Origin of the sequence: Sutcliffiella horikoshii (genome assembly GCF_008180725.1) — a bacterium.
In the GTDB taxonomy this organism is placed as follows: Bacteria; Bacillota; Bacilli; order Bacillales; family Bacillaceae_I; genus Sutcliffiella_A; species Sutcliffiella_A horikoshii_B.
In genome coordinates this window covers 402,438-453,740 of record NZ_VTEV01000004.1, presented here as the reverse complement: position 1 = coordinate 453,740, position 51,303 = coordinate 402,438, and the positions used below count along the sequence as shown (strand labels likewise).

Annotated in this window: 56 protein-coding genes, 1 other RNA gene and 1 pseudogene (1 of these 58 cut by a window edge); 14 read left to right on the top strand and 44 right to left on the bottom strand. The window is 39.3% G+C overall.

What is annotated here, in order from left to right; translation table 11 throughout:
- The 8 genes from FZC76_RS12300 to FZC76_RS12265 form a co-directional block, all read right to left on the bottom strand.
- Positions 1-784, bottom strand: a 784-nt coding sequence (locus FZC76_RS12300; RefSeq protein ID WP_148988453.1) for a helix-turn-helix domain-containing protein, incomplete at its 3' end; no start/stop codon positions are given.
- Positions 785-2,168: 1,384 nt separating this feature from the next.
- Entirely contained in the window at positions 2,169-2,699 is a 531-nt protein-coding gene (locus tag FZC76_RS12295) for a phosphatidylglycerophosphatase A family protein (RefSeq protein WP_148988452.1), read from the bottom strand.
- A gap of 19 nt (positions 2,700-2,718) precedes the next feature.
- The gene (locus FZC76_RS12290; RefSeq protein WP_187442059.1) at positions 2,719-3,309 is read right to left on the bottom strand and encodes a YpjP family protein; all 591 of its coding nucleotides are present in this window, start codon (positions 3,307-3,309) and stop codon (positions 2,719-2,721) included.
- A 625-nt stretch (positions 3,310-3,934) separates the two neighbouring features.
- Positions 3,935-4,711, bottom strand: coding sequence for a class I SAM-dependent methyltransferase (locus tag FZC76_RS12285; protein WP_148988450.1), 777 nt, complete (start codon positions 4,709-4,711; stop codon positions 3,935-3,937).
- 53 nt (positions 4,712-4,764) lie between these two features.
- A complete protein-coding gene (locus FZC76_RS12280; RefSeq protein ID WP_148988449.1) occupies positions 4,765-5,199 on the bottom strand; it encodes a BrxA/BrxB family bacilliredoxin in 435 nt (144 codons plus the stop codon).
- Positions 5,200-5,372: 173 nt separating this feature from the next.
- Complete coding sequence (locus tag FZC76_RS12275) at positions 5,373-6,494, bottom strand: conserved virulence factor C family protein (RefSeq protein WP_148988448.1); 1,122 nt, start codon at positions 6,492-6,494, stop codon at positions 5,373-5,375.
- Between the two features lie 21 nt (positions 6,495-6,515).
- Positions 6,516-8,423 (bottom strand): ABC-F family ATP-binding cassette domain-containing protein, encoded by a 1,908-nt coding sequence (locus FZC76_RS12270; RefSeq protein ID WP_148988447.1) that lies wholly within the window; start codon positions 8,421-8,423, stop codon positions 6,516-6,518.
- A 4-nt stretch (positions 8,424-8,427) separates the two neighbouring features.
- The gene (locus FZC76_RS12265) at positions 8,428-9,057 is read right to left on the bottom strand and encodes an HD domain-containing protein (protein ID WP_148988446.1); all 630 of its coding nucleotides are present in this window, start codon (positions 9,055-9,057) and stop codon (positions 8,428-8,430) included.
- 265 nt (positions 9,058-9,322) lie between these two features.
- Here FZC76_RS12265 and FZC76_RS12260 point away from each other — a divergent pair, with 265 nt between their 5' ends.
- Positions 9,323-9,574, top strand: a complete 252-nt coding sequence (locus FZC76_RS12260) for a hypothetical protein (protein ID WP_148988445.1) — start codon at positions 9,323-9,325, stop codon at positions 9,572-9,574.
- A 3-nt stretch (positions 9,575-9,577) separates the two neighbouring features.
- Here FZC76_RS12260 and FZC76_RS12255 read toward each other — a convergent pair whose 3' ends face one another.
- From FZC76_RS12255 to FZC76_RS12240, 4 genes are all read right to left on the bottom strand, one after another.
- Positions 9,578-10,420: a DegV family protein gene (locus FZC76_RS12255; RefSeq protein ID WP_148988444.1), complete on the bottom strand. Its 843-nt coding sequence runs from the start codon at positions 10,418-10,420 to the stop codon at positions 9,578-9,580.
- A 44-nt stretch (positions 10,421-10,464) separates the two neighbouring features.
- Positions 10,465-11,322, bottom strand: coding sequence for an amidohydrolase family protein (locus tag FZC76_RS12250; protein ID WP_148988443.1), 858 nt, complete (start codon positions 11,320-11,322; stop codon positions 10,465-10,467).
- A gap of 151 nt (positions 11,323-11,473) precedes the next feature.
- Positions 11,474-12,007, bottom strand: coding sequence for a glutathione peroxidase (locus FZC76_RS12245; protein ID WP_148988491.1), 534 nt, complete (start codon positions 12,005-12,007; stop codon positions 11,474-11,476).
- Positions 12,008-12,223: 216 nt separating this feature from the next.
- Positions 12,224-13,915 (bottom strand): formate--tetrahydrofolate ligase, encoded by a 1,692-nt coding sequence (locus FZC76_RS12240; RefSeq protein ID WP_148988442.1) that lies wholly within the window; start codon positions 13,913-13,915, stop codon positions 12,224-12,226.
- Between the two features lie 200 nt (positions 13,916-14,115).
- Here FZC76_RS12240 and FZC76_RS12235 point away from each other — a divergent pair, with 200 nt between their 5' ends.
- Positions 14,116-15,291, top strand: a complete 1,176-nt coding sequence (locus FZC76_RS12235) for a diglucosyl diacylglycerol synthase (protein WP_148988490.1) — start codon at positions 14,116-14,118, stop codon at positions 15,289-15,291.
- A gap of 29 nt (positions 15,292-15,320) precedes the next feature.
- On the opposite strand, the gene FZC76_RS12230 is transcribed toward FZC76_RS12235, so the two are convergent.
- From FZC76_RS12230 to FZC76_RS12220, 3 genes are all read right to left on the bottom strand, one after another.
- Positions 15,321-15,473 carry a DUF3934 family protein gene (locus FZC76_RS12230; RefSeq protein WP_148988441.1) on the bottom strand — a complete coding sequence of 51 codons (153 nt, stop codon included), beginning with the start codon at positions 15,471-15,473 and terminating at the stop codon, positions 15,321-15,323.
- Between the two features lie 104 nt (positions 15,474-15,577).
- The gene (locus tag FZC76_RS12225) at positions 15,578-16,267 is read right to left on the bottom strand and encodes an AIM24 family protein (RefSeq protein WP_148988440.1); all 690 of its coding nucleotides are present in this window, start codon (positions 16,265-16,267) and stop codon (positions 15,578-15,580) included.
- 15 nt (positions 16,268-16,282) lie between these two features.
- Entirely contained in the window at positions 16,283-16,963 is a 681-nt protein-coding gene (locus FZC76_RS12220; protein ID WP_148988439.1) for a class I SAM-dependent methyltransferase, read from the bottom strand.
- Positions 16,964-17,051: 88 nt separating this feature from the next.
- Here FZC76_RS12220 and FZC76_RS12215 point away from each other — a divergent pair, with 88 nt between their 5' ends.
- From FZC76_RS12215 to FZC76_RS12195, 6 genes are all read left to right on the top strand, one after another.
- Positions 17,052-17,276, top strand: coding sequence for a DUF3892 domain-containing protein (locus FZC76_RS12215; RefSeq protein WP_148988438.1), 225 nt, complete (start codon positions 17,052-17,054; stop codon positions 17,274-17,276).
- Positions 17,277-17,299: 23 nt separating this feature from the next.
- Positions 17,300-17,443, top strand: coding sequence for a hypothetical protein (locus FZC76_RS23055; RefSeq protein WP_187442056.1), 144 nt, complete (start codon positions 17,300-17,302; stop codon positions 17,441-17,443).
- Positions 17,444-17,557: 114 nt separating this feature from the next.
- Positions 17,558-18,190 (top strand): FMN-binding negative transcriptional regulator, encoded by a 633-nt coding sequence (locus FZC76_RS12210; RefSeq protein ID WP_148988437.1) that lies wholly within the window; start codon positions 17,558-17,560, stop codon positions 18,188-18,190.
- 323 nt (positions 18,191-18,513) lie between these two features.
- The gene (locus FZC76_RS12205) at positions 18,514-19,542 is read left to right on the top strand and encodes an ABC transporter ATP-binding protein (RefSeq protein ID WP_148988436.1); all 1,029 of its coding nucleotides are present in this window, start codon (positions 18,514-18,516) and stop codon (positions 19,540-19,542) included.
- Complete coding sequence (locus FZC76_RS12200; RefSeq protein WP_148988435.1) at positions 19,505-20,296, top strand: ABC transporter permease; 792 nt, start codon at positions 19,505-19,507, stop codon at positions 20,294-20,296. Before FZC76_RS12205 ends, FZC76_RS12200 begins: the two co-directional genes overlap by 38 nt.
- A gap of 3 nt (positions 20,297-20,299) precedes the next feature.
- Complete coding sequence (locus FZC76_RS12195; RefSeq protein ID WP_148988434.1) at positions 20,300-21,103, top strand: ABC transporter permease; 804 nt, start codon at positions 20,300-20,302, stop codon at positions 21,101-21,103.
- A 385-nt stretch (positions 21,104-21,488) separates the two neighbouring features.
- On the opposite strand, the gene FZC76_RS12190 is transcribed toward FZC76_RS12195, so the two are convergent.
- The 4 genes from FZC76_RS12190 to FZC76_RS12175 form a co-directional block, all read right to left on the bottom strand.
- Positions 21,489-22,241 (bottom strand): ABC transporter permease, encoded by a 753-nt coding sequence (locus FZC76_RS12190; protein ID WP_148988433.1) that lies wholly within the window; start codon positions 22,239-22,241, stop codon positions 21,489-21,491.
- Positions 22,238-22,957 (bottom strand): ABC transporter ATP-binding protein, encoded by a 720-nt coding sequence (locus tag FZC76_RS12185; protein WP_262372561.1) that lies wholly within the window; start codon positions 22,955-22,957, stop codon positions 22,238-22,240. The genes FZC76_RS12190 and FZC76_RS12185 overlap by 4 nt, the downstream gene beginning before the upstream one ends.
- 100 nt (positions 22,958-23,057) lie before the next feature.
- A complete protein-coding gene (locus FZC76_RS12180; protein WP_148988432.1) occupies positions 23,058-25,229 on the bottom strand; it encodes a DNA topoisomerase III in 2,172 nt (723 codons plus the stop codon).
- 101 nt (positions 25,230-25,330) lie between these two features.
- A complete protein-coding gene (locus FZC76_RS12175; RefSeq protein WP_148988431.1) occupies positions 25,331-25,576 on the bottom strand; it encodes a hypothetical protein in 246 nt (81 codons plus the stop codon).
- 197 nt (positions 25,577-25,773) lie between these two features.
- Here FZC76_RS12175 and cspD point away from each other — a divergent pair, with 197 nt between their 5' ends.
- Both cspD and FZC76_RS12165 read left to right on the top strand, forming a co-directional pair.
- Entirely contained in the window at positions 25,774-25,974 is a 201-nt protein-coding gene (gene cspD, locus FZC76_RS12170; RefSeq protein WP_060663892.1) for a cold-shock protein CspD, read from the top strand.
- A gap of 123 nt (positions 25,975-26,097) precedes the next feature.
- Positions 26,098-26,379, top strand: coding sequence for a DUF2564 family protein (locus FZC76_RS12165; protein ID WP_148988430.1), 282 nt, complete (start codon positions 26,098-26,100; stop codon positions 26,377-26,379).
- 720 nt (positions 26,380-27,099) lie between these two features.
- Here the strand turns inward: FZC76_RS12165 and FZC76_RS12155 are convergent.
- Together FZC76_RS12155 and FZC76_RS12150 are read right to left on the bottom strand one after the other, a co-directional pair.
- The gene (locus FZC76_RS12155) at positions 27,100-27,288 is read right to left on the bottom strand and encodes a zinc-finger domain-containing protein (protein WP_010193776.1); all 189 of its coding nucleotides are present in this window, start codon (positions 27,286-27,288) and stop codon (positions 27,100-27,102) included.
- A 23-nt stretch (positions 27,289-27,311) separates the two neighbouring features.
- On the bottom strand, positions 27,312-27,965 hold the full coding sequence (locus FZC76_RS12150) for a reverse transcriptase-like protein (protein WP_148988428.1): 654 nt from the start codon (positions 27,963-27,965) through the stop codon (positions 27,312-27,314).
- Positions 27,966-28,134: 169 nt separating this feature from the next.
- Here FZC76_RS12150 and FZC76_RS12145 point away from each other — a divergent pair, with 169 nt between their 5' ends.
- Positions 28,135-28,527 carry a reverse transcriptase-like protein gene (locus FZC76_RS12145; protein ID WP_148988427.1) on the top strand — a complete coding sequence of 131 codons (393 nt, stop codon included), beginning with the start codon at positions 28,135-28,137 and terminating at the stop codon, positions 28,525-28,527.
- 539 nt (positions 28,528-29,066) lie between these two features.
- Positions 29,067-29,204 (top strand): annotated as a pseudogene (locus FZC76_RS12135) (3D domain-containing protein); the annotation flags it as partial.
- 287 nt (positions 29,205-29,491) lie between these two features.
- Here FZC76_RS12135 and FZC76_RS12130 read toward each other — a convergent pair.
- Both FZC76_RS12130 and FZC76_RS12125 read right to left on the bottom strand, forming a co-directional pair.
- Positions 29,492-29,764 carry a DUF6123 family protein gene (locus FZC76_RS12130; protein ID WP_148988426.1) on the bottom strand — a complete coding sequence of 91 codons (273 nt, stop codon included), beginning with the start codon at positions 29,762-29,764 and terminating at the stop codon, positions 29,492-29,494.
- A gap of 62 nt (positions 29,765-29,826) precedes the next feature.
- Complete coding sequence (locus FZC76_RS12125) at positions 29,827-30,315, bottom strand: divergent PAP2 family protein (protein WP_148988425.1); 489 nt, start codon at positions 30,313-30,315, stop codon at positions 29,827-29,829.
- A gap of 96 nt (positions 30,316-30,411) precedes the next feature.
- Here FZC76_RS12125 and sspL point away from each other — a divergent pair, with 96 nt between their 5' ends.
- On the top strand, positions 30,412-30,552 hold the full coding sequence (sspL, locus tag FZC76_RS12120; protein WP_148988424.1) for a small, acid-soluble spore protein L: 141 nt from the start codon (positions 30,412-30,414) through the stop codon (positions 30,550-30,552).
- Positions 30,553-30,581: 29 nt separating this feature from the next.
- Here sspL and FZC76_RS12115 read toward each other — a convergent pair whose 3' ends face one another.
- From FZC76_RS12115 to FZC76_RS12075, 10 genes are all read right to left on the bottom strand, one after another.
- On the bottom strand, positions 30,582-31,451 hold the full coding sequence (locus FZC76_RS12115; RefSeq protein WP_148988423.1) for a 5'-3' exonuclease: 870 nt from the start codon (positions 31,449-31,451) through the stop codon (positions 30,582-30,584).
- Positions 31,452-31,610: 159 nt separating this feature from the next.
- Entirely contained in the window at positions 31,611-31,745 is a 135-nt protein-coding gene (locus tag FZC76_RS23465) for a hypothetical protein (RefSeq protein ID WP_262372560.1), read from the bottom strand.
- 73 nt (positions 31,746-31,818) lie between these two features.
- Positions 31,819-32,661: a sulfurtransferase gene (locus FZC76_RS12110; protein WP_148988422.1), complete on the bottom strand. Its 843-nt coding sequence runs from the start codon at positions 32,659-32,661 to the stop codon at positions 31,819-31,821.
- A gap of 17 nt (positions 32,662-32,678) precedes the next feature.
- Positions 32,679-32,936: a YpbS family protein gene (locus FZC76_RS12105; protein WP_148988421.1), complete on the bottom strand. Its 258-nt coding sequence runs from the start codon at positions 32,934-32,936 to the stop codon at positions 32,679-32,681.
- On the bottom strand, positions 32,923-33,135 hold the full coding sequence (locus tag FZC76_RS12100) for a hypothetical protein (RefSeq protein WP_316246606.1): 213 nt from the start codon (positions 33,133-33,135) through the stop codon (positions 32,923-32,925). Before FZC76_RS12100 ends, FZC76_RS12105 begins: the two co-directional genes overlap by 14 nt.
- Positions 33,119-33,883 (bottom strand): nucleotidyltransferase domain-containing protein, encoded by a 765-nt coding sequence (locus tag FZC76_RS12095; RefSeq protein WP_148988420.1) that lies wholly within the window; start codon positions 33,881-33,883, stop codon positions 33,119-33,121. Before FZC76_RS12095 ends, FZC76_RS12100 begins: the two co-directional genes overlap by 17 nt.
- A gap of 12 nt (positions 33,884-33,895) precedes the next feature.
- Complete coding sequence (locus tag FZC76_RS12090; protein ID WP_148988419.1) at positions 33,896-37,582, bottom strand: dynamin family protein; 3,687 nt, start codon at positions 37,580-37,582, stop codon at positions 33,896-33,898.
- A 369-nt stretch (positions 37,583-37,951) separates the two neighbouring features.
- Complete coding sequence (locus FZC76_RS12085) at positions 37,952-38,521, bottom strand: isoprenylcysteine carboxyl methyltransferase family protein (protein WP_148988418.1); 570 nt, start codon at positions 38,519-38,521, stop codon at positions 37,952-37,954.
- A gap of 7 nt (positions 38,522-38,528) precedes the next feature.
- Positions 38,529-39,608: a type III polyketide synthase gene (locus FZC76_RS12080; RefSeq protein WP_148988417.1), complete on the bottom strand. Its 1,080-nt coding sequence runs from the start codon at positions 39,606-39,608 to the stop codon at positions 38,529-38,531.
- 220 nt (positions 39,609-39,828) lie between these two features.
- Positions 39,829-40,362 (bottom strand): GNAT family N-acetyltransferase, encoded by a 534-nt coding sequence (locus FZC76_RS12075; RefSeq protein WP_148988416.1) that lies wholly within the window; start codon positions 40,360-40,362, stop codon positions 39,829-39,831.
- A 168-nt stretch (positions 40,363-40,530) separates the two neighbouring features.
- Here FZC76_RS12075 and FZC76_RS12070 point away from each other — a divergent pair, with 168 nt between their 5' ends.
- A complete protein-coding gene (locus FZC76_RS12070; RefSeq protein WP_187442055.1) occupies positions 40,531-40,989 on the top strand; it encodes a chemotaxis protein CheX in 459 nt (152 codons plus the stop codon).
- Between the two features lie 87 nt (positions 40,990-41,076).
- Here FZC76_RS12070 and FZC76_RS12065 read toward each other — a convergent pair whose 3' ends face one another.
- The 11 genes from FZC76_RS12065 to FZC76_RS12015 form a co-directional block, all read right to left on the bottom strand.
- Positions 41,077-42,594, bottom strand: a complete 1,518-nt coding sequence (locus FZC76_RS12065; RefSeq protein WP_148988414.1) for a carboxypeptidase M32 — start codon at positions 42,592-42,594, stop codon at positions 41,077-41,079.
- A 410-nt stretch (positions 42,595-43,004) separates the two neighbouring features.
- The gene (locus FZC76_RS12060) at positions 43,005-44,924 is read right to left on the bottom strand and encodes an ATP-dependent DNA helicase (RefSeq protein ID WP_148988413.1); all 1,920 of its coding nucleotides are present in this window, start codon (positions 44,922-44,924) and stop codon (positions 43,005-43,007) included.
- Positions 44,925-45,874: 950 nt separating this feature from the next.
- Positions 45,875-46,069: a hypothetical protein gene (locus FZC76_RS12055; protein ID WP_047968909.1), complete on the bottom strand. Its 195-nt coding sequence runs from the start codon at positions 46,067-46,069 to the stop codon at positions 45,875-45,877.
- A 93-nt stretch (positions 46,070-46,162) separates the two neighbouring features.
- Positions 46,163-46,366 (bottom strand): hypothetical protein, encoded by a 204-nt coding sequence (locus tag FZC76_RS12050; RefSeq protein ID WP_392396834.1) that lies wholly within the window; start codon positions 46,364-46,366, stop codon positions 46,163-46,165.
- Positions 46,367-46,420: 54 nt separating this feature from the next.
- Positions 46,421-47,563: a THUMP domain-containing class I SAM-dependent RNA methyltransferase gene (locus FZC76_RS12045; RefSeq protein ID WP_148988411.1), complete on the bottom strand. Its 1,143-nt coding sequence runs from the start codon at positions 47,561-47,563 to the stop codon at positions 46,421-46,423.
- A gap of 153 nt (positions 47,564-47,716) precedes the next feature.
- Positions 47,717-48,108, bottom strand: an RNA gene (gene rnpB, locus FZC76_RS12040) — RNase P RNA component class B.
- 62 nt (positions 48,109-48,170) lie between these two features.
- Positions 48,171-48,476, bottom strand: a complete 306-nt coding sequence (gene gpsB / locus FZC76_RS12035; protein WP_010193744.1) for a cell division regulator GpsB — start codon at positions 48,474-48,476, stop codon at positions 48,171-48,173.
- A 76-nt stretch (positions 48,477-48,552) separates the two neighbouring features.
- The gene (locus tag FZC76_RS12030; protein ID WP_148988410.1) at positions 48,553-49,119 is read right to left on the bottom strand and encodes a DUF1273 domain-containing protein; all 567 of its coding nucleotides are present in this window, start codon (positions 49,117-49,119) and stop codon (positions 48,553-48,555) included.
- A 133-nt stretch (positions 49,120-49,252) separates the two neighbouring features.
- Entirely contained in the window at positions 49,253-49,675 is a 423-nt protein-coding gene (locus FZC76_RS12025) for a spore coat protein (protein ID WP_148988409.1), read from the bottom strand.
- Between the two features lie 340 nt (positions 49,676-50,015).
- Positions 50,016-51,281, bottom strand: coding sequence for a ribonuclease H-like domain-containing protein (locus FZC76_RS12020; protein ID WP_148988408.1), 1,266 nt, complete (start codon positions 51,279-51,281; stop codon positions 50,016-50,018).
- Positions 51,282-51,294: 13 nt separating this feature from the next.
- Positions 51,295-51,303, bottom strand: partial view of a DEAD/DEAH box helicase gene (locus FZC76_RS12015; RefSeq protein WP_148988407.1) — the 3' portion only. It continues 2,259 nt past the right edge of the window; 9 of the gene's 2,268 nt are visible here — the last part of the coding sequence; its start codon lies beyond the right edge, outside the window; it ends in the stop codon at positions 51,295-51,297.

Genomic DNA, 51,303 nt, shown 5'->3' with positions numbered 1-51,303 from the left:
AATAGGCAGACCGGGAAATCTCCGCAATGTCACAGAGCATCACGATAGAAAACCCTTCTTCTTGTTCAAGTTCGTGAATAGCTAAATACTTCTCCTCATGGCGTATCTGACTTATTTTTGCCTCCTTTCGATCTCCTCCAGCTTTTTTAGAAATGCGTTCAGCTCGCAATCGTTCATTTTCCCTTTCCAGCCTCTGCATCTCACGTTTTATCTTCTGTTCAGGAGAAAGTTCCACTTCTTCCTTTTTCCTCCCACGTTTATCCTGGAGGGCTTCTTCGCCACCATTCTCATACTTTTTCACCCATTGATATACTTGTTGGTAAGAGACCTTGAAGGTCTCCGCTGCCTTATGAAAATCCATGCCGTTCTCTAGATAATAGTGCACTATCTCTATTCGTTCATTTAAGGTAGTTTTTCGTTTGTTAGTCATAGTGAATTTCCTTCCTTTTGAAGTATCCTTTAACTCTCTATGACTATTATAATTCTTAATCCATTTTTGGAGGACAGATTTACTTGATATTTCATACTTCCTAACAAGTTCTTTTTGAGAGTACCCCCCGTTAAGGTATTCACGGACTACCCTCAGCTTATATTCCTTCGTATACTCCTTCGAGGTAGGGTATAAACCTTTCTCCCCCAGACTCTCATACCTATCTATCCAATTATATATAGTGGAGGGACTAACATTATTTATATGGGCTAAATCTGTAATAGTGTGCGTTCGTTTTTCCCAAGCCTTTATGACATTGATCTTGACAGAGAAAGAGCTGGCATTTTTTGACATAATAAATACTCCCCTTAGCGGAAACAGATTTTTGTTTTTTTATCTGTCTACTTAAAAGGGAGCATATCATATCGACGATGAGGACCTCCCTCTTCCTCTTTTCTCGTCGCTGAGGTCTTCATACCGACGGTGAGGACTTCTCTCTTCCTTTTTTCTCCTCACGGAGGTCTTCATATCGACGATGAGGACCTCCCTCTTCCTCTTTTCTCGTCGCTGAGGTCTTCATATCGACGGTGAGGACTTCTCTCTTCCTTTTTTCTCGTAGCTGAGGTCTTCATACCGACCATGAGGACTTCTCTCCTCCTCTTTTCTCCTCACCGAGGTCTTCATCACTACCATGAGGACCTCCCTCTTCCTCTTTTCTTCTTACCGAGGTCTTCATCACGTTGATGAGGACTTCTCTCCTCCTTTTTTCTTGTCACCGAGGTCTTCATCACTACCATGAGGACCTCCCTCTTCCTCTTTTCTTCTCACCAAGGTCTTCATATCGTTGATGAGGACTTCTCTCCTCCTCTTTTCTCCTCACCGAGGTCTTTATACCGACAATGAGGACTTCTCTCTTCCTTTTTTCATGTTACCGAGGTCTTCATCACTCCCATGAGGACCTCCCTCTTCCTCTTTTCTCCTCACCGAGGTCTTCATACNCGACGGTGAGGACTTCTCTCTTCCTTTTTTCTCGTAGCTGAGGTCTTCATACCGACCATGAGGACTTCTCTCCTCCTCTTTTCTCCTCACCGAGGTCTTCATCACTACCATGAGGACCTCCCTCTTCCTCTTTTCTTCTTACCGAGGTCTTCATCACGTTGATGAGGACTTCTCTCCTCCTTTTTTCTTGTCACCGAGGTCTTCATCACTACCATGAGGACCTCCCTCTTCCTCTTTTCTTCTCACCAAGGTCTTCATATCGTTGATGAGGACTTCTCTCCTCCTCTTTTCTCCTCACCGAGGTCTTTATACCGACAATGAGGACTTCTCTCTTCCTTTTTTCATGTTACCGAGGTCTTCATCACTCCCATGAGGACCTCCCTCTTCCTCTTTTCTCCTCACCGAGGTCTTCATACCGGCGATGAAGACTTCCCTCTTCCTCTTTTCTCCTCACCGAGGTCTTCATACCGACAATGAAGACCTCTCTCCTCCTCTTTTCTCCTCACCGAGGTCTTCATGCCGACGATGAGGACCTCCCTCCTCCTCTTTTCTCGTCACCGAGGTCTTCATCACTACTATGAGGACTATTCTCTTTCTTTTTCCTTGTCACTGAGGTCTTCATCACGATGTTAATAAATGAACATGAAGACTATTCCGCAATTCGATTACTTAATATTTTCCTAAACAATAAGAAAAAAAGAGTAATTCTGTAATAGAATCACTCTTTTCAAACGTTTGATTATACAATTACTTCCTCTTCACTTAATTCAGCTTCTTCTATGTCTCTCGATCTGTGGGCAATTCTGCTGGCTGCTGCTGCCGCAAGCGCACATACAATATCATCCATAAATGTGTGAACTTCATCTCCATCGTGTTCATCCAACCTCTTGATGATTCCAAATTTCTCTTTGTCAAGAAAACCAAAGTTTGTCAAGCCAATTGATCCATACACATTCACAATCGATAATGGGATGATTTCGTCTATCCCATACAACGGTTCGTCAGTCTCAACCAAATATTGAAGGGGATCTGGTAGCAGTTTTTTTTCTGCTAAAATATCCAAAGACAATCCGGTTAACACCGCATGGACAATTTCCCTTTTCTCCAAGACCTTCTCGACGTTATGTATACAATCTTCAAGGGTGACATTATTGATATATTTCTTTTGTAGAAGGAGAACAATTTCAGCGATATCCTGTATCGTAACACCTCTGTCTTCCAACATCTTTTTCGTTGTTTCTCTCATCTCTTTTAACGTATATTTTCTCATATGGCCCCCCTCTTTCTCTCTAGCTCAACCATTTAGGTGGTGTGTTCTTTGCCCAATAAATAGACCCTAAAGCATGATGGCCATGAAAGTCATCGTGATAAGTATGGTAATGAAAGTTAAAATAATACCCATCAAGTGGAGGATGATCTTTTCTTACATGAAATCGGATAAGATCTTTTCCTGTAACAGCATGATAAATATGAAAAATCTTTTCGCTATCTCCACCCGTAGGATTTTCAGAAATAGTTAAATTAGTGAGATCTTCTTCAGGATGCTCTTCTGCAAGATCTTGTAGAACCAACTCCATTTTAGGGAAAATCACATCTTTAAATTCATCTTGTATTTTTGGACCGATTCTTGAGCCGAATTTTGCAAAACTTTGAAGTTCAGCCTGTTCTGTAGCTAAAGAAAGAAATGAGTCTTTAGACAACCTTTGTTCAAATGGATCTATAAATTCATTAGAATGATTGTTATATTCTTTGCTTGTTACATCGCCAAACGACGAATCATCCTTCTGATCGTCTATCGTCAAATAGGCAGGTGGCGATACTGTACCGAACGTGAGCGCTGTAATTAAAACTACTAATGATTTCTTAAGCCATTTCGGCAAGACAGTTTTCCTTTCCATCTGTATATCCCCATTCTATTAATTTCTCTAGTATAATGTAAAACTAGTATATCACAAAAGTAAGAAAATTTTATCAATTTTGCGTTAACTTTTCTTACCTAGCCTTTCAAAACTTTCTTTTGGATACCTTTTGTTACAGATTACGCACTAATCTAGTGATTTAATGAAAAATGATTTAATTATTATTCATTTATTTGTGTTTTTTTGTTAATATTAATGAATAGTACATATTGGAGGTTAAATTCATGGCAGATATTGCAATTTTGGTATCAAGCTTTGTTACTTTAGGTGCATTAATTTATTTATGTTTTGCTGACTGATTCTATAGAAAAAAACTCGTGTTGAGAATTGCTCAACACGAGTTTTTTTTTGAAAAGGCTCTGTTAAACACCGCTGTTGATTTACGCACTAGGCTTCGCTTTCCTAGGGGCGTTTGGGGAGCCTCCTCGGAAAAGCGCCTGCGGGGTCTCCCCTAAACGCTATCTCCCTCAGGAGTCTTCGCCTATTGCTTCAATCAACAGCTAGGTTGCTGCAAAAATCAACAATATGCTTTAACAGAGCCTTTGAAAATACACTGACACCGTTGGTGATTTCCGTTTTACATAGCCTAACTTTCTGTATAGCCAAAATGGAATTTTGCGGTTTTTCTTTTTAGGACGGTAAATCCATATTGGGCAAACTTTTCACTTTGCCAGTGGTCCTTTAATACTACTCTGTTCCTGGCAACCCTTTTTGCTTCCTGCAGTGTTTGTTCATTTAAAGCATCTGATACCGCTATGTTTCTTAGCGGGGCAATACCGTTTGATTCTTCAATCCCAATTTCAAACATTGGATCGAAGTATACAACATCAAAGCTCTTATCTGGTAGGTTCGATAGCACTTCCTGATGTTTGCCTTGGATTACTTTAATGCGTCTCATTGCACTTTCTAGCGAATCTTGGTCAGATTCCCAAGCAGCAAGGCCATTTTTCACCAGATAGGCAAGAACCTTATTCCCTTCTATCCCGTACACTTTTCCTTTTTCACCTGTCACTAAGCTTGCTATAATGCTGTCTGATGCAAGACCAAGTGTGCAATCTAGAAAACTCATTCCCTCTTTTAACTCTGTTGCTTTTAAAAAAGGCTCTATTTCCCCCTGTAGCCACCTTTTAACTCGAAATCCGGCTGTATTAGGATGAAAGAAAATAGGTTCAGTCTCATTCATACGATGCCATTCATAACGATTTTTCCCTATCACTAAAACTTCTTGGGTATCAAATTCCTTGAGCAATGTATGGACTGATTTCTTATTTCTTTGTATGTAGGTACAGCCAAGGTCTTGTGCAATATGTTTTGCAGTTTGAATCATTGCTTCATTGGTTCTCCCCGCAGTGGTTACAATCATAATTTTCTCCTTTATAAAAGGACGTGCGTAGTATCTACACACATCCTACCGAATTAACAATATTGGTGAAAAGCTCCTTGAATGTTGGTCATGATGTTTTCCATCGTGTTCGCTTCAATATCATGGCGATGAATGAAATGTACGACTTCTTTCCCTTTTAATAAGGCCATGGAAGGTGAAGATGGTGGAATGTCACCGAACATCTCTCTCATTTTGGACGTAGCTTCTTTATCCTGACCAGCGAAAACCGTTACTAGGTGATCAGGTGTTTTATCCGCCTGGATAATGGATTGGGTTGCTGCTGGACGTGCTAGTCCTGCTGCACAACCACAAACGGAGTTTACCACTACAAGTGTTGTTCCTTCTACTTTATTGAAGTATTCTTCCACTTCATCGCTTGTGGTTAGTTCTTGAAATCCTGCTCTTGTAAGTTCATCTCTCATAGGTTTTACTATTTGTTTCATATATTCTTCATATGCCATAGACATTTTCATTTCCTCCTTTTATCACTTGAATACCGCAGTTGATTTCCGCAAATGGCTTCGCTTTCCTAGGGGCTGACGTGAGCCTCCTCACTTCGTTGCGGGGTCTCCACCTAGCGCTGTCTCCCTCAGGAGTCTTCGCCTTTTGCTCCAATCAACTGCTATGGTACCTAAAGTACTTAGTTATTTCTTTCTGTCATTTGTTTCCAGACGGAGCCTTTTGCTTCTACTCCGCCTTCTATTCGTTGGATGGCCATTTTTACTTGCATGCTCACTTCGAATTCTGAATCGTTTTCTGCATCTCGAAGTGCAGGAAGCGCAGTTTCGTCACCAACTTCGTAAAGAAACATGGCAGCTCTCCAACGAACTAATTTGTTCTTGTCTTTTAAAGATTCTATCATGGCAGGCATGGCTGCTTTATCGCCAAGATCTGACATACAGTCTCCAGCTGTTCTCCTCACTGTTACGGACTTATCTTTGAGGGCTTTTGACAAATAAGGTAAAATGTCAGACTCTTCAAGCATACCAAGATATACGGTTGCCAATCTACGTATAGAGGCTTTTTCGTCTTCTAGTGCCTTAGCCAATACTGGGATGTCCTCTGGTTTTGGATCCATTTGATCAAGTGCAGCAAAGCGTTTTGACCAGTCTGGGTCATCCAGCAATTCCAATGTCACTTTATAACGTTCCTTCGATTTTATTGTATTCGAATTATCCTTATTATTTTCTTGCTTTAACATTTTTTCCAAGCGTTCTTCTGTAAATGTTGCAGAAAGCTCTTCAACTATTTCCGTACCAACGGCTTCAAGATCTCCATAGCGGACACCATGTTCCTTCCATTCACGCTCAAGTACGACATTATCCTGCTGTTCTTGAACTGAAAGTATGGCTTTCATGAACCTATCTGGTAATCCAACACGTTTTTCCTGTTCTCCGTCTGTTAGTTTCACTTGCATAGGAATTCCCTGGAACATTTGAACGAAGACTTTCACTTCTCCAAAACCTTCTAGTGATCTTTGATCTTTTGTGTCTTGGTTGTCTTCTGTTTCTCCAAAAGCAGCCCTTACTTCAGAAAGTATCCCTTTCCAATCAAAGCGGGCATTTCTTTCTACGGCCAAGAAGTCTGCTACGTGATAAACCCCTTTAACTCCTTCTATATCGAGTATTTCCTGGATGATTTTAGGTGCCAGGTCGCTATTGTCTTTTGTATAGTTGTTTCTTGAACCTGCCGGCAATTCTTCACTGAGGATGACCTTCATCGTGTTAGGACTTGGAGTTGGTTCAATAGATTGTATATTCAAGAAAAAACACCCCTTCTTTTGTTATGATTGCTCTTTTATCTTTTCTACTTTTTCAGATAGTTCTTCCCATCTGTTCATTGCCTCTTCCAATAATTGATTGGTTTCTTTTTGCTCAGAAAGCCACTTGCTAACCTTTTCATAATCGCTACCTGCAGTTGCAATCTCTTTCTCAATGGTTTCAAGCTTTTCTTCAAGCTCCATAATTCTTTCCTCTATCGTATCCCAGTCTTTTTGTTCCTGGTAGGACAATTTCAAGGTTTTTTGTTTTTGGCGGGTTACTGTTTGTGTTTCTTTTTTTGCTTGCTCTAACTGCTTCTGTTCTTTACGCTTGAGTTGTTGCTCTTGAACATAGTCTGAATATTCGCCGAAAATCCTTTTAACATTACCGTCACCTTCTAGGATAAACAGTTCATCAACGACTTTATCTAGGAAATAACGATCATGGGAAACGGTTATGACAACACCAGGGAATTCTTCCAAATAACCCTCTAAAATGGTCAATGTCTCTGTATCCAAATCATTGGTAGGTTCATCAAGTAACAATACATTTGGCTGGGACATGAGTATTCTCAATAAGTATAACCTTTTTCTTTCTCCGCCTGAAAGCTTCCGTATTGGAGTACCGTGGGAATGTGGCGGAAAGAGAAAACGCTCAAGTAACTGTGAAGCACTGATATGCTGCCCGTCTTCACCTTTAATAACCTCGGCTTCCTCTTTAATATATTCTATCATTCTTTGTTCAAGGTTCATTTCCTGCTGCTCTTGAGTATAGTAACCAAGTTTAACTGTCAATCCTACATCCAATTTACCGTGGTCAGGTGAAATTTTTTGAGCAAAGATATTTAAAAGTGTAGACTTCCCAACCCCATTTGGTCCGACTATTCCAATTCTGTCTTTTTGCTTAATCAATAAGTTTACATGTTTAAGAATAACCTTGTTTCCAAATTGAAGAGATACATCTTCTATTTCCATTACTTTTTTTCCAAGCCTTGCAGAACCTGTAAATAGTTCTAATTCACCTGCAGAGGAAGTGGAGGATACTTTCTCATCTAGGTCCTCAAAACGCTTAATTCTTGCTTTTTGTTTTGTCGTTCTAGCCTTTGCTCCTTTTCGCATCCATTCTAATTCTTGGCGATAAAGGCTCTTCTGTTTTGCTTCCACTTTAAATTCTTCTTCCTGCCTAATCGCCTTTGCTTCTAGGTAATCTCCATAATTTCCTGTATAAGTATAAATGGAGCCATTATGCAATTCGAAAATTTTGTTTGTTACCTTATCAAGGAAATAACGATCATGTGTTACAAGCAGCACCGCTCCTTGGTACTTGCTCAGATAGTCTTCTAACCATTCTATCGCTTCAAAATCCAGATGGTTGGTAGGTTCATCCAAAATAAGTAAATCAGCAGCTTCCACCAAAGTCTGAGATAGGGCTACTCGTTTTTTTTGCCCACCTGACAGGTTGGATATTTGTTGGCTTGTATCTGTAATTCCGAGTTTATTGAGAATAGCCTTGGCATTTGAACTAGCATCCCATGCTTGAAGCTGGTCCATTTGTGCTTGCAGCTTAGCAAGTTGATCCTGAAGTTTTTCGTTCATAGGTTCCTCTTGGATTTTCGATAAACACCTCTCATATTGTCTAATGACATTGTTCGTATTTGAGTCTTTACTGAAAATTTGTTCCATTACTGAAAAAGACTCATTCAATTCGGGCTGTTGCGATAAAAATCCAATTGTATAGTCATTGGAAGCAGTAATGGTACCTGCATCAGGAGTTTCTTGTCCAGCGATGATTTTTAATAGGGTCGATTTTCCTGTACCATTTACACCTATTAATCCGACTCTTTCTTTTTCTTGTATACTGAAGGAGGCATTCCCGAGCAATACTTTTTCCACATATGTTTTAGATAAATCTTCCCCAATCAACATTTTCATCTTGTTATATCTCATTCCATTCTTTCATAAATTGATCTACAAATTTCTTCATGAATTCATGACGTTCCAACGCAATCTTTTTCGCTTCTTCTGTTTGAAGTGTATCTTTTAAAAGAAACAATTTTTCATGAAAATGATTAATGGCAGTGGACTTTTCGCCTCTGTATTGTTCATATGACATGGAAGTTCTAACCTCTATTTGAGGATCATACATCGCTTGCCCTTTTGCTCCTGAGTACATAAATGTCCTGGCAGCCCCGATGGCACCCAATGCATCTAGCCTGTCCGCATCCTGAACCACTTTCCCCTCCAGAGAGTCCAGTACTATTCCATTTCCGCCTTTGAATCCGATATTTTCTATTGTATAAAGAATTTCATCTATATGTATTTTAGTTAATGGCAGTTCAGACAAGAGTGCGGCTATTTCATCTTTCGCCTTGTCTTTATTTGCCGTTATTTTGTCATCGAGTACATCATGCAATAGGGCAATGATTTCTACCATTAAAAGATTTGCTTTCTCTTCTTTCCCAATATGTAAGGCAAGCCTTCTGACTCTTTGGATATGGAACCAGTCATGTCCTGTGCTATCCTTGTTGAATAATGATTCTACGTATTCTTCTACTTTATGTATCACTAAATGTAACTCCCTTTTTCATTTGATTCATTTTCATTTTAACATGTAAAACTCAATATCTATACCATTTCGCAATGTAAGTCATTTCATTAGTGTAACATATGGCGATTCGCTTTCATAAAATGCGCTGAGTCAGCTTTCTTACTTTTAGTTTTTGGCTATACCCCGCAGTTAATTTCCGCAAATGGCTCCCTTAACATCAAAAAAAGCTAAAGGCTACGCCTAGGTTACCGGACGTTGCGCATTAGCTAGAAAGGAGTAAGGAATGAATTATCCTAGAATTTCGAACCGTTCTCAAATTGGAACTGCCTGGGTTGGGACACATATTGTCCTTATTAGATGCAATTATATGAACAATCAAGTGGTAGCTGTCTTTAAGAGTGACCACGCACCGTTTGAACCCACCTCAAACAACTGCGCTGAAACATTATCCAGATACATCAGTATTGGATATACCTTAATTGGAGCCTACCCTCTTGATGATAAGGAAGTTCAATATGTCCTTCAATATCGGTGATTTTTATTCGTTGTACCAGGAAATGCCGATTGTATTGACGCCAGCGTGTACAGCGATGGCAGTAGATAACGGAAAACGGTCGATCGGAATACCCGGATATTTACTCTTAAGGTTGTCCACTAGAGCGTCTGCTTCCTCTGTATTTGTACCGTGAAGGACAAACAATTCTTTAATTGTAGATTTAGCTTGAGCCTCATCCAAGAAATCCATTATTTTTAAAAGCGCTTTCTTTTGTGTGCGCACTTTTTCTGCGACATCCAATTTACCTTCTTTAATTTGGATAATTGGTTTTATTTGAAGTAGACTTCCTAATAATTTTTGAACACCTGACATTCTTCCGCTTCGGTGCAATTGTTCCAAACTGCCTATCAAGACGTATATGTCACATTTAGTGGCTAATTCATTTAAATATTGTATTATTTCTTCATGTGATTTTCCTGCTTCATGCGCTTCGATTCCCTTTTTCATCATTGCAGATAAGGGAAAGGAGATGACTTTAGAGTCTATTGTGTGAACGGGAATATCCACAAGCTCCCCTGCCTGCGTACTAGATGACACGGTGCCGCTCAAGTGACTTGATAAATGAACAGAAATAATCCGGTCGTAGGATTCTGCCAATTTATTGTATAGCTCAACAAAAGCACCTACTGAAGGTTGCGATGTTTTGGGTGGCGTGTTACTCGCCTCGAGCTTTGTATAAAAGTCCTCTAAAGATAGTGTCACACCATCAAGAAATTCCTCTTCTTCAAAGTAGACCACCATCGGGATGCTATAAACATCAGGATGATTTGACAACATCTCGTCCAAATAAGCAGTACTATCAGTAACCCATGCTATTTTCTCCAAAAATAACTCCCCCTGTCCTCTATCTTTTTTCCTATTTTATTCTACTAGTCTGATAATAATACTTGCAACCTTGGAAATACCTTTAGAGCAGTGTCATGAAAAACTGCTTGATGGTAGTCTTTTGGAATAATTTCTTTTATAAATGAGAGATATGTACCGACAGTAATAAGTGGCCAATCTGTACCGAACATCAATTTTTCATAATGGTCGCAATAATCCAGTGCGTGTAACAGATGTTGAAGAAATCTTGTTTTCTTATGACGGTTTATTTCATGATTTGTTCCGACTATTAAGCCAGAAAGGTCAGCGTACATATTTTTATTTTTATATACGACTTCCGCGCCATCCAATACCCATGGATCCCCGAAGTGTGCCATCACAAACGTCACATCTCTGTTAAACACCGCTACCTCGTCTAATGTCAATGGATGTGAATACTTTAGTAGTCCTCTTTCTGAATAGGTATCTCCAGTGTGGAATACAACCGGTAAATTGTATTTTGCAGCCAACCGATATACCGGGGAATAAACTTCATCATATGCATAAAAAGGATAGTAACCCAAATATACTTTTATTCCCACTACATTTTGCTTCTGAATTTCACTTTCTAAGCATTGTATATGCTCCTTCTGCAGTTTGTAAGGATTTATTCCAGGACAATAGCCCATGTTTGGAGGAATCGAGTTTGCCAGATTTAACCCCATCGGTGTATTGCTCTCGTTATCCGGAAATCGATTTGGTCCTGTCTCCGTGACCCCCATAGCCACAGCCCCTACCACATTAAAATCCTCCCATTCTTTAAGCAATCCTTCGTATGTATAGGTGAGTCTGGATATGCTTTCTGCGGTGTCCTGAAAGCTCTTTATTTTAGAAAAATGGACATGGGCATCTATAATTTTCAACAAGTTACTCCTTTCTTCGAATAGTGATATTATTATTTATTCGATAGTAATATAAAAAAACCCTTCTCTGTTTTTAGAAAAGGGTTTGCTTTTATAATTGCTTTAATAATGTAAACTTATTCTCAAACCTATAATAATAGAAGTGAATTTATTATAGTAATTTTTCAATATCATTTTTCATTTTAGAGGGAGAGGTTGCCGAGGCAAAGCGCTCAACTACGTTTCCATCTCTGTCTACCAAGAATTTGGTGAAATTCCATTTTACTGCTTTGGATCCCAATAATCCCTTTGCATTTTCTTTTAAATAATCAAATAGCGGGTGAGCATCATCCCCATTCACATCCACCTTAGAAAACATTGGAAATGAGACACCATAATTCAACTGACAAAATTCATTAATGTCTTCTTCTTTACCAGGCTCTTGGTTTCCAAACTGGTTACATGGAAAGCCCAGTACCATAAACTTTTTGTCCTTGTATTCTTTGTACAGCTCCTCTAACTCTTCAAATTGTGGCGTAAAACCACATTTGCTTGCTGTGTTGACAATCAATAGAACGTAGTCTTTATATTCCGAGAGCCGTACTTCATTTCCTCTAATATCTGGTGCAGTAAAATCATAGATTGTTGTCAATGCATTCACCTCATTTTTCTTTTTATTATGGATGAAGGTGTTATCCCTGTCCATTATTTGTGTGTACAACTAATTAATACTCTCGATCATAAATGAAAGCATGTCTCTTAAATCGTCAATATTTTCTTCCAATATAAGCCTATCAAAAATAACTTCAGCTTTGAGTTCCACATTCTCGTCTTGTGCATGCTTTATCGTGGAGAAAATAGTAATATTTCTTTCCGTCCAAATTTTCGAAAGGGAATTTCTCCAATTCTCCACCATCGAACATTAGAACAAGCCTACCGCTTTGCCTTTTTCATCTACATCCATCTTCAGTGCGGCAGGCTCTTTTGGAAGACCTGGCATCGTCATGATGTTCCCTGTTAACGCAACAATGAAACCTGCGCCTACAGAAGGTTTCAGCTCTCTAATAGTTACCGTGAAGTTTTCCGGCCTTCCAAGCTTTTTGGCATCATCCGTTAGGGAGTATTGTGTCTTGGCCATACATACTGGCAAATGGCCCCACCCTTCTCCAACTATTTGCTGAAGCTGTTTTTGGGCAGCTGGCAACAATTCAACTCCTGATCCACCGTAAACATTCTTCACAATTGCCTCTAGTTTTTGTTCCAGGGAATCCTCTGACTGATAGAGCGGTGTATAGGAAGATTCTTTAGTTTCTATTTGCTCGAGTACTGTTTTAGCTAGCTCAAGACCTCCATTACCACCTTGTTCCCACACTTGAGTGAGAGCCATTGGAATCTTATTTTCCTGACACCAATTTTTCACAAACTCTATTTCAGCAGCAGTATCTGTAATGAATTCATTTAGAGCTATTACATAAGGCAAGCCGAACTTTTCTATTGTTTCCACATGTTTTTTTACGTTCTCTATCCCTATACTTAGTGCTTTGAGGTTCTCTTCTTTTAATTGATCTTTTGACATGCCCCCATGCATCTTAATGGCACGGATTGTAGCTACAATGACCACTGCTTCGGGATTAAATCCAAGTGCAGGTGTTTTAATATGTAAAAATTTCTCCGCACCAAGGTCGGCACCGAAGCCTGCTTCTGTAACCACGTAATCTCCTAGTTTTGCTGCCATTTGCGTCGCAATTACACTGTTACAGCCATGGGCTATGTTGGCAAAAGGTCCTCCATGAATGATGGCAGGAGTATGTTCCATGGTCTGCACAAGGTTTGGCATGCATGCGTCTTTTAGAAGCAAAGTCAAGGCACCTTCTACCTTTAAATCTTTTACTGTCACTGGTTTCTTTTCCATGTCGTAGCCGATGACTATACTAGCAAGTCTCTCTTTTAAATCAGCTACATCTTTTGCCAAGCAGAATACGGCCATAATTTCAGAAGCAACCGTAATATCAAAGCCATCTTCTCGGGGAACCCCTTGTGTTGGTCCTCCCATTCCAATGACTATTTTTCTAAGCGCCCGATCATTGAGGTCCAGCACCCTTTTCCAAGTGATTCTCCTTGTGTCAATCTTTAAATCATTTCCCTGGTGGATGTGGTTGTCAATCATGGCAGCAAGAGCGTTATTGGCTGTCGTAATGGCATGAATATCCCCTGTAAAATGTAGGTTGATATCTTCCATCGGCAACACCTGCGAGTACCCTCCTCCAGTTGCTCCACCCTTCATTCCCATCGTTGGTCCAAGGGAAGGTTCACGCATGGCAATAATTGTATTTTTTCCCAGTTTATTCATTGCTTGGCCAAGTCCAACTGTAACGGTAGACTTCCCTTCTCCAGCTGGAGTTGGATTAATTGCTGTAACCAAAATCACTTTCCCATTTTGTTTCTTATGTAAACGTTTTGTAATGTCAAGGGAAAGCTTTGCTTTATACTTCCCATAAAGCTCAATTTCATCTTCTTCAATATCAAGGAGGCTTGCAATGTCCATAATTTTTTTCATCGAAGCTTGTTGGGCAATTTCAATATCACTCTGTACAGCTGTCTTAGTATGCTTCATCCTTCATTCCCCCGTAATTAATGGTAGACTTTTAATTTTTTTACAATGCTATTATTGTACCACTATTCCTAAAAATTATGGATTGGTTCTGCTCACTCGTCCATTTAAAATTTACATAAAATTAGAAAAACTTTAATTTCTCCATAACAAAAAATTGATAATATTTTATAAAGTAGGAATTGTTGTTAGGAGGCTTGATGATGAGGAATAAAGGGCCAAAGATTATTATTTTGACTGCTTCTTATGGAAATGGCCATCTGCAGGTGGCTAATTCTTTATATCAAGAGTGTATTAGAAGAGGATATGATAATGTAAAGATTTGCAACCTGTACACAGAATCACATCCATTCATTTCAGAAGTGACAGAAAAGCTCTATTCAAAAAGCTTTACGTATGGGAAACAATTTTATAAGCTGTTTTATTACGGGACAGATTTCATTCAAAATAAAAAAATGCTTCGTTGGTATTACCAATACGGATTTAAACGACTTACTTCTCTGATTGAAACAGAAGAACCTGACATTCTAATTAACACTTTCCCAATCAACGCCGTACCTGAATTCCGTCGTCGGACAGGTATTGTAATACCTACCTTCAATATCATTACCGATTACTGTCTGCACAGTCTCTGGCTCCATGACGATATTGATAAATATTATGTTGCAAGCAATGAATTAAAAGCAAAGATCCATTCAAGAGGCGTCACTGAATCCAAAGTTGTAGTAAGTGGGATCCCAATACGTCCTTCCTTTTCTCAATCGTTAGACAAGAGCATGCTCTTTGACAAATACCAGATAAGCCCTAAAAAAGATTTAATTCTACTTATTGCTGGAGCTCATGGTGTACTTAAGAATATAAAAGAAACATGTGAAACACTTTTGTTAAAGACAGATCATCAACTAGCTGTGGTGTGCGGCAAAAATCATTCTTTAAGAAACGAGATGGCACAACTCGAGAATAAATACAGGGATAGACTCCATTGTTTCGGATATCTTGAGAGAATTGATGAACTCTACAGGATTGCCAGTGTTATGGTGACTAAGCCTGGGGGAATTACTCTTACAGAAGCTACTGCAACCGGTACTCCTCTCATCCTTTATATGCCTGTTCCTGGCCAGGAAAAAGAAAATGCACGATTTTTCTCGGAAAAAGGTGCAGCGTTGACAGCGAAGAATCAGGAAGAGTTGCTTAATAGCATAGATTCTTTACTAAAAAGTAAACAGAAACAACTCTCCTTGCAATTATCCATTAAAAAATTGTACTTGCCCTCATCTCAGGAGATGATCATGACTGATATACTCAAAGAGAGCGAAAAAATATCACGAATGAAAAATCACTCGACTATTAAATCACAGAAAAAAAAGCTTGGAAGCTAATTAATAGGCTTCCAAGCTTTTCACGTATTTTATTCGGAATCACTATTTCCTTTTGCTTTTACACCTTTACTCTTGTATGGTTTGTTGCTTTTGGCTTTATTTGCTGCTTTTTGCCAGCGGCTCCATCCCTTTTTACCTGTTCCGCGGCCAGTTCCTCCGCCTTTGCTCTTTCCACTACTCATTCGTTTCACTCCTATATATATAACAACTAAGATTGTGATTTCGTTAAACATCTAGCTTACTACATTAGAGTGATTAAGCAAAGGTTTTTTATGTCGGAAGAGTGCTATTCACCTGTTGTATAGACTTCTTCAAACGGCTGTACGACCACAAATCCGTTACCGGCGAATTTCATTTGGATCGATTCGCCACTTCCTCTTCCAAGGAAAGTTTTCAATTGTACATCTGTGACAAACTCCGGCTGTAGGTTACCTGACCATGCTACCGTTGCGTTAGGATCGGTATAAACAGGCTGTCCTGGATTCACCATTAAAGTAAGAGGCTCATAGTGCGATGTGAATGCAACCATACCACGACCTTCCAGCCTTACATTAAAAAGTCCACCTGCCATCATGCCTGCCACTTTTCTCATAAGTTTAATGTCCCACTCCAATCCTTTTTCAAAAGCAAGCAAATCGTTGCCGTTGATATAGATGCTGTCTCCTTCCAAATCAAGGATTGTAATTTTTTTGCCTTGATCAGCAATATACAGTTTTCCGTTTCCTGAGGCCTTCATCAGTTGTGAACCTTCCCCGGTAAGGGCTTTTTTCATCAGTTTCCCTAAACCGTGTTCTAACATTCCTTCCCGTTGAAACTTAATAGACCCTTCATAGGAAATCATGGAACCCATTTTAGTCCATATGTCTCCATTAAGATTGACTTCAAGTATTCTTTCCGTTTCTAACTCGAATAGACCTTGCCCTTTATCCTCTTGCCTGCTTTTTTGAATAAATTGATGAATGGAATATTTAGACATAATCAAATCGCCTCCCTATTTTTTCTGCAACTCAAAAACCCACATGAACGTTAATGCTTGCTTTAAAAAGCGAGGTAAATTAGTAGTATCCAGTTTTTTCGCTTCTTCCTTATATACGGGCATCCCGTCCAAAAGTTCCCAATCATTTTCAAGTGCCAGCCGTTCAAACTCCCATGGCATCATGGTGTTGCAGATTGCTTCTTTACCATACAGCCTTTGGTAGCTATGTGCCCGTGGTCCGGCAGTTGGTCCCAACAACCCCAAAAACAATTTCCCACCTGGCTTTAACACTTTATGAAATTCTTCTAGCACATGAAGAGGTTGTTCTACCCATTCAATAGAATTAATGGCCATCACGGCATCCATGGAGTGATTCTCTAATGGAAGCTCCGTCAAACTCCCCTTTTGAAACTTGATGTTTGTATGTACCCGTTTTTTTACAGCTCTTTCTATCATGGCTTCTGCAATATCCACTCCTGTTACATGGTACCCATTTTCTGCTAGTAAGAAGGTGCCGAAACCATCCCCACATCCTGCATCCAAAACATGAGCATTTTGTTTTAACCTTTCTTTTATAAAAGGAATGATTGTCTTCCTACTACCGTTTAACCACATGTTTTCACTGTTTTCGTGCCAAAACTCTGCTCGCTCATTCCATACCTTCTCTGTTTCTTCATTCCAATTGAACTTATTCATGTAATCCCTCCCCTTATCTACTTCCTAGACCGTATAATTTTATTCTACAAGGAAACGCTACAATCGTATAGAGAAAGGAGGATCTACTTTGAGCGAAACATTTGTAGCAGTTCAGAAAAATGGCGATGGTGATATCACAGGTTTTAAAACATCCAGCGGCAGAGTTCTCTCCTATCAAGAAGCTGTAAACGACGTAAATCAAGGCACTGTTCTTGGAGCAAATGTATTTAAAGGTAAGGACGGAGAGATGTATATAAGAGGAAATGCCGACGGGGATCCGACAAATAACTTGGATAACTTGCCGATATTCTAAAAGAGCAGAAGGAGCCAACAATCATGACGAAGAAATATAATAAAGGCGGCAGCCAAAATCAGAACAGCCCTACAAGCAGCTTTACAAGCGAGAACGAAAAAGTTGCCGGCGATAATAGCAAGGGCAATATACGTAATAAAGACCAAAAGGATAAAACAGAGCTATAATTCTTGGGAGCTGTCATTTTGGCAGCTCTGTTATTTTTTTCTCCACATGCTCAGAAAATCCTATATAATTTCAATAAGTGTTATTCTATTGAAACTGTAAAGGAGCTTTGTGTCATGTACATACCTAAGCAATTTAAAAAGGAAGAAACAAGCGATATTATCCAGTTTATCCGAGCAAACAGCTTTGGAGTATTATTCTCCCAGCATGATGGAGTGCCAACTGCTACATATTTGCCATTCATCTTATCTACTGAAGAAAACGGCAGCATCACGTTACTTTCACATATGGCAAAAGCAAATCCTCAGTGGAAAACGCTGGACTCTAACGTTGCTTTGGCAGTATTCAACGGACCTCATGCCTATATTTCTGCTTCCTGGTATGAAGAAGAAAATACTGTTTCCACTTGGAACTATGTAAGTGCCCATGCTCAAGGGAAAGTAGAAGTAATACATGACTCCCATACGCTATTACATATCTTAAAAGAAGCAACAGATTTCTATGAAAAAGGGTTTGAGAGACCTTGGAGATTGGAAGATAACCTGGAGACTGTCGAAAGTATGTTAAATGGAATTGTAGGATTAAGGATAAGGGTAGAAAATCTTCAAGGTAAATGGAAATTGAACCAACATCATTCAACCGAAAGAAAAGAACGTGTCATCCAACAGCTGAAGAAACAGGCTCAATATGACTCAAAGGAAATTGCTAGATTAATGGAATTAGACATGAAACCTAACAAGCAAGAATGATCTACATTCAACATTCAGATCATTCTTTTTGTTTTGGGGATATTCGCCAATAAAGAGAACTCTAGCTGTTGATTGGAGCAAAAGGCGAAGACTCCTAAGGGAGAAAGCGCTAAGTGGAGACCCCGCAGGCGTAGCCGAGGAGGCTCCAGCAGTGCCCCTAGGAAAGCGAAGCCATTTGCGGAAATCAACAGCGGTGACTATATGAATACTAATATTTATTTTACATCACACGAAAGAAATATCTTCCATATCTCCTATAAAGTGTTTATAATAGTCACTTGTTAGTGCTTTCATTCAGATAGGACAAGGAGGTAAAAAACAACATGATCGAAGTGAAAAATATCAGTAAGCATTACCGTTTGTTCGAGAGAGATCCAGGACTAACAGGTGCAGTAAAATCATTATTCAAAAGAAAATATATAAATAAAACTGCAGTAAACGATATCAGTTTCTCCATTCCAAAAGGTGAAATTGTAGGATATATCGGTTCCAATGGAGCCGGGAAATCCACCACCATTAAAATGATAAGTGGTATTCTTACTCCTGACGAAGGCTCTGTCATAGTGAATGGCATCACTCCTTATTCAGACAGAACCAAAAATGCTAAAAATATCGGGGCTGTTTTCGGACAACGGACACAGCTATTTTGGGACATTCCAGTCCAAGAATCTCTTGAACTACTAAAACATATTTACGAAGTTCCACAAGAAGTTTATGAAAAAAACCTTGCTAAGTTTAAGGAAGTGTTAGATTTGGAAGCGCTATTGCCGATTCCGGTCAGACAGCTTTCTCTAGGGCAAAAGATGCGCTGTGAGCTTGCAGCAGCCTTTTTGCACAATCCATCCGTTGTTTATCTTGATGAACCAACCATTGGCTTAGATGCATCAGTCAAAATAAAGATTCGTCAATTCATTAAACAAATGAACAAGGAACATAAGACCACAGTCATTCTAACCACCCACGATATGCAAGATATCGAGGAGCTTTGTCATCGTATTATCATCATCGACAAAGGCAGTGTCATTTATGATGGCAGCCTTCTTTCTCTAAAACAGCAGACAAGATTTAACCGAACAATCAAACTTGAGATTGATTCCAATGACGTCTTCACCCTTCCATCTGCCTTGAGGACTTCTGTTCATTTAGAAATACCAGAGGAAGAACATCACTATTTGCTCCATTTTAACAATACGGTTATTACTGGCAGTGAAATCATGAAAGAGATTATGAGAGACTATCTTGTTCAAGACTTTACGATAACAGAACTTGGCATTGAAAAAGTGGTACAGGAAATTTACGAACGGGGGCCAGAACATGCGGAAGTACTTGGAGCTGTTAAAGTCTCAAATTAAAGTCGAGACCGCTTATCTCGCTTGGTACTGGGCGGATGTGGTCTCCACTTTGCTCCGATTGGTCATTATGTATTTTTTCTGGGTGGCTGTCTTCCAAAATCGAACAGAAATCTCTTCCATTTCCTTTGAATCGATGATTACATACGTAGTGATTGCAATGATGCTAGAAAACTATGTATCTGGTGCAGGAAATGAGATGGCCAGAAATATTAAAAATGGCGATATAGCGTTGGAGTTATTAAAGCCTTACGATTACTTGACTAAGTTAATCTTTATGGACCTTGGTTCTAAAGCAAATAGTTTTGTACGGACGACCATTCCTATTTTTCTAGTAGCCATCATTTTCATTGGAATTCAAGCTCCTCCATCTTTAGAGGTCGCTATATTGTTTTTCGCCAGCATGCTCGTTGGAATATTAATCGGTACACAAATTGACCTTATTATTGGCGTGTTGGCTTTTTGGACGGTCAATGTGTGGGGAGTGAGGGTGCTACGCGAGGCGATTGTTAAATTCTTTTCAGGAGCACTCATTCCACTTACCCTATTTCCGGGTTGGTTCCAGGAAGTGAGCAGCTTTCTGCCTTTTCAGTCTATGATTTTCGTACCTGTGGCCATTTACACAGGCCAAATTCAAATGGGCCCTGATGCATTGATTGCTTTTGCAACCCAATTGTTTTGGCTAGCTATCTTATTTGTCGTTGTCCGTGTTGTTTGGACTCAAGCAATAAAAAAAGTAACCGTGTTTGGAGGATAGCCTATGTGGAAAAAGTGTAATCGATATATGTTCTTATACGGAAAATACTTTAGCAATCACTTAAAGGTGATGATGGAGTATAAAGCAGACTTTTTCATCGGATTGTTCTCGGTCATGGTCCAACAATTCACTGCTCTCTTTTTCTTAAAAATTGTGTTTGATCACATAGAAGTTCTTAAAGGTTGGACTTTTTATGAAATACTTTTCATCTACGCCATCGCCTTTTTAGGGCGTTCCATTCATCATATCTTCTTTGATAATTTATGGACGCTTGGATGGCAGTATATTCGTTCTGGTAACTTTGATAGACTTCTGCTAAGACCAGTGAATCCCCTTTTTCAAATTGTGGCAGAAAGAGTGCAGCAGGATGGGTTTGGACAATTAATCATCGGTGGCATTGTTCTAACGATCGCTAGTGTGAATTTGGAGATTGAATGGACGATTCAGAGTCTGCTTCTATTAGTTGTTTTCATTATTTCAAGTGGAATTTTATTTGTCGCCATAAACCTATTTTTCATCACTTTTTCATTTTGGATGGTAGACAGTCTTCCTATTGTCGTTTCTGTGTTCCAGTTAAGTGAGTTTGCAAGATACCCTTTGACTATCTATCCAAAGGCTGTCACATTAATCATCACTTGGCTGATTCCTTATGGATTTACTGCCTACTACCCGGCAACCTACTTTTTTGAAAAAGAATCCGTGGTTGCTATGGCGCTTATAACCCCCGCTATTGCTTTGCTTTCATTTGTTATTGCATATTGGTTCTGGAACAGAGGAATTAGGGCATTTACTAGTACAGGGAGTTAATAACCAAAGTAAAAACATTATTAATGGTGGAACGCCGCTGTTCCTTTCCGCAAATGCCTTCGCTTTCCGCGGGACGGTGCTTGAGCCTCCTCGCTACGCTGTGGGGTCTCAAGCTACCGTTACTCCCCCGCTGGAGTCTTCGCCATTTGCTCCAATCCACAGCTAGGAATAACTAGAACAAAAGGTTTGTGGTGTTCCGTAAACTCAATCAAATTCCTTTTACTAAACCCCTAAGTAAAAGTGAAGTAACCCTTGTTGATTGGAGTGGAAGGCGCGTAGACGCCCGCAGGCAAGCGAAGCGCCTGGAACGGAAATCAACTATGTCATATACTTCTTTACAATGAAAAAAGCCACTCTAGATGAGTTGGCTTTTTTTGCTGTTTATTTATCTCAACCTCAAAAGTTGCTTTCTATTGTTGAACAGTGTTGGATAAGACAATAATCCAAGCATGATGCTGGTTACAGATGCTGTTGTAAGTAATAAAAATACTATTAACAATTGAAATTGTACGGCTTGAATGGGACTGGCTCCAGCGATAATCTGCCCGCTCATCATTCCTGGAAGCTGAACGAGCCCAATCGTTTTCTGACTTTCGATCGTTGGAATCATGCTGGCTTTAATTGCCTGTATCAATTGGGTATGTATGGCCTGTTTGGTGGACCCTCCAAGGGAAAGAATCAGGTCAATCTCATCCTCTCTTGCTTCTATCTCAGAAAGGAATCTATTTAGAAAAAGAATTCCAAGTACCATTGAGTTACCGATAATCATACCGCTTATCGGAATGATATACTGTGCAGTAGGAGGAATAATATTGAATCCAATCAAGATTCCTTGAGTCAGAACTTCAATAAAGATGTATGTTAATCCCACCTTCCAGGTGATTCCTTTAATCGGGGTCTTCTTTCTTGCAACATTTTGAACAGCAGCCCCAATAATAATCAATACCATTAAAATGATAAAGAAATATCCTTCTGATTCAAAAACAAAGGTTAACAGATACCCGACGATAAATAATTGTACCACAGACCTGATTACAGCGATAATCGTATCTTTTTCTAGATCAAGTCGGAATGTTTTAGAAAGAAAGATAGGGATGACTACAAAAATGAGGGCAATTGCGAGCGTGAAGGCGTTCATTTCAACTCCCCCTTAAAAAAAGCTTGGACATGTTCGTTTGTGGAGTTTTGAATATCCTGACTTTTACCTGCTTCTAATAGTTCTCCACCCATCAGGACCCAAGTGGAAGTTCCAACAGTTAAAGCCTGATTCAAATTGTGGGTAATCCATATTATAGTAGTGCCGTACTTTTTGCTTACCCTTTGAATTAATTCGTCAATTTCTTTTTGTGAAGTTTGATCCAATGAAGAAGTTATTTCATCCAGAAGTAATACTTTCGGACGATTTACAAGTGTCCTTGCAATGGATAACTTTTGTCTTTGTCCACCTGATAGATCTTTCACATTCTGATGTATCTGGCTTTCTTCAAGTCCTACTAAATGTAACATGTTGATCGCCTCTTCCTCTTCAAGAGAGCGATCTTGCAGCCGTAAAGGTAGAGAAAGGTTATCAAATACATCTCCGTCAACCATCGGAGCACTTTGAAGAGCAATGCCTACCTGCTTGCGAAGCACTGTTGGTTCATAGTTATTTAGACTTTTGCCATCTATAATTATCTCACCTGATGTAGGAGTCAGAAGCCCGTTAAACATTTTCAACAAAGTGGTCTTGCCCGCACCAGAGGGTCCGACAAAGGTAGTTATTTCTCCACCAGTAATACTTCCAGAAATACCCTTAAGAATTAGTTTATCATCAGCTTGGTATTGTACATTCTTTAACTGTATAGCCTCCTTCAACGGTCCCCCTCCTTCCATTTTATAGTACATACTATACCCTTGTTTTTTAAAAAAATAAGGCCGAGCATCTCACACTCGACCTTAATGTAATTTGAGAAAACTAAAATACAAATTGTAATTTATCTTCTTTCCATTCTAATGAAGCATTAAATTCCTTTTCTCCTTTTTTAAACCCCTTAATTTCAGCTGTTCTTCCTTCTGTTAAGAGTTTTTTCGCATTGGAAGCAGAGATGGTTTTTCCAAGTATTTTTTTTGAAATGGTGAAATTGCACTTATTTGAATTGTAGTTCGAACATCCATAGAATGAACCTTTGTCCACTACATCTCCGTCGCACTTTTTACACGTACCCACCTTTGTGCCGACACCTGCAGAACCTCGCCCCCTGCGCTTTCCTTTTGAGTATTTGAATTCACTAATATCCATTCCTTCAAAAGACCAATGTCCGCTTTCGTTTTTTGCATCCTCTATTAATTTCATCGACAGCTTTTTTGCCTGTTCCATGAATTCTTCGGGTGATGCTGTACCTTGACCAATTTCATGCAGACGCTGCTCCCATTTTGCAGTCATTTCCGGACTCGCTAGAATGCTTGAACCAATGGACTTAATTAGGAGCTTTCCTTTATTGGTAGCGAACACTTGGTTCCGTTTCACATCAATATATTTTCTGTCTTTTAACACGCCGATTATCCCAGCACGGGTCGCTTCTGTACCGAGGCCCTCGGTTTTATTTAGGACTTTAGTGAGCTCCCCGTCCTCTAGGTGTTTTCCAGCCGTTTTCATCACCGTTATGAGCTGCCCTTCCGTGTAACGTTTAGGAGGCTGTGTCTTTCCTTCTTTTACTTTTACATCATGCACATGTCCTGTTTCTCCATTTTCTAGGGGAGGAAGATCTTGTTCATCATCATCTGTTTCCTTTACTTTTTTGTTACCATAAATGACCGTTCGCCAGCCTGCTTGAACTTCTTCTTTTCCTTTAGAGACAAACGTGGCACGTCCATCTACCAATGTATGTATCGTCGTGTAGTCAAAAATTGCTTTATCATAGTGAGCTGCAATAAGACGTTTTACAATAAGTGTATAAATCTTCTCTTCATCTGGTGACATCTTGGATGGATCTGTCACCTGTTCTGTTGGAATGATAGCATAGTGATCTGTTACCTTTTTCTCATTTACCACCCGTTTATTATTCATGACGGATGAGAATGGAAGAGGAAAATAATCCTTGAATGCATTAAAAGCACTTAATTTTTGCAAGGTTTCAGGAAACATGCCTGCCTCTTCTTTTGTCACAAAACTTGAATCAGAACGAGGGTAGGAGATAATTCCTTTCACATAAAGCTTTTGTGCAACCTCTAATGTTTTTTGTGGAGAGAACTTATAGAGACTGTTGGCAGTAGCTTGCAGAGAGGATAGGTTAAAAAGAAATGGAGGTTGGAATTCCTTACGTTCTTTCTCGATGTTTTCTATTTTTGCCTCTTTTCCTTTACAGAACTGCACAATCTTTTCGGCTAAGTTCGCATTATCCAGCCTTGACTCTTCCTCTTTATGCCATTTACCTTTATATTTCTTTCCATTCATATTAAAAGTGGCCAGCACTTCCCAAAACGGCTTGGATACAAAGTTTTCAATTTCGAGCTCCCTTTTTACAATCAATGCTAATGTTGGAGTCTGTACTCTTCCTGTAGAGAATACATCGGAGATCCCTTTTTGCTGCAGGAGCAAAGTATAAGCTCGTGAAGCATTCATACCGACCAGCCAGTCTGCACAAGATCTACTCAGCGCTTCATAGTAAACATTTCTCGTTTCATGTTCCTCTAAAAGGTTATCAAACCCTTTTTGAACAGCCTTTGGGGTCAAAGAGGAAATCCACAAACGCTTTAATGGTTTATGACAATTGCTAACAAGGAGAATAATACGTATGATCGCCTCTCCTTCCCGCTCCGCATCGCCTGCCATAATAACTTCTGTCACTTCAGGATGATGAACTAGTTTTTTGACGGTTTGAAATTGCTTCCATTTGGATTTGGTTACTTTGTGTTGGAATTTTTCGGGTATGATTGGGAGAGTTTGCAGGGACCAGCGTTTCCACGCCTTATCGTATTCTTCCGGAGACAATAGTTCACAAAGATGTCCAACAGCCCATGTAAGCAAGGCACCCTTTGGGAACATCGGTTGTGGGGGAATCTCAACATAGCCATCCTTTTTCTTGTAGGAAAATGGAGCAGCAAGCTTCAATCCTTGATCTGGCTTTTCAGCAATTATTAATTTCACTACAACTTCCACTCCACTCTATAAATAAATGTAGGAAAAGAGGGTGGCATCCCTTCTCTTTTCCTACATTAATTATAAAAGCAAAACATTTGTTTGTATAGTTACACGGTCACAATATTTTTTCTGGGCACTATGTTCTGGACGGTAATTAACGGGTATGCACTTTGTTGAGTTTCTCCCACTAAGAGGTATTCACCAACTTGCAACGCGAATGAATCCATGAAATATATGATTTGTAAAGACTCGCGCAAGCTGTTGTAAATCGTATCCTCATCTAATGAGTAAAAATTTAGATTCCTTTTGATCCGTAATATCATTTCCCTACCTTCAAATTTTGTCCGCAGCATAGCTTATCCCTCCTTTACCTATATATATGAAAGGAACAAAAAAATAAAACAGGTACAAAGTTTGAAACCTTGACTCTCATAGAGGAAATATTGTATATTGAAATTGTCATTTAACCGCTTTCTTTTCTGATGGAAATTGGTGATGATAATACAATTTCACGGCACATTGTGCGCTATTTTTAGGAGGAAAAAGAACAATGCAAAACGGTAAAGTAAAATGGTTCAACAACGAAAAAGGTTTTGGATTTATCGAAGTAGAAGGTGGAGATGACGTATTCGTACATTTCTCTGCAATCACTGGTGAAGGTTTCAAATCTTTAGAAGAAGGCCAAGAAGTTTCTTTTGAAATCGTTGAAGGAAACCGCGGACCACAAGCTGCTAACGTTTCAAAACTTTAATCTATAGTTGTAAAACATATATGAAAAAAGAAAGAGACCATCATTTGATTGATGGTCTTTTTCTTTTTAGTGAATATCTTTTGCCCCTTTTACTTATTCTAAAATAAGAAGGAGGCTGTAAAAATGGATAAACAACAATATACTAACAACACGGAATTACACACAGGATATAATGATTTGGCTCAAGTTCAGGTTTCCATCCAATCTGCAGAAAAAATGGTGGGGTCGGCGACTATGAGTCTTGATCCTGAAGCAATGGATCATGCAGAAAGAGCCATTTCTAACGCTAGATCTCTACTTAACGATGCAAAAAGTGCAGGAACGGGGTTAGATACCGATTTTCTTCAAAATTGTGAATTATCCCTTTCTCAATGCGAACATCAGCTTTCTGAAGCACGAAAATAACCGCCTGGATGGGCGGTTTTTTTGTTTTAATTCTTGTCACCGAGGTCTTTATACCAACCGACGATGAGGACTTCTCTCCTCTTTTTTCCTTGTCACCGAGGTCTTCATACCGACTATGAGGACTTCCCTCGTCCTTTTTCCTTGTCACCGAGGTCTTCATTCCGGCTATGAGGACTTCTCTCGTCTTTTTTCCTTGTCACTAAGGTCTTCAATCCGGCTATGAGGACTTCTCTCGTCTTTTTTCCTTGTCACTAAGGTCTTCATACCGACTATGAGGACTTCTCTCGTCTTTTTTCCTTGTCATCGAGGTCTTCATACCGGCTATGAGGACTTCCCTCGTCCTTTTTCCTTGTCATATAGGTCTTCATACCGGCTATGAGGACTTCCCTCGTCCTTTTTCCTTGTCACTAAGGTCTTCATACCGGCTATGAGGACTTCTCTCGTCTTTTTTCCTTGTCATCGAGGTCTTCATACCGGCTATGAGGACTTCCCTCGTCCTTTTTCTTGTCATATGGGTCTTCATACCGGCTATGAGGACTTCCCTCGTCCTTTTTCCTTGTCACCGAGGTCTTCATTTCGGCTATGAGGACTTCTCTCGTCTTTTTTCCTTGTCAGTAAGGTCTTCATCACGATGAAAAGAATTACACTGAAGACTAATCCACAATTCGATCTAATTAATATTTCTTAAAAAAAGAAAAAACCAGCCGGTAAAGCGCTAAATTATTTGCGCTCCACTAACTGGTCTCCTAACTTCTTGATTTCAGCACCTACTGTACATTCACTAATACAAAAAGATTGCGCATGTGTCTTGCCGTAATCTTTACGTAACGTTTGCTTAACGAGGCACTCGGTACAGTAGGTGTCTAAAATTTCACCAACTTCCAAGAGTATCTTTTTTCGATTAATCATTATTTATTGTCACTCCTATATATTCACAATTGCAGTTTGCTTTCTATCGGTGTTCCTTCTAGTGCCTGTTTAGCCAGCTGATGAGCCTCCGTATTATCTTTTCTCGATACAGATTCAAAATTTGGCCGTATCTTAAGCTCCTTCAACTTCTCTTCTATCTTATCAAGCCAGCGGTTAAAAAGTTCATCATAACACGGCCATTCTCCAGAAAGTTGATTTAATACAACAAGAGAGTCGCCCTTAAAAGTAACTTCCATCGCACGGATTTCAAGATGCTCCAATTGTTGGACCAGAAAGTAAAAAGCAGCATATTCCGCTTCGTTGTTCGATTCCAATTCTTCAAGCCTTGCATTTATTCTGTACCTGTAGTCTTTTCTATTTTGATTATAATAAACCACATTTCCGATTCCCGCCAGTTTTGTGTCTACGTCGTATCCACCATCAAAGTAAGCAACAACGTCAGAAATCCCTACTTCACTCTGCTTAATCCATTTATTTATTTCTTTTTTGGTCCATTCTGACCCATCTTCATCAAAAAAAGAAAGACGTTTTACTCTCCCTGTCTTTTCTATATCTTCAGCAAGCCTAAGCGCCAGCCTAATATCAAGTTCATCACTTCTGAAAGTGGTCTCAATATGTTTTGGAGTGTGGTAATGCCATTCTAAGGTCAATTTCATGGTTTGGAAATCCCCTTTACTTCTAAGTGATTCTAACTTATACCCGTTGCTCGTAAAAAGTATGAATAATATAGCTTTAATAATAAGTTAATTATGTGTATTCTTATCTTATCACAGGACATATCGAAATATGTTCGTGTAACACTTATTTAATAGGCAGGCGAATGCAATGATTGAGGTATATATTGACGGGGCAAGCGCAGGTGATCCCGGGCCTTCCGGTGCTGGCATTTTTATAAAGGGGCATGGTTCTGCGGAACAATACAGTATTCCACTTGGAATGATGTCAAATCATGAAGCTGAATTTCATGCATTAATTGAAGCATTGAAGATATGTAAGAAACAAGGTTATCATATTGTTTCTTTCCGTACCGACTCTCAGGCGGTGGAGAGTGCGATGGAAAAGCGTTTTGCTAAAAAACAGCAATATCGCGTGTTGTTGGAGGAAGCTTTAAGCTTATCCGATCAGCTTGATTTATTTTTCATTAAGTGGGTACCGAGTAAAGAGAATAAGATGGCGGATGAGTTGTCGAGGAAGGCGATTCAGCTTAATAAAAAGTAATATTTTGGTTATAAATGCTTTCTCTGTTACTGTTTATGGTATTTGGGAGGAGATTCCATTGATCCCAAAAGGTGTGGAGAAACCCTCTCCATTGAGGAGTTCGGTACTTTGGGTGATGAATTGTTCCCATTTTTTAAAACAGAAACGGCCTGAAGAGGGTCGTTTTTTTATTGTACTGTTTTTTCTGTTTCAGGCGCTTCGCTTGCCTGGTGTTATCACCATTTTCATGCGGAGTGCCACCTTTCTATTCCGCCTTCATCCAGCACTGAGCACTGGATATTCATAAGTCAAAAATGGATAAATTCTTTTTACGATGGATAAATCGTTTTTACGATGGATATAAGTGTCATTACAATGGATAAAACAATTTTAGAATGGATAAACGATAATTCACCCGATATTCCAGTGTCAAACGCAGCAAATATAAATGGGCTTCTGCCTAATTAATAAGAAACTTACCACAAAACACTGTTAAGTAAAACCACAAACAAAAAAAAGCTGCCACAACATCAAGTATTCCCTTAAGATGTGGCAACTTAACAAGTTCGGGCATTAACTTACGTACAAATCCAGGAGCGAAAGTAATTGCAGTAGATCCAAGTGTCATTCCTTTAGGGACAAAAGTCTATATGGAAGGATATGGTTATGCTGTTGCAGGAGATACTGGCGGCTCTGTTATTGTTTGAGCTTTTCGTGACCGGCTTTGGACCTTGACACGTCTTTTCTGTTACCGTTTGGGCTTTTCGAAACCGGCTTCGGCCCTTGACACTGCTTCTCTGTTACCGTTTGGGCTTTTCGAAACCGGCTTCGGCCCTTGACACTGCTTCTCTATTTGAGATTTGCAAAACAGGTATCGGACCTTGAAACAGCCTCTATCCAGTCCTTCCCCGAACAACTTCTGGGATTTAAACACACTCTTATTACAAAAAAAAAAGACTTCCCGCTCATAAAGTGGGAAAGTCCCTTAAATAATCTGCTTTTCTTTAGCTAATTCAAATGCTGCACGTTTAGAATGAATCTGTTCCTGTTTAATCATTTCCAAAAACGAGACAAAAAAACTGCCGTCAAACTGCTTTTGTGCTTTTAGAGTAATTTCAATAGCTATGTTGACCAAATAGTCCGAGCTATCTGTATAATGCTTGCCAAATTCTATAAAACCGAGAGAATCTTCTCCGAATTTAAAACCTTTTGCGGTAAGTTGTTGAAGGTAATCTTCTGTACTCCATGATTTTTTCAAAGTTATCCATCCTTTTGTACGTCCCCTTCTTCGATTTTACCGCAAAATTTGTCGTTTGCCCATCATAGTTTGTCCCAAAGTTCCAATTTTTTCTTTTTGGGTAACAAGCGCATTCCTAAAAAAGCTAGAGCAATACCGAATATAGCTCCTCCCACTACTTCTTCCGGTTGATGCCCCAGGCGTTCTTTTAATCGTTTTTCTAATTTGTCATGAACATTCTTGTCAGGTTTTCCTTCAAGTCTATCCAACTTTTCAGCAAGATCATTTACCGCCAGCGTTATCTCCCCTGTTTGTCTTCTAACTCCCTGTGCATCATACATAACAATCAGACCAAATATGGCGGAAAGCGCAAAATCTATCGTTTTAAATCCCCTTTTCATCGCGATGATGGTGGCTAAAGCAGATACTCCCGCCGAATGTGAGCTCGGCATCCCTCCTGTTTCAAAGAAGGTGTTCCACTCCCATTTACCTGTTCGAAGGAATTTTATTGGAATCTTTAGAAATTGTGCCAATGTGATAGCACTCAGAGCAATTTTAAGTGGTCGATTCATACTAATCACCTCGAGTGTAGTTTGAGTCATTTTGAACGTCACAATGCAACATAATTTTTAGCTAGAAAAGGAAAACTAGGAACGGAGGTGAGAAGCATGAGTAAAAATAACTCAGCAAACAGAGGTAAAAAAGCTCCTGGTGTAAACCCTCAAGGTTACGGTCAAGATGCAGAGTTTGCGCAGGAAGTACAATCCAAGCTTGAAAATAAGGCAAAAAAAGACAATACAAAACGATAAAAAAGAGAAGATGACTTGTTCATCTTCTCTTAACAAACTTTATCTATAAAGCCATGCAAATTCTTGAATTCCAACTCATCAAATTTATTAGCCACTTTGCTGCGGTCAATCGTGATAGTGGCATCATGCAATTCACAAGATACCGGTACATCACACTTGATTGTTGCAAGTTCTCTTGAAAGATGCAATAACTCCAAGCTGTCTTCGAATTTCTGACGTTGGCTTTTTGTAAGAGCAGACAGATTTTCTAAAATCCCGTCCACTGTCTGATACTCCATCAACAGCTTTGTAGCTGTTTTTTCCCCGACACCTTTAACTCCAGGGTAATTATCACTGCTGTCCCCCATTATTGCTTTAAGGTCGATGAGTTGTTGGGGTGTAAGTCCTTTTTTCTCGTAAAAACCATTCTCATCTAACACTTCGTAGTTGCCATAACCTTTCATTAGCAACGCTACTTTAATATTTGGTTTAATCAGCTGAAGAACGTCTTGGTCACCAGTTAGGATAATGACCTCGGCTTCTTCACGATAAAGTTCTGCAAGGGTTCCTAAGCAGTCATCTGCTTCAAAGCCGGCAAGTCCAATATTTGGGATGTCAAACGCCTCAACCACTTCTTTCACAAGGTCAAATTGTGGAATCAACTCTTGTGGCGGTGCAGGTCTGTTTGCTTTATAGTCATCAAACATTTCTGTGCGGAAAGTCTTGCTTCCCATATCCCAGCAGCAAACAACATGTGTGGGCTCGAACGTTTCCATTGACGTGATCATATGTTTAACAAATCCCTGAATTGCATTCGTTGGGATTCCGTTGGATGTATACATGAAGCGATTATAAACACTAGTTGCATAAAAAGAACGGAATAATAAAGCCATTCCATCTATCAGTAGAACTTTTTTCATCAGGACACTCCCTCTCTATTCCGCTTATGATTATAGCATAGATTAGAGTTGGAGGACAGGCATCCGGCGAAGAGTAAATGTTGAAAAAACAGGTTAATTAATCAAAAAAACTGCCCAAAGGCAAAAAAGACTTTGGACAGCGTTTTTAAAGACTAAAACTTAATGGTTTTTCTTATTTGTCATTTTTGCTGCTTCGTATTCTGCGTATGAAGCAAACTCTGTATCCATATTGCCTTTTTGTTTAGCGTTATTGTTACGTTGTGCATTTGCATTTCCTTTTTTTGTACGTCCCATTGTAAATCTCCTCCTTCATATGGTGGATCCCTTATAGTTTGCTCAAGAGAGAACCAATTCAGTGAGGGTAAATTTAGTTCTTTATTTTAGATATTGGATTGTCTGTGTAACTTATCCAGTCACTCCAGCTGCCGGCATACACCTTAACTTTTTCATAACCAGCTTCTTTAAGTGCAAAAAATGTGGGGCATGCTGTAACACCAGAACCGCAGTAGACTACAATTTCTTTAGATGGATCCAACTGGGAAAATCTTTCTTGCAATGCTTCAGTCTTTTTCCATTTTCCATTCTCCATATTCTCCATCCAGAAAAAATTAAGTGCTCCAGGAATATGACCGGCTACCTTATCAATTGGCTCTTCTAATCCTCTATATCGGTTTGGTTCTCTTGCATCCAAAAGGTAAGCTGCTCCACTTTGAAAAGTTGATAATTGGGATTTAACCTCTTCCATATGCATGACAAACTCTTCTTCTATTACTTTAAATGTAAAAGTGTCACGTTTTTCTTGTAAAGGCACTTCTGGCGTTACAGGGTATTCTTGTTTCAGCCATTCACGATAGCCACCATCCAATATCAGAACATGCTCATGTCCCAAAATCTTTAACAAAAACCACAGCCTTGAGGCCATCGCGCCGTTTTGATCATCATAAAGAAGTACTTTGCCTCCATCATGAACTCCGATGTTTTGAAGTTTTCGATGAAGTTCCTGAAAGTCAGGCAAAGGATGTCTGCCTCCATGTGTATCGACTTTATTAGATAGATCTTTATTCAAATCCATATAGTGTGCCCCTGGGATATGATTTTCGTGGTATTCTATAAGTCCTTTATCAGGTACTGCAAGATGGAAGCGACAATCAATGACTGTGATTTCGTTTATATGCTCCTTCACCCAATCCGCTGAAACAATATGATTCATGCTTTCCCCTCCGCAAATTAGTGACTTCGAGAAACAAATTCTTCTACCATTTCTTTCGTTACGAGTTGTCGCTGAGGTGCAATTCCTTTACGTGCCAGTTCGTTAATCCTTTTTGTTACATCGTTAATTTTTTCAGTTGTAAAAGGTTTATTCTGACGGCAAAGTACGATTGCCTCTTCTATGTATGCTTCTCTTTGTTGATCAAGTTGTAAAAAATTCATCACTACTTGATTTTGTTTTCTGGAATGTTCACTTATTGCTTTATGTACGCTCATGGTTGTTCCTCCAATTTATCTGTTCTTTTTTCATTAATTGTATGATGTTATCTTTCGGTTGCCAACAATCAAATTTGTAATGCGGCTTTGTGTCAAAGCCAAGTCTACTGCAACGGTAGACGGTACGAGTATTTAATTTTAGCACTTGATAATGCTTACAGGTTGCACATGCCTGGAATCGATTAACTTTTGTGATCACTCTCACCCTCTATTCCCAGCTGTTGAATAAACAGCTCCTCTAACACGTGAAGATTCATGGATCCTTCTTTTAAATAAGTTAAAGACGTTTCAGAAGCATTGATGAAATGACTAATTTTAGCACAAAGTTGAGAAACAAGTGGAGGTCCGGTAACTTCCTCTCCAGTCTTTAAGCAAAATAAAAGCGATAACTCTTCATTGGTAAATGTGTTGCTTTTGTCTATTAGGTCTTTTAAGTTAATTGTATGCGGTTCATTTTCGAAGTGGATAACCTGTTCTAACATCAAAGATGCCCGGACGGCATGAACAAGGTGAGAAAATTCTTTTTTTCTGCTCCAAGCTTGGAGGTTATTTTTAACCATCTTCGAATAATGAAAACCAAGAACTTTTTTTGAGTAGTCTGTTAAAATAACGTTTTTCAATGAAAGCATGGCAGGATCTAACTTTCTATATACAATTGGAGATAACATCCATTCATATAGGGAAGGGTTGGATTTACCGGCCAAAACCAAAGCCTTCTTTAAATCCCACCCCTGCACGTCATACTTGTCATCCTGGTTTGTAATGGTATCTTCCTTTTTCATCAAGGAAAGATACTCTTTAAGAGGGGCAATATAGATGAACCTGATATCATAATCACTGCTTTCTGTAGCAAAGCCGTATGCCCTGCTACCCGCTTCACAGGCATAAAGGATCTTCACATTATGATGTAATTCAATATTCGTGAGTATTTCCTTTATTGGGTTCACCTTTTTTCCTCCTTACTTTTTATTCTGTTGTATTTGTGATAGCACTTCTTCCAAATGTGGGATGTCCTGTTCTTGTTCAAGTGCTGCCTGCATTCCTCCAAAATAATCCTCGAGCTGTCTTAGTTTATACTTCTTGACCTCTTTTAAAGAAATCTGCATTTCATTTTTGTAATGGACTGTTAGTTTTTGAGCACTCTCTTTCAAGTATGAGTCCATTAATGGTGACAGCTGTTCTTCCAAAAACAGGACCATTTTTTGCTTTTCGTTTTTCTCGAAAAAAGCTTTTGAATTTCGGTAGTAGCCTATCGTTTGTTTTTCCAGCTTTGGAGAAATAGAAGGAAACGAGCTATTCACTTTAAACGGTGTATAGTCCTCTGCTTCCAACACACGTAAGGAAAGCTGAGCTTCTAGCTGTTGAGCTTCCGATTCTAATTCCTTTTGCCAGGACTCTAACGATTTGCGAATAAAGTTCTCTGTTCGCACGGTAGTTGCTCTAACTTCTTGCGAAAGATTGTGAGAGATATCCGTTACAAGCTCGTGCAGGCAACTGATAAGCTGCGCCTTAATATTACGTCCGTCCTCCCTGATCACTGCAGGGTTGAAACTTTCTTTAAAGAAATCGGAGAAACGTAATAACGTTCGTTGCTTAATGTAATAGACAAGTTCGTTTATTTCTTGCTCCAGAAGCGTATAGAAACTTTCCGTTGCGTACCCTTTAATATGTGCTTCCAGGTTCCTTTTGTTACTAGCATGTAAAAGCTGTAATTTCTCTTTTTCCTCGGATCCAAGCTTAGCCTGTTGGACAAAATGTTCGAATAAGGCCACTGCCTTGTTTAGATCGGATTGCGCTGCATGTAGACTCATCTCGACTAAATCAGATTGAATAAAATCAGTAAATGCCTGCTCAAAAGCATTCATCAAAGATGTTTCCAAAAAAGGATGGTCGAATGGTCGGTTTTCTTTTTCTTTCAAGGCAAGAAGACTTGAAACTGGATATAATCGTGGATGACGAATTCCATAAGCAGTCAATTGATCTTCAACATAATCGCATACAAGTTCAAGTTCTTCCTCATTATTAGCAAGATCAGCTGCATTTACAAGGAAGAACATCTTATCCATCGCAAATGCATCTTTCACCCTGCCTAATTGTATCAAGAATTCACGGTCTGCTTTAGAAAAAGCGTGCTGATAATAAGTGACAAACAGAATGGCATCCGCATTCTTAATATAATCAAAAGAAACATCGGTATGTCTTGCATTGATAGAGTCCGCTCCAGGTGTATCCACCAGTGTTAGACCCTGTCTTGTAAATGCGCAATCATAGAACACTTCAATCCATTCCACAAAACAGGATTTCTCTTCTCTGGCGACATAAGCTTCAAATTCATTTAGGGACACCTGCTGAAGCGTTCCCAATTTCGTCTTCATATCCTCCCAACCTGTTAGAAAGGCTTTTAGAAAATGAAAATGAGTCTTCTTATTTGCATCCAGTTCTAGGTGCTCATTTTTAGTGATGATACTCTTGATTGTCGGCACAGATTCTTCAAGATCCCTTATATCCGTATTGAAGATTTGTAAGGCTTGTTGAACATCCTGAAACAGTTGTTCCACTGTCTTCATCTGTACATTGACTGATCCATGTGGATGATCTTTTGTTACAGGAGATATCTTGTTGATGGAAGCAGTTGTTGGATTAGGGGAGACAGGCAGGACTTTCTCTCCAAATAAAGCATTAGCAAGGGAAGATTTACCTGCACTGAATGCTCCGAACAACGCCACAGTAAAAGTCTGATTTTCAATTTTGTCTGCTCTTTTTTTCAGGTCATCCACAATCGTCTGAAACCCATGTATTCTTTTTAAAGAGCTTGCTGTCTCTTTTAGCCCCTTGACTAATATTGCCGGGTCACTTTGTTTCATAGGTTCTACTAGAATGGCTTCTTGTTTCTGTATAGTGTCATTACGTTTAGTTGTTGATGACGGCAATTCATCTCCCCGAACTGTTTTATAAGAACGGTTCAGGTAGTGAGCAAGGAATTTATCCGAAAAAACTTGATCCTCTTTTACGAATTTTGACAGGATGATGCTATTTAGTTCTTCATATTTCTGTTCTAGCTCGATATGCAAATGTGTAATCCCTTCTTGGGCATGGTGAACCGCTTCTAATCTTTTGACTTCCATCGACAATTCTTTTGTGCTATCTTGAATTTTCTTTTCCAGTTTTTCGAAGTAACCTTCCATGAATCTTTGTACTTGTTTTTGATAGGCTAATTTAATAGAATGGGCTAGATCTTTTGTGTAGTGCAAAACGGCATTCCCAGTATAGCCGGCACCAGCTTTTACATGACCAGCTACAAACTCTTCAGTAATGGGCACAGTCAGTTCCTGGACGGAATCAAAAATCGATGGAGAATAAAAATTCTGCCCCTTTAAAAAAGATATAATATGTTCATGAATGAACTTCTCCACCTGTGTTTTCACACGTTCGGTTAAATCACTGCGAAAAGCAGCACTTCTTTGCTCACGCTCTTCTTGTGTTTTTTTCCCAGAGAACAGCATCCCCACCTTGAATCCTTTTTGTTGGGATTCGAGATAACGTTCAGCTAGCTCCCTCATCTCAAACGGTGTAATATTGGCATTTTCCAAGATCCGCTTTGTCTGATTGATAAAATCCTCTTTCATTTCAGCCGTTTCAGATTGGATGGTTGTCAGTTTATACTTTCTCACCCTTAACGTTTCTGCTACATCTTTTGGTAGATCTCCTAATGAGTGAATCGTTTGTTCATACCGGTCAATTTCATCTGCTCTTTGTTCAAGTTGCCATTCTTTATGTTCATCCATTACTTGAATGAGCGCTCGCTCAATCGTTTTTGGCAGAATATCCAACTTGTCTTGTCTAAGGATTTGAATTGTTTCTTTTACAATCGAAAGGTCGTTAAGAGGATGGCTAATTTCTTTTAAGCTTGTAAAATAAATGCTTGCAGGTATAATCCCCCAATCCTTAAAAGACTCCATTATTCTTTCGTTGTATGTGGCAAATGGGATTTCTTCCTCCCGATGCTTGTCAATTTGGTTAACAATTAAATAAATCTTTTTTTCCTTGTCTTGAAGCTCCTTAATAAACTTAAGGTTAACCTCCGATTGGACATGATTATAGTCCATCACATAGAAAATGACGTCTGCCAAATGCAAGGCTGATTCTGTGGAAATACGATGGGCATCGTCAGTGGAATCAACCCCTGGAGTGTCTAATACGACCATATCAGCAGGTAGTTTCTCAAAAGGAAATTGGTATTCAACGGATTCCACCTGATCTCCATTTTTGCAATACGCTTTTACATGTTCAAACGATACTGGTGGAAGGATCTCGAGTGATTCTCCCTCAAAAAAATGAACATGCGCAAGCTCTTCTCCATTTTTTATCTGCACGACATTGGCAGAAGTTGGTATTGGACTAGCCGGCAAGATTGCCTCCTCTAATATCTCATTGATAAAAGAAGACTTACCTGCTGAAAAATGTCCGCAAAAGGCTATACTTAATTCTTTTGTTGAATGTTTATGTAAGAGTTCCGCCACTTTTCTGGCACTTTTATGATCACCGTGTTTATGTAGCTTTTCTAAAATTAAATGCAGTTTGGTTTGGAGCTGATTTATCTCCTTTGTATGCTGTTGGATTTGCTGTTTTGGATTGTTTGATCCCATTTATTCTGTCCCCTTAGTTGTGTGTATCATTTCTCCGCTTCTTAAGTCTATTTTACTTGATATTTCAGTATTTTCCCATATAAGACGCCTTATTTATTAATATTTTTGTTTAAGAAACTTGTGCATGGTTTTGTATAAAGCAATTTAAAAAAAACAGGGCCTCTACATGTATATATGTAGCAGACCCTGTTATGTATTATTTACTTGTTCTAGGCTCACATGTATGCTGTAAAACAACTTTCATTAAAACGGAATATGCTACCACAGTCGTACCAATCAACAATAATGTCATGTTGGTATGTCCCCCTCGTTGATAGTGATAATTATTATCATAATCATATCAGCTTACAATCTAATTGACAATGACTTTCATTCAGTTTCCTTCTGAAAAGTTGGAGAAAAACGATTTCGATCCTCCATATAAGAGGCATAGTTTGTTGTCATTTCAGCTAATGCTCTTTCTTCAAGCGGAATTCTTACACTTAACATCCAGGCATTTAACACGGTAAATACTATGGCTGTGTAAAATGCATGAAACATTAAGGGGATCAGCAGAACCTCTAGCACTACAATCGTATAGTTAGGATGACGTAAAAATTTGTAGGGACCCGTCTTCACTATGGATGCATCAGGCAAGATCAGTACCTTTGTATTCCAATACTTACCTAGGGATTGTATGGTCCATACTCGAAGGGTTTGAGTCATGATAAACAGACTGAGGATCGCTGGCCAAAAAGGACTTAGCGTTCGATCAAATAGGACGACCTCTAATAAGAAACAAGTTAAAAAAGCAACATGAAGACTGACCATGTACTTGTAATGCTCTTTACCGTATTCTTTAGCTCCCATCGATTTAATCCATTTCTCATTTCTTCTTGCAATACCTAGTTCCACCACTCTTTGTGTGACGATAAATGAAAAAAACAATGCGAAGATCATTTTTAACTCACTCCCATTCTAATAGCAGCATTTCTGAACTGAAACCCGGTCCAAGTGCAGCTGCAATCCCTTTCTCCCCTTTGTTCGGACGCTTTTCCATGATTTCCTTTAATACATATAAGACAGTAGCAGAAGACATATTGCCATATTCTTTTAACACCTGTAAGGAAGTATTTAACTTTTCTGCCTCTAACCCTAAACACTCTTGGTATGCTTCCAATACCTTTTTTCCACCAGGATGTAAGACAAAATGGTCCAGTTCTTCTAATTTAACTTGCTGGTTATCAAGAAATCGTGTGACATTAGGTGCTAGCCAGTTCGTGATGATAACTGGGATATCCCGAGAGAATACGACATACAATCCTTCATTCTTTATCTCCCATCCCATCACGTCTTCTGAATTCTCCATTAACGTAGACTGACTTCCTAACACTTTAGGGTAAGGTCCCTTACCATCTATATGCACTTCATCCCCTACCATCAATACACAGGCAATGCCATCTGCGAAAAGGGAGGTTCCAACTAGATTACTTTTTGATCGATCATTCTTTTGAAAGGTAAGACTGCAAAGTTCCACACATAATACAAGCACCTTGGCTTTTGGAAAGGCAAGACAATACTCATAGGCTCTTGAAAGTCCCGCTGCTCCACCAGCACATCCGAGTCCCCAGATTGGAATTCTCTTTGTATATGGTGAGAATGGAAGAATATTCATAATTCTAGCTTCGATGCTTGGAGTGGACATGCCTGTTGTAGAAATATAAAAAATAGCTTCAATATCTTGATAGTCTATAGATTGAGAGAGTGTTTCAGAATTGTGTAAACATGCATTTATTGCCTCTGCTCCATAAGCGACCGCTTCTTTTATGTATATATCGTTTTTTTCCTGAAGTGTATGCGGCTGTTTGAACCATTCAACGTCTCTTGCAAAGTGACGTTTTTCTATTTGGCCATTTTGGAAGACTGTAAGGAGCCGATTGATATCTCTAAACGACTCTTCAAATAGTTCTTTTGCAAATTCGACAACAGTATCTTGTTGGATCGGATATTTGGGAATGGACGTTCCAACAGACAATATCTTTGGCATAATAAGAGCACCTCATCCGATTTGGTACTGTTAACTTTTCCAATATTTATATATTTATGCAGAGGAGACAGTTACTAAAAGGAAATAATAAAGGATAGAAATAGAAAAAACCTTCCCAAATTTACTTTGGGAAGGTACATGTCGTTTTAAAGGAGTTGTTGTGTTGTGCAGTTTTATTATAACGAATGCCGCAAAAATTATCACTATAAATAAATGGAAATCATTTTTTGTAGAACTTTGCCATCCAAATCTCATCAACATATTCCCCATTAATAAAGGCTTGTTCTTTTTGATTACCTTCTTCATGAAACCCATATTTTTTATAAAGTTGGTAGGCAACTTGATTAGAAGAGAAGACGGTTAAAGATAATTTTCTGATATGCTGTTCACACCACATATCGGTATAATCCATGATTTTTTTCCCTATGCCAAGTCCTTGTGCTTCCTCAGCTAACCAAGTCCGAAACAACCCAGTATGTCGTTTCATTTGGATTTCACCCCGAATAACGCGGGCTATTCCTACTACCTTTCCATTTCGTTCTACTCCAATATACATATTCTCTTTACTCTTCATGTCACGAATGAAAAGTTTTTCTTCCTCGGGAGTTCGAGGGACATCCTTTTGTATGTACTGACCCGCAGCAATAATACTCTCCACTGCCGTCACGATATCTCCTGCATCCGATTCTTCCACCGGCCTTAATATTACGGTCGACTCATCTTTCGCTGTAAATTCAAAACGTAGATCTAACATGATGTTCCTCCTATAAACTCTTTAGGTACTACATCCTACTTCATTTATGTTTATTCTTCAACAAAAAACCCTTTATCAACCGTGAAATTGTTGAAATTTGTTGAAAAATAGAAAGGGAAATGTGGTATGATAAATTTGTACTATTCAAATATACGTAGGAGGTGCCAAATGTCCCTTTCAGAAAACTTAACGCAAGTTTTTGACAGGACTTTAGACTCGTTTAAGACGGTTATTCCGATAGAGTTTACCTTTGATCAACCTCGCTTATATACAGAAAAACTTACAAATGTTTCGTACGGTGTGCTCATCATGTTAACCGGTGACATTCGTGGTCAGTTGATTATTCAAGGGGAACGACATGCTTTTCAGCACATCGGAGAAATGATGTTTGGCATGCAGCTAGAAGGTGAAATGCTTCAATCCTTCACGGGGGAACTTGGAAATATGATTGCAGGGACCTTATCATCGAAAGTGGCGGGAAGTGGCATCAATATGGATATTACTCCACCTGATGTATTAAGCGAACAACAAAAGGAGTTTCATCTAATGCACCGCCTACATACTCCTGTTTATTTAAAAGATACCATGCACATGCAAATTATTATGGAATTAGAAGAAGCTTCCTAACCACTCAACCCTCCTTTATGGCGGGTTTTTTTGTTTACACAACAACAAAAAAGACCAGAGAATCTCCCCTGGTCCCATTACCATTAATTAAGTTAATTGATAAATTTTATTATACTTATCTTCCAAGTACTTAATGAGGTGGTCTGCATTCAACTCTTCACCGGTTACATCCTTCAAGATTTCTAATGGTTTCTTCAATTTACCGTGTTGATGTACTTTATCTGTTAGCCATTCTTTCACAGGTTCTAAATTTCCGTTTGCTAAGAGCTCATCGTAGTTTGGCAAATCTTTTAACATTGCTTGTTTAAATTGTGCAGCATACATATACCCCAAAGCATAGGAAGGGAAATAGCCAAAGCTTCCACCAGACCAGTGTACATCTTGTAATACACCTTTGGCGTCATTTGGAGGGGTAATGCCCAGATAGCTTTGGTATTTTTCATTCCAAGCCTGAGGAAGATCCTTTACTTCCAATTCATCATTAAATAGTGCTTTTTCCAATTCATATCGAATCATTATGTGTAATGAATAGGTCAACTCATCTGCTTCAATACGAATGAGTGAAGGTTTGGATTCGTTAATTGCAAGGTAGAATTCCTCTAGACTGATCTCATCAAACTTACCTCCTGCATAACGTTGAAGACTTTCATAGTGTCGTTTCCAGAAGTTTTCATGACGACCTACAAAGTTCTCATAAAATAAAGATTGAGATTCGTGGATTCCCATGGATGTTCCCGTGCACAACCCAGTACCTTGAAGTTCTTTGGAAATATTCTGCTCATATAGTGCGTGCCCACATTCGTGGATGGTTCCGAAAACAGCCGTTCGGAAATCCTCTTCATCATATTTAGTCGTAACCCGAACGTCACCCGGGTTCAGTCCAATAGCAAATGGATGAACAGTCTCATCTAGTCTACCTGCGTCGAAATCATATGAAAGTTCCTTTAATATCTCTAAGCTAAAGTCGCGTTGTTTATCTTTTGAAAAAGGTACCAACAATTCATTTGCCCTTGGGTGGACAGAGGAGTCAGCAATATTTTGGACTAGAGGAACAATCCTCTCTTTTAGCTTAGCAAATACCTCATCCAATTTATCCACTGTAATACCCGGTTCGTACATATCTAACAATGTATTATATTTATTTCCTTCATAGCCCCAGTACTCGATGAACTTTTTGTTGAACGCGACCAATTTTTCTAAGTACGGTTGCAGGAGAGAAAAATCCGATTTTTCTTTTGCTTCTTCCCAAACAGACTCAGCCTTGGTCGATAACACTACATATTCTTGGTACTCTTTTGCCGGAACTTTCTTGTTGCGGTCGTAGTTTTTTTTGCTTTCAAGTAGTGAGGCTTTTGTAATATCATCTAGTTCGTTGAATATATCTTCGTTTAAAAGTTGTGTTAAATAGCTTGCCATTTCTTCTGAAGTTGACATGTTAAATACTTCTGAGGACAGGATTCCGATAACGTCTGATCGACGATCTACTCCTTTTTTAGGAGCACCTGTTCTTAGGTCCCAGAAAATCAGAGATAGTGCTTCGTTATAACTATCCATTTTGTTAATGTGATTTACGTATTCTTCTTTTACTTTGCTGATTTCTATCATATGTATCTCCCCCAATTATTTATAGAGCTGCTGTGATGCTAAACACCGCTGGTGATTTCCGAAAATGGCTTCGCTTTCCGCGGGGCGCTGCTGGAGCTTCCTCGGCAAGCCTGCGGGGTCTCCACCTAGCGCTATCCCCCACAGGAGTCTCCGCATTATCTCCAATCACCAGCTATATATAACTCTAAAATATTCATAACGCTGACATAAATTAATAATAGAGCTCCTGTTAAGAATACACAATTTTCTCACTAGTTGGCAACCATTTGGAAAAGAAGTTCATGGATTATGTAAGGAGGCGGACCGCCCACAGGCAAGCCGAGCGCCAAGAACGGAGCTCAACGTTTTATATACTTTCTTTACTATTAAAAAAGCACCGAATTAAGCTTCGGTGCTTTAGTGTTTAAAAATTATTGAGTTACTGGGCTGGTCGGTAAGACGCCTTCAATTTTTGCACGTACTGCTTCCGGTAATCCAGATGGCAGATAGACGGTAATTTCTCCGCTATCATCTGTCGTACGGATAAGACGGCCCATTCCTTGACGAAGGCGAAGCAGCATATAAGGAACATCAAGTTGCATATATGGATCTTCAAGCCCTTTTCGCTTGGCAGCAAAGACTGGATCATTTGGCGGAAATGGCAAGGACCAAATAACAACATTAGACAATGAAGGTCCAGGGATATCCAACCCTTCCCATAAATGATAAGCACAAAGGACAGCACTTTCTTCATTCTGGAATTCAGAAACCAACACACTGATTTCCTTCTCTCCTTCATAAAGGAATGGATAGTCCACGTTGTTGGCATTTTCCGCTTTAAACCTTATTAATTCCTCTTTGGTCGAGAACAAAACAAGCGTTCTTCCGCCATTTCTACCGATGGATTCCATAGTCTGGTTGAATTTTGTATTAAAATCCTCTTCGACCGTTAATGAAAGTTTCATATTTTCTTCATAATCAAATGGTGAATTTATGGAAAAGGATAAATAGTCTTCTATACCCAATGAAGAGGCAAGATAACTAAAGTTCTCATTGTCTGATAACGTAGCAGATGAGAAAATGAAAGGAATGCGTTTAGAAAAGACATTTTCCTTTAGTACCTCTTCAACAGTTTTAGGCATCACAACAAGTGTCAGGTCCTTATTTGCATGTTCAGCCCAGGCTATCACATCTTCTTTTGATAAAAGAAGTTTTAGTAAAAATTCGATAGAGTCCAAGTACTCCTCCACTATGTGCAGCTGATAGTGATCTACTGTGTGGAGTTCACCTTCAAACACAAGTTGATTGCCTATCTCTTCTATTTTCGCAAGGAGGTCTTTGGCACTTTTCACAAGTCTGTTATCCATCGTGATATCTTTTCGGTCAGAGCCCTCAATGCTTGTCAAGCTATCTTCTAGCATATCAAAAAACAGGTCGTTTGCCTGTAAAGAATCCTCTACTAAATAAGCAAATTCTTCTCTTAAATCGTTTCCTAATAAGCGGGTAAGAATTTCTTCCACCTGCTGGTTTTTAATCTTATACGTTAATGCCTTTTGGGCAGCAAACTCCAATAAATGGCCTTCATCAAAAACGACACTTGATGCTTCTGGCAATAGTGGAAGCTGACCTTCTCTTTTTCTTTTTTCAAAAGTCCAAACATGTTCCATGTAAAAATCATGGGAACAGATGATCAAGTCTGTTGATTTTCTGTAATGATCGCGCGATAGAGTTTGTCCACAACGATGTCGTTTTTCACAACTGAAACAGTCTTGGAATGTGTCCCAACCGACCATGTCCCATTCTTCATCATTCAGTTTTGCGTAATCTTTTCGATCTCCGTAAGGATGGAAAGACTGCATCGCAGCAGGTTTCGTCACAAAGCTTGGAAGTGCATCATACACTTCATCTATGTTGTCGTTATCATATTTATTAACGGCATAATCTAATTTGTTCAAGCACAAGTATTGTTCAGGAGATTTCGCTAGACGAACATCCATTGTAATGTCTAAAACTTTCGATAGTTTAGCTATGTCCCCTTCTTTTTTAACAAGCTGCTCAATCAACGACTCATCGGCACAGGTTATGATAGCTGGCTTTCCCATATATCTCGCATAACAGATTGCGTATAAAAGGTACACCATCGTCTTCCCAGTTCCTACACCGGCTTCGGAGAATATGACCTTTTTCTCTTTAAAAGCTCTCTCCAATTGGAAAGCCATAAAAATTTGTTCATCACGTAATTCGAATCCAGCTTCGGGTAGGATGTCGTAAAAAACATCCCCAATCCATTCGTTCAGGCGATCAAAAAAAGCATCCCCTTTGTTCATTGTAAATGGCAGACGATTGTTCATTCTATGTACCTCCGAGAAAAAGTTTGCATCTAGTCATTATCTACTATCCAGGGAGTACTTGTCAACAGGGCATTAGAAGTCTTTGTTCTTTTTATGAAGACCTCTCTACTCCGATTCCGGCTTCAGTGAGGTCTTCATTCGCTCTTTCAAGACTTCTCCATCTCGTTTCACGCTTCAGTGAGGTCTTCATTCGCTCTTTCAAGACTTCTCCACCTCGTTTCACGCTTCTGTGCGGTCTTCATTCGCTCTATGAAGACTTCTCTACCTCGTTTTTCGCTTCAGTGAGGTCTTCATTCGCTCTATGAAGACTTCTTCATCTCGTTTTCCGCTTCAGTGAGGTCTTCATTCCCTCTATGAAGACTTCTCCATCTCGTTTTTCGCTTCAGTGAGGTCTTCATTCGCTCTATGAAGACTTCTCCATCTCGTTTTTCGCTTCAGTGAGGTCTTCATTCACTCTATGAAGACTTCTCCATCTCGTTTCAAGCTTCAGTGAGGTCTTCATTCCCTCTATGAAGACTTCTTCATCTCGTTTTCCGCTTCAGTGAGGTCTTCATTCACTCTATGAAGACTTCTCCATCTCGTTTTCCGCTTCAGTGAGGTCTTCATTCGCTCTATGAAGACTTCTCCATCTCGTTTTCCGCTTCAGTGAGGTCTTCATTCCCTCTATGAAGACTTCTTCATCTCGTTTTCCGCTTCAGTGAGGTCTTCATTCACTCTATGAAGACTTCTCCATCTCGTTTCACGCTTCAGTGAGGTCTTCATTCGCTCCTTCAAGACTTCTCCACCTCGTTTCACGCTTCAGTGAGGTCTTCATTCAATTCATCAAGACTTCTCCATCTCGTTTCACGCTTCAGTGAGGTCTTCATTCACTCCTTCAAGACTTCTCCATCTCGTTCTCCGCTTCACCGAAGGCAACTCCAAATAAAAAACCTCCAATTAGGAGGCTTCGCTTAGTTCTTAGTAATATGGATAATCTCATCATCAAGCAGGGTGGCGTACAGCATTGCTTTTGTATATTCATCACGTGCAGCGTTCATTCGTTCTACACATTCATGATTATCTAGCAGGTTTTCACTTGCAAGGCGCTGATAGCTACTTTCCAATGCTTTGGAGATCCTCATAAAGTCATTCACATGCAAAGGCATAGAAATCCCTCCAAACAGTATTGATAGGAGTATTCTATGCCCAATTTCTGAAGTTTATTCATCTATGGTGTTTATGAAATTTATCTAGTTTGATTAATCTGCTTTACTCGAAGAACGATTTTTAGAACCCTCTTTGTCGCGTTCTTCCTCTTTTTCATATTTTATATCTTCAAGGGGAAGCTCATCAATCGGCATGACAAGTTGATCGCGGTTTTTTTGATTCTTTTCGTTTTCCTTAAAAGCCTTATCTTTCTTGTTTCTCTCAAGTAGTGTTTTTTCTTTAGTCTGATCTCTCAACACCATCACTCCTTTTTAGGAGTAATTCCCTTTACCTAATGCCGATAAACGTTTTTATCCTTTTCTAGGCGGACGCTTGCCCCAGTATTGATAAAAGTCGGTTTTGATAAAACCATTAAATAACTTACGTTTCTTGGTGGCTTTCTTCCCATAGAAGCTTTCAAATCCTTCATGGGATGTGAGTATATAGACAGACCAAGTATCAAGTTCAGAGAAAGCTTTCCCCATTTCCCGATACATCTTCTCCACTTCCGGTCGTTCACCAAGACGCTCTCCATATGGAGGATTTCCAATAATGACACCATACTCTTTTCTTGTGGTAAAGTCCCTAACTTGCATTTGTTTAAAGTCAATTAGTTCTCCCAGTCCCGCTTCAAATGCGTTTTCTTTAGCTATAGATATCATGCGGTGATCTATATCATATCCTGCAATATCTAGCGGCTGGTCATAGTTAGCCTTATCTTCCATTTCTTCACGGGCCTGTTTCCAAAGGTCATCCCCGATCCAATGCCAATCTTCTGAAACAAAGTCGCGATTAAATCCTGGTGCTATGTTTTGTCCAATTAGAGCTGCTTCAATAGGAATTGTGCCTGAACCGCAAAAAGGGTCTACAAATGGCTTATCAGGATACCAGTTCGTTAGCATGACCAAAGCAGCTGCCAATGTTTCTTTTAGTGGTGCTTCCCCTTGATCTGCACGATAACCTCGTTTATGTAAGCCGATTCCAGAGGCGTCGATGGTGATTTGAGCAACATCTTTTAGCAAGGCAACCTCAATCTTGTAGACTGCCCCTTTCTCTTCAAGCCATGCTGTCTGAATTTTGTAATGCGACTTCATTTTTTCCACTACTGCCTTTTTTACGATAGCTTGGCAATCCGGTACACTAAAGAGCTTGGACTTTACTGATTTTCCGATAACCGGGAACTCGGCATCTTCAGGTAAATAGTCTCCCCAGGGTAAGGCTTTAGTCTTTTCGAAAAGTTCCTCAAAGGAAGTGGCTTTAAATTCTCCTACCACCACTTTGATTCTGTCGGCAGTCCTTAACCAAAGATTCGCCCGGCAAATGGCCATAGCATCTCCTTTAAAGATAACCTTTCCGTTATCAACCGTACATTCATAACCTAAATCTCTTACTTCCTTAGCAACAAGAGATTCTAAACCCATTGCTGCGGTCGCAATTAATGTGTAGTCTGTCATTGTAATATTCACCCTAACTAATATTCAAATTCTCTTATGTATTATTATCACAAATTCTCTTTCCCATATCCCATCTATCAAATAAAGCTCTCCTGGCAACAGGAGAGCTTATGTTACATAATCATAGTTGGATGCGACATTCAATCAATAGTGATCTGTAAGCCATGTTCTGTTCCTTTGTACTGCAATCGGATCGCTCCTTGTACGCAGGTGGTAACCATCTGTCTACAGAAACTTTAAAGTATCTGTCCCTCTCATCGTTGGATTCCTTAGAGAAGGTGCCCCTACCATTATTTGGGTTTCTCGCTCGAGGGGTTTACCTCGTTCCACTCTTACAATTTCTTGTAAGACTACGTCACTGTGGCACTTTCAAGGTATTAACACCATATCTATAAAGACTTAGGTGCGTTCCCTGCCGTTAGCTTCGTCCGAAAACCAAGCTACCCTAGCTTATTTTTTCGCTAGGCACGAACACTACAGGCATCTCAGCCTGTGCGAGCATGGACTTTCCTCTACAGCCGAAACTGTAGCGGTTACCCAATCACTATTGATGTCAGCAAGATATAGTATAGTAAATTTGAGCAATGAATGCAACTGTAAATTAATGTCAGTCGTATAACTTACTTCCGAATACATGCTTTTCAAGGTTTGATAATCTTCTTAGGATATCAAAATTAGTAGATCCGCTGTTAGTATTGGATGGTTGTGGTTTTTTGCCTGCTTCTTCAACTTGACGTTTCAGTCTTGCATTTTCCTGGACAAGCAAGTCATATTCTTGATAAAAGGTTTCATAGTCTTTTATCACAACGTCTAAAAATTTGTCCACATCTTCTGCTTTATAGCCTCTCATGCCTGATTTGAACTCTTTTTCTAGAATTTCTTTTGACGTTAACTTAATTTTATCTGATAGCATAAGTTCCTCACCTCTATGCGAGTGCCCACTTTAAATTAATATTAATGGGTCACTTCTCAATTTCTCTATTCCATTCTTACCACTCTTGATTGCTATTGTACTGTTCTTCTTCTACAACAAGCTGAAGTTCGTAGCTGTCAATCATATATATAGGATAATTTGTCTGAGCTGATTTTTTACGGGCAATGGCAATAATATATTGAGGACTACCCGGCCCCTCTTCATCGTAAACCACCAACAGGGCGTCCGACTTATCCACGACAAACTGGTTTTTCAATCTAAGTTGAAGTGGGGATTCATATTTCTTTTTCGTAATGGAGTCAATATGATTAGCTTGCGACAAAATAGATTCGTAATACTCCTTATTTTGTTCACTCCATTTTTCTTCTTGTTCCAAAAATGGGGTAAATACGGCAAGTTTTAGCTTTGGGAAATCTGTTTGCAGAGCATAAACAACTTCCGCAGCCCAAAGTTCCACACCTAACTGCCCACTAATGACAACCCATTCTAACTCATAATGCTCCTCTAGTAAAGCAGCCAAGCGTTTCTGTATCGCTTTTTTTATAAAGTGTACAGCAGGATCGTTCTTTTTGAATATTTGCAGCTCCTGGGGTTTATACCCTGTAATTACTAATACTTTCATAAGCACCTCTACTTAAAATAATAAATAGAAAGCCAGAAAAGCGCAAGTCATACATCAATATGTAATGGAAAAAGAACTGACTTGTAGCCAGTTCTTTTTCGTCATTTATCAAACAAAAGCAAGTTTAACTCGCTTATCTTCCATAGCCATAATGCTTACATTGACCAGGCATGCCGCCAGGTCCCATTTGTCCCATTCCAGGACCTTGTTGTGCACCCATTACTTGACCAGGCATTCCCATTTGACCATATCCAGCATTGGTTTGTGCGCCCATTACTTGACCATATCCAGGGCCAGTTTGTGCTCCCATCACTTGACCAGGTTGACCACCCATTCCAGGGCCTCCAGGGCCACAATTGAAGTGTTGGTGTGACACAGAATCTACCATGGAGTCTGTTTGCGGGAAATAGTGTTTGTGTTGGAACTGTTGGTTGTTTACATATGTTGTGTGTGAAGGATGGATGTGAGGAACCTCAGTAGTAGAATAAAGATTTTTTACACAACATTTTGTAGGATGGACAATTGGTGCCATCATGTTAGGTCTGCAGTTGTACATACTTTCAATCTCCTTTCAATTTGTTTTTCTCTTTACATTAACAAACTATGAAAGAAGTGAGATACATGTACTAATACAAACACCTATTTTCTTAATTTATATACAGTTGCTTACCATTTTTATAGTAAAATCGTGTAGATATTATCCTTTAAATTGGAAAGACCAAATAACGTAAGACCGATAACAACAAAAAACAAACATAAAATAAATCTAGACAACGTGCTCTCTCTCCCATATATCTAATAGTAATTTTGTCATTCACAATAGTTAATTTTACATGGTATAAAGCACGTTGACAATATATGTTTTACAGAAATATAGACAAAAAGTGAAAATATTTTCAATTTCTCGATTTATTTTCAAGCCGTTCAATTCTTTTCTCCATATCAGCTAAAATAGAACCTCTATTTTTCGGTGGTTTATTATTTGACGACTGAAAAAACTCCAACGATTTCTCCGCATAAAATAAAGCAAGGGAGTAGTCTTTCTCTTTATGCTCAAGTATTTTAGCAATTTCAATTCCCGCCGTATCCTTGCATAGACTATTTTCATCTTCAAAGCACTTCTGGAAAAGTATTTTTGCGTCTTTATAATTCTGTTCCTTTTTCTTTAATAGCCCTAATTTAAAGGTGGCTTCTGGAGAAGAGTCGGAAATATTGTTATATAATGTTTTAGCTGCTTCCTTCTCTCCCAATGTGTCATACCAACGTCCTATTTCGTATTCTTCCACTTTATCTCTTTCTTTGTTATCCACTAAAAGGAGTCCAGAGAGATGTGCATACAATGTAATGAGCGTTAGTACATCCCATTCATTGTGTTTCATCACTCCCTTTATTCCTTGCATTTCGTTTGTTTTTACAAAATCAAAGTAAATCATCGGTGCCAAAAATCCCGGGATATCATCTTTTCGCTCAATTCCGAGGATCTCTTTCTCCACATTTGCAAGTCTTACTGATTCTAACTTCTTTTTCCACAGTCTTCTTGACGCATGTAAAAGATCATAATGCCCAAAGGCAGGAAGTTTCGGGACATGTTCTCTAATAAGGGTGTGCCGTGTTTTTACTTGAGGCCAGTCGAATGCTTTGCCATTGTATGTAACAAGAGTCGTGTAATCAACTTCCTCCAGGAAACTTTGGTAAAGGGCGACCTCATTCCCCGGCCCAGGTAAAAGGTGTTGCCTAACGATCACTCTATCTTTAAGAACTCTTGCATATCCTAGCAAGAAAATAGTTGTGCCTGTCCCTCCACTTAGACCGGTAGTTTCTGTATCAAAGAAAAAAAGATCATTTGCCTGATGACCTTTCGCAGACAACGGATGCTCCACTCCTGAATTTTGCCATTTCTCCATAATGGGCAATAGATCTCCTAACCGATACTTTCCGTGCTTATAATTCAGATCATACTCTACTTCCCGTATGAGGCAGTACTCACCATTTGCATAGTATGGTTTTACCCCATAGGCTTCCCATTCTTTCAAATTAGGGATATCAGCAAGGGATGGCTCCAACAGGTTTGGCATTCCTTCATTCTTGCGTTCCACAGGCATTGCTTCTGAATTACTCGTGAGATGTTTTTTCATTCTATTTAATTTATTTTTCATACCCATACGCTTTCCCCCTTTACACAAG

Coding starts and splice junctions, on each gene's coding strand:
- FZC76_RS12060 (WP_148988413.1), bottom strand. CDS start 44,924: ATGAACAATCGTCTGCCATTTACAATGAACAAAGGGGATGCTTTTTTT.
- FZC76_RS12020 (WP_148988408.1), bottom strand. CDS start 51,281: ATGGGTATGAAAAATAAATTAAATAGAATGAAAAAACATCTCACGAGT.
- FZC76_RS12230 (WP_148988441.1), bottom strand. CDS start 15,473: ATGAGTAGTGGAAAGAGCAAAGGCGGAGGAACTGGCCGCGGAACAGGT.
- FZC76_RS12175 (WP_148988431.1), bottom strand. CDS start 25,576: ATGCTGCGGACAAAATTTGAAGGTAGGGAAATGATATTACGGATCAAA.
- FZC76_RS12075 (WP_148988416.1), bottom strand. CDS start 40,362: ATGTTAGATCTACGTTTTGAATTTACAGCGAAAGATGAGTCGACCGTA.
- FZC76_RS12260 (WP_148988445.1), top strand. CDS start 9,323: ATGAATTATCCTAGAATTTCGAACCGTTCTCAAATTGGAACTGCCTGG.
- FZC76_RS12030 (WP_148988410.1), bottom strand. CDS start 49,119: ATGAAAGTATTAGTAATTACAGGGTATAAACCCCAGGAGCTGCAAATA.
- FZC76_RS12125 (WP_148988425.1), bottom strand. CDS start 30,315: ATGAATCGACCACTTAAAATTGCTCTGAGTGCTATCACATTGGCACAA.
- FZC76_RS12245 (WP_148988491.1), bottom strand. CDS start 12,007: ATGGACAGGGATAACACCTTCATCCATAATAAAAAGAAAAATGAGGTG.
- FZC76_RS12220 (WP_148988439.1), bottom strand. CDS start 16,963: ATGAATAAGTTCAATTGGAATGAAGAAACAGAGAAGGTATGGAATGAG.
- FZC76_RS12045 (WP_148988411.1), bottom strand. CDS start 47,563: ATGACAGACTACACATTAATTGCGACCGCAGCAATGGGTTTAGAATCT.
- FZC76_RS12055 (WP_047968909.1), bottom strand. CDS start 46,069: ATGCCTTTGCATGTGAATGACTTTATGAGGATCTCCAAAGCATTGGAA.
- FZC76_RS12210 (WP_148988437.1), top strand. CDS start 17,558: ATGTACATACCTAAGCAATTTAAAAAGGAAGAAACAAGCGATATTATC.
- FZC76_RS12165 (WP_148988430.1), top strand. CDS start 26,098: ATGGATAAACAACAATATACTAACAACACGGAATTACACACAGGATAT.
- FZC76_RS12155 (WP_010193776.1), bottom strand. CDS start 27,288: ATGATTAATCGAAAAAAGATACTCTTGGAAGTTGGTGAAATTTTAGAC.
- FZC76_RS12200 (WP_148988435.1), top strand. CDS start 19,505: ATGCGGAAGTACTTGGAGCTGTTAAAGTCTCAAATTAAAGTCGAGACC.
- FZC76_RS12190 (WP_148988433.1), bottom strand. CDS start 22,241: ATGAACGCCTTCACGCTCGCAATTGCCCTCATTTTTGTAGTCATCCCT.
- FZC76_RS12070 (WP_187442055.1), top strand. CDS start 40,531: ATGTCCCTTTCAGAAAACTTAACGCAAGTTTTTGACAGGACTTTAGAC.
- FZC76_RS23055 (WP_187442056.1), top strand. CDS start 17,300: ATGACGAAGAAATATAATAAAGGCGGCAGCCAAAATCAGAACAGCCCT.
- FZC76_RS23465 (WP_262372560.1), bottom strand. CDS start 31,745: ATGGGACGTACAAAAAAAGGAAATGCAAATGCACAACGTAACAATAAC.
- FZC76_RS12150 (WP_148988428.1), bottom strand. CDS start 27,965: ATGAAATTGACCTTAGAATGGCATTACCACACTCCAAAACATATTGAG.
- FZC76_RS12110 (WP_148988422.1), bottom strand. CDS start 32,661: ATGAATCATATTGTTTCAGCGGATTGGGTGAAGGAGCATATAAACGAA.
- FZC76_RS12195 (WP_148988434.1), top strand. CDS start 20,300: ATGTGGAAAAAGTGTAATCGATATATGTTCTTATACGGAAAATACTTT.
- FZC76_RS12205 (WP_148988436.1), top strand. CDS start 18,514: ATGATCGAAGTGAAAAATATCAGTAAGCATTACCGTTTGTTCGAGAGA.
- FZC76_RS12065 (WP_148988414.1), bottom strand. CDS start 42,594: ATGATAGAAATCAGCAAAGTAAAAGAAGAATACGTAAATCACATTAAC.
- FZC76_RS12285 (WP_148988450.1), bottom strand. CDS start 4,711: ATGATTGTAACCACTGCGGGGAGAACCAATGAAGCAATGATTCAAACT.
- gpsB (WP_010193744.1), bottom strand. CDS start 48,476: ATGCTATCAGATAAAATTAAGTTAACGTCAAAAGAAATTCTAGAAAAA.
- FZC76_RS12145 (WP_148988427.1), top strand. CDS start 28,135: ATGATTGAGGTATATATTGACGGGGCAAGCGCAGGTGATCCCGGGCCT.
- FZC76_RS12090 (WP_148988419.1), bottom strand. CDS start 37,582: ATGGGATCAAACAATCCAAAACAGCAAATCCAACAGCATACAAAGGAG.
- FZC76_RS12295 (WP_148988452.1), bottom strand. CDS start 2,699: ATGAGAAAATATACGTTAAAAGAGATGAGAGAAACAACGAAAAAGATG.
- FZC76_RS12240 (WP_148988442.1), bottom strand. CDS start 13,915: ATGAAGCATACTAAGACAGCTGTACAGAGTGATATTGAAATTGCCCAA.
- FZC76_RS12080 (WP_148988417.1), bottom strand. CDS start 39,608: ATGCCAAAGATATTGTCTGTTGGAACGTCCATTCCCAAATATCCGATC.
- FZC76_RS12085 (WP_148988418.1), bottom strand. CDS start 38,521: ATGATCTTCGCATTGTTTTTTTCATTTATCGTCACACAAAGAGTGGTG.
- FZC76_RS12225 (WP_148988440.1), bottom strand. CDS start 16,267: ATGTCTAAATATTCCATTCATCAATTTATTCAAAAAAGCAGGCAAGAG.
- cspD (WP_060663892.1), top strand. CDS start 25,774: ATGCAAAACGGTAAAGTAAAATGGTTCAACAACGAAAAAGGTTTTGGA.
- FZC76_RS12025 (WP_148988409.1), bottom strand. CDS start 49,675: ATGTACAACTGCAGACCTAACATGATGGCACCAATTGTCCATCCTACA.
- sspL (WP_148988424.1), top strand. CDS start 30,412: ATGAGTAAAAATAACTCAGCAAACAGAGGTAAAAAAGCTCCTGGTGTA.
- FZC76_RS12105 (WP_148988421.1), bottom strand. CDS start 32,936: ATGAGCGTACATAAAGCAATAAGTGAACATTCCAGAAAACAAAATCAA.
- FZC76_RS12280 (WP_148988449.1), bottom strand. CDS start 5,199: ATGTCTATGGCATATGAAGAATATATGAAACAAATAGTAAAACCTATG.
- FZC76_RS12270 (WP_148988447.1), bottom strand. CDS start 8,423: ATGAAAATGTTGATTGGGGAAGATTTATCTAAAACATATGTGGAAAAA.
- FZC76_RS12115 (WP_148988423.1), bottom strand. CDS start 31,451: ATGAAAAAAGTTCTACTGATAGATGGAATGGCTTTATTATTCCGTTCT.
- FZC76_RS12235 (WP_148988490.1), top strand. CDS start 14,116: ATGAGGAATAAAGGGCCAAAGATTATTATTTTGACTGCTTCTTATGGA.